Source organism: Mesorhizobium sp. WSM4976 (assembly GCF_029625685.1).
Taxonomy (GTDB): Bacteria; Pseudomonadota; Alphaproteobacteria; order Rhizobiales; family Rhizobiaceae; genus Mesorhizobium.
The window spans coordinates 200,450-258,120 of sequence record NZ_JARTVT010000006.1; the positions used below are offsets into that span (position 1 = coordinate 200,450).

46 protein-coding genes (1 of these 46 cut by a window edge) are annotated in these 57,671 nt (G+C 61.6%); 36 read left to right on the top strand and 10 right to left on the bottom strand.

Annotated features, from left to right (window positions below):
• The first annotated feature begins 302 nt into the window (after positions 1-302).
• The 19 genes from rfbA (at position 303) to P9272_RS09855 (ending at position 22,080) form a co-directional block, all read left to right on the top strand.
• Positions 303-1,193, top strand: a complete 891-nt coding sequence (rfbA, locus tag P9272_RS09765) for a glucose-1-phosphate thymidylyltransferase RfbA (RefSeq protein ID WP_278160375.1) — start codon at positions 303-305, stop codon at positions 1,191-1,193.
• The gene (gene rfbC / locus P9272_RS09770; protein WP_278160376.1) at positions 1,186-1,758 is read left to right on the top strand and encodes a dTDP-4-dehydrorhamnose 3,5-epimerase; all 573 of its coding nucleotides are present in this window, start codon (positions 1,186-1,188) and stop codon (positions 1,756-1,758) included. The genes rfbA and rfbC overlap by 8 nt, the downstream gene beginning before the upstream one ends.
• Entirely contained in the window at positions 1,755-2,888 is a 1,134-nt protein-coding gene (rfbB, locus tag P9272_RS09775; protein ID WP_278160377.1) for a dTDP-glucose 4,6-dehydratase, read from the top strand. The genes rfbC and rfbB overlap by 4 nt, the downstream gene beginning before the upstream one ends.
• Positions 2,885-3,790 (top strand): dTDP-4-dehydrorhamnose reductase, encoded by a 906-nt coding sequence (gene rfbD / locus P9272_RS09780; protein WP_278160378.1) that lies wholly within the window; start codon positions 2,885-2,887, stop codon positions 3,788-3,790. The genes rfbB and rfbD overlap by 4 nt, the downstream gene beginning before the upstream one ends.
• Before the next feature lie 377 nt (positions 3,791-4,167).
• Complete coding sequence (locus tag P9272_RS09785; RefSeq protein WP_278160379.1) at positions 4,168-5,595, top strand: phosphomannomutase; 1,428 nt, start codon at positions 4,168-4,170, stop codon at positions 5,593-5,595.
• 3 nt (positions 5,596-5,598) lie between these two features.
• On the top strand, positions 5,599-7,014 hold the full coding sequence (locus P9272_RS09790; RefSeq protein ID WP_278160380.1) for a mannose-1-phosphate guanylyltransferase/mannose-6-phosphate isomerase: 1,416 nt from the start codon (positions 5,599-5,601) through the stop codon (positions 7,012-7,014).
• A 54-nt stretch (positions 7,015-7,068) separates the two neighbouring features.
• On the top strand, positions 7,069-8,043 hold the full coding sequence (locus tag P9272_RS09795; RefSeq protein ID WP_278160381.1) for a GDP-mannose 4,6-dehydratase: 975 nt from the start codon (positions 7,069-7,071) through the stop codon (positions 8,041-8,043).
• A 48-nt stretch (positions 8,044-8,091) separates the two neighbouring features.
• Positions 8,092-9,180 carry a GDP-mannose 4,6-dehydratase gene (gmd, locus tag P9272_RS09800; protein WP_278160382.1) on the top strand — a complete coding sequence of 363 codons (1,089 nt, stop codon included), beginning with the start codon at positions 8,092-8,094 and terminating at the stop codon, positions 9,178-9,180.
• Between the two features lie 2 nt (positions 9,181-9,182).
• Positions 9,183-10,283, top strand: coding sequence for a DegT/DnrJ/EryC1/StrS aminotransferase family protein (locus P9272_RS09805; protein ID WP_278160383.1), 1,101 nt, complete (start codon positions 9,183-9,185; stop codon positions 10,281-10,283).
• A 2-nt stretch (positions 10,284-10,285) separates the two neighbouring features.
• Positions 10,286-11,068, top strand: a complete 783-nt coding sequence (locus P9272_RS09810) for an ABC transporter permease (protein WP_278160443.1) — start codon at positions 10,286-10,288, stop codon at positions 11,066-11,068.
• Positions 11,065-11,823 (top strand): ABC transporter ATP-binding protein, encoded by a 759-nt coding sequence (locus P9272_RS09815; protein ID WP_278160384.1) that lies wholly within the window; start codon positions 11,065-11,067, stop codon positions 11,821-11,823. Before P9272_RS09810 ends, P9272_RS09815 begins: the two co-directional genes overlap by 4 nt.
• On the top strand, positions 11,820-13,616 hold the full coding sequence (locus P9272_RS09820; protein ID WP_278160385.1) for a hypothetical protein: 1,797 nt from the start codon (positions 11,820-11,822) through the stop codon (positions 13,614-13,616). The genes P9272_RS09815 and P9272_RS09820 overlap by 4 nt, the downstream gene beginning before the upstream one ends.
• Positions 13,607-15,238, top strand: a complete 1,632-nt coding sequence (locus P9272_RS09825) for a glycosyltransferase (RefSeq protein ID WP_278160386.1) — start codon at positions 13,607-13,609, stop codon at positions 15,236-15,238. The genes P9272_RS09820 and P9272_RS09825 overlap by 10 nt, the downstream gene beginning before the upstream one ends.
• Before the next feature lie 97 nt (positions 15,239-15,335).
• On the top strand, positions 15,336-16,130 hold the full coding sequence (locus tag P9272_RS09830; RefSeq protein ID WP_278160387.1) for a sulfotransferase family 2 domain-containing protein: 795 nt from the start codon (positions 15,336-15,338) through the stop codon (positions 16,128-16,130).
• Between the two features lie 80 nt (positions 16,131-16,210).
• The gene (locus P9272_RS09835; RefSeq protein ID WP_278160388.1) at positions 16,211-16,822 is read left to right on the top strand and encodes an acetyltransferase; all 612 of its coding nucleotides are present in this window, start codon (positions 16,211-16,213) and stop codon (positions 16,820-16,822) included.
• 49 nt (positions 16,823-16,871) lie between these two features.
• Positions 16,872-17,996, top strand: coding sequence for a glycosyltransferase family 1 protein (locus tag P9272_RS09840; RefSeq protein WP_278160389.1), 1,125 nt, complete (start codon positions 16,872-16,874; stop codon positions 17,994-17,996).
• Positions 17,993-19,111, top strand: coding sequence for a glycosyltransferase (locus P9272_RS09845; RefSeq protein ID WP_278160390.1), 1,119 nt, complete (start codon positions 17,993-17,995; stop codon positions 19,109-19,111). Before P9272_RS09840 ends, P9272_RS09845 begins: the two co-directional genes overlap by 4 nt.
• A 254-nt stretch (positions 19,112-19,365) precedes the next feature.
• On the top strand, positions 19,366-21,399 hold the full coding sequence (locus tag P9272_RS09850; RefSeq protein WP_278160391.1) for a nucleoside-diphosphate sugar epimerase/dehydratase: 2,034 nt from the start codon (positions 19,366-19,368) through the stop codon (positions 21,397-21,399).
• Positions 21,400-21,585: 186 nt separating this feature from the next.
• The gene (locus P9272_RS09855) at positions 21,586-22,080 is read left to right on the top strand and encodes a sugar transferase (protein ID WP_278160444.1); all 495 of its coding nucleotides are present in this window, start codon (positions 21,586-21,588) and stop codon (positions 22,078-22,080) included.
• Here P9272_RS09855 and P9272_RS09860 read toward each other — a convergent pair.
• Together P9272_RS09860 and P9272_RS09865 are read right to left on the bottom strand one after the other, a co-directional pair.
• Positions 22,068-23,012 carry an NAD-dependent epimerase/dehydratase family protein gene (locus tag P9272_RS09860; RefSeq protein ID WP_278160392.1) on the bottom strand — a complete coding sequence of 315 codons (945 nt, stop codon included), beginning with the start codon at positions 23,010-23,012 and terminating at the stop codon, positions 22,068-22,070. The two genes, P9272_RS09855 and P9272_RS09860, sit on opposite strands and share 13 nt — an antisense overlap.
• Positions 23,009-24,301, bottom strand: coding sequence for an O-antigen ligase (locus P9272_RS09865; protein WP_278160393.1), 1,293 nt, complete (start codon positions 24,299-24,301; stop codon positions 23,009-23,011). Before P9272_RS09865 ends, P9272_RS09860 begins: the two co-directional genes overlap by 4 nt.
• Before the next feature lie 437 nt (positions 24,302-24,738).
• Between P9272_RS09865 and cysD the strand changes: the two genes are divergently transcribed.
• From cysD to cysQ, 3 genes are read left to right on the top strand one after another with little or no spacing between them, the layout of a single operon-like run.
• Positions 24,739-25,644 carry a sulfate adenylyltransferase subunit CysD gene (cysD, locus tag P9272_RS09870; RefSeq protein ID WP_278160394.1) on the top strand — a complete coding sequence of 302 codons (906 nt, stop codon included), beginning with the start codon at positions 24,739-24,741 and terminating at the stop codon, positions 25,642-25,644.
• A gap of 2 nt (positions 25,645-25,646) precedes the next feature.
• A complete protein-coding gene (gene cysN / locus P9272_RS09875) occupies positions 25,647-27,584 on the top strand; it encodes a sulfate adenylyltransferase subunit CysN (RefSeq protein ID WP_278160396.1) in 1,938 nt (645 codons plus the stop codon).
• Positions 27,585-27,594: 10 nt separating this feature from the next.
• Positions 27,595-28,374 (top strand): 3'(2'),5'-bisphosphate nucleotidase CysQ, encoded by a 780-nt coding sequence (cysQ, locus tag P9272_RS09880; protein ID WP_278160445.1) that lies wholly within the window; start codon positions 27,595-27,597, stop codon positions 28,372-28,374.
• Between the two features lie 45 nt (positions 28,375-28,419).
• Here cysQ and P9272_RS09885 read toward each other — a convergent pair whose 3' ends face one another.
• The 4 genes from P9272_RS09885 to P9272_RS09900 form a co-directional block, all read right to left on the bottom strand.
• Complete coding sequence (locus P9272_RS09885) at positions 28,420-29,562, bottom strand: DegT/DnrJ/EryC1/StrS aminotransferase family protein (RefSeq protein WP_278160397.1); 1,143 nt, start codon at positions 29,560-29,562, stop codon at positions 28,420-28,422.
• A gap of 240 nt (positions 29,563-29,802) precedes the next feature.
• Positions 29,803-30,726: a carbohydrate kinase gene (locus P9272_RS09890; protein WP_278160398.1), complete on the bottom strand. Its 924-nt coding sequence runs from the start codon at positions 30,724-30,726 to the stop codon at positions 29,803-29,805.
• Positions 30,723-31,169 carry an RbsD/FucU domain-containing protein gene (locus P9272_RS09895; RefSeq protein ID WP_278160399.1) on the bottom strand — a complete coding sequence of 149 codons (447 nt, stop codon included), beginning with the start codon at positions 31,167-31,169 and terminating at the stop codon, positions 30,723-30,725. The genes P9272_RS09890 and P9272_RS09895 overlap by 4 nt, the downstream gene beginning before the upstream one ends.
• Before the next feature lie 2 nt (positions 31,170-31,171).
• Positions 31,172-32,395 (bottom strand): ROK family transcriptional regulator, encoded by a 1,224-nt coding sequence (locus tag P9272_RS09900; RefSeq protein ID WP_278160400.1) that lies wholly within the window; start codon positions 32,393-32,395, stop codon positions 31,172-31,174.
• Positions 32,396-32,658: 263 nt separating this feature from the next.
• On the opposite strand from P9272_RS09900, the gene P9272_RS09905 reads away from it, so the two are divergent.
• The 10 genes from P9272_RS09905 to P9272_RS09950 all read left to right on the top strand — a co-directional run bounded on the left by P9272_RS09905 (position 32,659) and on the right by P9272_RS09950 (position 49,081).
• The gene (locus tag P9272_RS09905) at positions 32,659-33,636 is read left to right on the top strand and encodes a sugar ABC transporter substrate-binding protein (RefSeq protein WP_278160446.1); all 978 of its coding nucleotides are present in this window, start codon (positions 32,659-32,661) and stop codon (positions 33,634-33,636) included.
• Positions 33,637-33,794: 158 nt separating this feature from the next.
• A complete protein-coding gene (locus tag P9272_RS09910) occupies positions 33,795-34,859 on the top strand; it encodes an ABC transporter permease (protein WP_278160401.1) in 1,065 nt (354 codons plus the stop codon).
• A 2-nt stretch (positions 34,860-34,861) separates the two neighbouring features.
• Positions 34,862-35,644 (top strand): ATP-binding cassette domain-containing protein, encoded by a 783-nt coding sequence (locus P9272_RS09915; RefSeq protein ID WP_126062034.1) that lies wholly within the window; start codon positions 34,862-34,864, stop codon positions 35,642-35,644.
• A 139-nt stretch (positions 35,645-35,783) separates the two neighbouring features.
• The gene (locus P9272_RS09920) at positions 35,784-38,246 is read left to right on the top strand and encodes a glycogen/starch/alpha-glucan phosphorylase (protein WP_278160402.1); all 2,463 of its coding nucleotides are present in this window, start codon (positions 35,784-35,786) and stop codon (positions 38,244-38,246) included.
• A gap of 279 nt (positions 38,247-38,525) precedes the next feature.
• Positions 38,526-40,748 (top strand): 1,4-alpha-glucan branching protein GlgB, encoded by a 2,223-nt coding sequence (gene glgB, locus P9272_RS09925; RefSeq protein WP_128257772.1) that lies wholly within the window; start codon positions 38,526-38,528, stop codon positions 40,746-40,748.
• Between the two features lie 54 nt (positions 40,749-40,802).
• Complete coding sequence (gene glgC, locus P9272_RS09930; RefSeq protein ID WP_128257510.1) at positions 40,803-42,071, top strand: glucose-1-phosphate adenylyltransferase; 1,269 nt, start codon at positions 40,803-40,805, stop codon at positions 42,069-42,071.
• Between the two features lie 107 nt (positions 42,072-42,178).
• On the top strand, positions 42,179-43,624 hold the full coding sequence (gene glgA / locus P9272_RS09935) for a glycogen synthase GlgA (RefSeq protein WP_278160403.1): 1,446 nt from the start codon (positions 42,179-42,181) through the stop codon (positions 43,622-43,624).
• Between the two features lie 3 nt (positions 43,625-43,627).
• Positions 43,628-45,256, top strand: coding sequence for an alpha-D-glucose phosphate-specific phosphoglucomutase (locus tag P9272_RS09940; protein WP_278160404.1), 1,629 nt, complete (start codon positions 43,628-43,630; stop codon positions 45,254-45,256).
• Positions 45,257-45,428: 172 nt separating this feature from the next.
• Positions 45,429-47,426 (top strand): glycogen debranching protein GlgX, encoded by a 1,998-nt coding sequence (gene glgX, locus P9272_RS09945; protein ID WP_278160405.1) that lies wholly within the window; start codon positions 45,429-45,431, stop codon positions 47,424-47,426.
• Positions 47,426-49,081, top strand: coding sequence for an alpha-glucosidase family protein (locus P9272_RS09950; RefSeq protein ID WP_278160406.1), 1,656 nt, complete (start codon positions 47,426-47,428; stop codon positions 49,079-49,081). The genes glgX and P9272_RS09950 overlap by 1 nt, the downstream gene beginning before the upstream one ends.
• A gap of 7 nt (positions 49,082-49,088) precedes the next feature.
• Here P9272_RS09950 and P9272_RS09955 read toward each other — a convergent pair whose 3' ends face one another.
• Together P9272_RS09955 and P9272_RS09960 are read right to left on the bottom strand one after the other, a co-directional pair.
• Entirely contained in the window at positions 49,089-50,852 is a 1,764-nt protein-coding gene (locus P9272_RS09955; protein WP_278160407.1) for a pilus assembly protein TadG-related protein, read from the bottom strand.
• Positions 50,852-51,217, bottom strand: coding sequence for a TadE/TadG family type IV pilus assembly protein (locus P9272_RS09960; protein ID WP_278160409.1), 366 nt, complete (start codon positions 51,215-51,217; stop codon positions 50,852-50,854). Before P9272_RS09960 ends, P9272_RS09955 begins: the two co-directional genes overlap by 1 nt.
• Before the next feature lie 374 nt (positions 51,218-51,591).
• Between P9272_RS09960 and P9272_RS09965 the strand changes: the two genes are divergently transcribed.
• From P9272_RS09965 to P9272_RS09980, 4 genes are all read left to right on the top strand, one after another.
• Positions 51,592-53,184, top strand: coding sequence for a peptide ABC transporter substrate-binding protein (locus tag P9272_RS09965; RefSeq protein ID WP_278160410.1), 1,593 nt, complete (start codon positions 51,592-51,594; stop codon positions 53,182-53,184).
• 177 nt (positions 53,185-53,361) lie between these two features.
• A complete protein-coding gene (locus tag P9272_RS09970) occupies positions 53,362-54,285 on the top strand; it encodes an ABC transporter permease subunit (RefSeq protein ID WP_278160411.1) in 924 nt (307 codons plus the stop codon).
• A complete protein-coding gene (locus P9272_RS09975; RefSeq protein ID WP_128257519.1) occupies positions 54,278-55,402 on the top strand; it encodes an ABC transporter permease subunit in 1,125 nt (374 codons plus the stop codon). Before P9272_RS09970 ends, P9272_RS09975 begins: the two co-directional genes overlap by 8 nt.
• Position 55,403: 1 nt before the next feature.
• Positions 55,404-57,020, top strand: a complete 1,617-nt coding sequence (locus tag P9272_RS09980) for an ABC transporter ATP-binding protein (protein WP_278160412.1) — start codon at positions 55,404-55,406, stop codon at positions 57,018-57,020.
• Positions 57,021-57,047: 27 nt separating this feature from the next.
• On the opposite strand, the gene P9272_RS09985 is transcribed toward P9272_RS09980, so the two are convergent.
• Both P9272_RS09985 and P9272_RS09990 read right to left on the bottom strand, forming a co-directional pair.
• A complete protein-coding gene (locus P9272_RS09985; RefSeq protein WP_278160413.1) occupies positions 57,048-57,383 on the bottom strand; it encodes a hypothetical protein in 336 nt (111 codons plus the stop codon).
• Between the two features lie 275 nt (positions 57,384-57,658).
• A protein-coding gene (locus tag P9272_RS09990; RefSeq protein WP_278160415.1) for a CopG family transcriptional regulator crosses the window boundary here: on the bottom strand, positions 57,659-57,671 show its 3' end. The gene runs 443 nt beyond the window's last position; only the last 13 of its 456 coding nucleotides appear in the window; its start codon lies beyond the right edge, outside the window; its stop codon occupies positions 57,659-57,661.

Genomic DNA, 57,671 nt, shown 5'->3' on the forward strand with positions numbered 1-57,671 from the left:
TTGGTGGCTGGGGCCGCCTGCGTGGGGCGGGCGGTGTGGGATTGGGTCACGCGGGGCTTAGCGCTATCGACTAAAGAGGGGCGGGGGGGCTACCGGCGCCCGCCGGCTTTTCTGTGTCCGGCTTTGCCCGTGCGTTCAATCGGCTATCTGGCCAACAGACCCCTTGTCGATATGACTGCAAGTGAGGGCATTAAATCCGATATTAGTACATGCTGGGGCATAAACGAACGAGTTGAATATGCGAAACTCGACCGTGGGCGCCGGGTATCCGGGCACGCCGCGGCAGCTCGATGGAGAGCATGTTGAAGGGAATAATCCTGGCCGGGGGGAGTGGAACACGCCTCTATCCGCTCACGATAGCGGTTTCCAAGCAAATCCTGCCGATTTACGATAAACCGATGATCTATTACCCCCTGAGCGTTCTGATGCTCGCAGGGATACGCCAGATCATGGTGATCTCGACGCCGCGTGACCTGCCGGTTTTCCAGGCTCTGCTCGGCGATGGTTCGGAATTCGGCGTTGAGCTGTGCTATGCCGAGCAACCGCAGCCCAACGGCCTTGCAGAAGCTTTCATCATCGGTCGCGATTTCATCGGCAAGGACAACGTTTCGATGATCCTCGGCGACAACATCTATTTCGGTGACGGCCTGTCAAAGCTCTGCCGGACAGCAGCCGCACGCGAAAGCGGGGCCTCGGTCTTTGCCTATCATGTCGAAGATCCTGAGCGCTATGGCGTGGTTTCTTTCGACAAGGCCACCGGCAAGGCGTTGACGATCGAGGAAAAGCCCCTCAAGCCGAAATCCAATTGGGCCGTCACTGGTCTTTATTTCTACGACAACAGGGTCGTCGACATCGCATCCACCATCCGGCCCTCGGCACGTGGTGAGCTTGAGATCACGGCGGTCAATAATGCTTATCTTGAGCGCGGGGAACTGCAAGTCCACCGGCTCGGCCGCGGCTATGCCTGGCTTGATACCGGCACGCATGACAGTCTGCACGAAGCGTCGTTCTTCGTTCGCACCATCGAACATCGCCAGGGCATAAAGGTCGCTTGCCCCGAGGAGATTGCCTTCGAACAGGGCTGGCTCGACGCCGACAAGGTCCTCGATCGCGCGGCGCGGCTCGGCAAGAATGAATATGCCGCCTATCTGCGGCGGCGGGTCGCCGATCTGATGGAGGATCAAGGTGCTTGAGGTCAGGACGCTCGGCCTCGACGGCGTGCTGGAAATCGTGCCGAAGCGGCATGGCGACGCGCGCGGTTTTTTCAGCGAGACCTGGAATGCCCAACGCTTCGCCGAGGCCGGCATCCATCTCGCCTTCGTGCAGGACAACCATTCCTATTCCGCCGCGGCCGGCGTGCTGCGCGGGCTGCATTACCAACTGCCGCCGCGCGCGCAAGCCAAACTGCTGCGCGTCGTCAGGGGCAGCGTGTTCGATGTCGCGGTCGACATCCGCCGCGCCTCGCCGACTTTCGGCAAATGGGTCGGGCTGGAGGTGTCGGCTGAGAAGGGCAACCAGATCCTCGTGCCGAAGGGCTTCGCGCACGGCTTCGTCACGCTCGTGCCGGATGCGGAGGTGATCTACAAGGTGACCGACACCTATTCGCCCGAGCATGACCGGTCGATCCGTTTCGACGACCCTGCGATCGGCATCGAGTGGCCGGCGCTAGCCGGCGGATTCCAGCTTTCGGACAAGGACCAAAAGGCGCCAACGCTTGCCATGGCTGAGGTGTTTGCGTCGGCGGAGGGGGTGGCATGAATTTCCTGGTCACCGGCGGCGCCGGCTTCATCGGCTCGGCCGTCTGCCGGCATCTGTGCGCCAATCCGGCCTACCGCGTCACCAATCTCGACAAGCTGACTTACGCCGGCAATCTCGCATCGCTGAGGCCGATCGAGAACGCGCACAATTACCGCTTCGAGCAGGCCGACATCTGCGACGAGCGCACTGTTCTGGAGATATTGCGCCGCGATGACATCGACATCGTCATGAACCTTGCGGCCGAAAGCCATGTCGATCGCTCGATCGACGGCCCCGGCGCGTTCATCGAGACCAACATCGTCGGCACCTACCGCATCCTCAATGCGGCGCTGGAATACTGGCGCGGGCTGCCGGAGGCTCGCCAAGGCCGCTTCCGCTTCCACCATATCTCGACCGACGAGGTCTTCGGCGACCTTCCTTTCGACGGCGGCATGTTCGTCGAGGAGACGCCTTATGCGCCGTCCTCGCCCTACTCGGCATCGAAGGCGGCATCCGACCATCTGGTGCGCGCCTGGCACGAGACCTACGGCCTGCCTGTGGTGCTTTCCAACTGCTCGAACAATTATGGCCCCTATCATTTCCCCGAAAAGCTGATCCCGCTGGTCATCCTCAACGCGCTCGACGAGAAGCCGCTGCCGGTCTACGGCGCCGGCGCCAATGTGCGCGACTGGCTGTTCGTCGAGGATCACGCCCGGGCCCTCGAGCTGGTGGCCACCAGGGGACGGCCGGGCGAGAGCTACAATGTCGGCGGCAATTCCGAGCGCACCAATCTCGGCGTCGTCGAGACGATCTGCGATCTGCTTGACGCCAGGCGCCCGCGCGCGGGAGGCGCGAGCCACCGCGACCTGATCACCTTCGTCACCGACCGTCCCGGTCATGACCGCCGCTATGCGATCGACGCCTCCAAGATCGCGCGCGATCTCGGCTGGGCGCCCAAGGAGAATTTCGACAGCGGGCTGGCCAGGACTGTCGACTGGTATCTCGCCAACAAATGGTGGTGGGGCCCGATCCGCGAGCAGCACTACGCCGGCGAGCGGCTGGGCCACGGTGCGGCCGCAAGCAGCCAAAACAGTCCGGTCGCAAGCAACTCAGCCGCGACCGCGGCCGAGAGCAGGAAGTTGATCACGTGAGGCTTGCCGTCACCGGACGCGAGGGCCAGGTCGCCGCAAGCCTGGTCGAGGCGGCGCGGGGCCGCGACGGCGTGGAAGTCGTCGCCGTCGGCCGCCCGGCGCTCGACCTGGCGCGGCCCGACACGGTGTTCGCGGCGCTGGAAGCGGCAAGGCCCGACATCGTCGTTTCCGCCGCCGCCTACACCGCGGTCGACCAGGCCGAGGACGAGAAGGACCTGGCCTTCGCGGTGAACGCAATCGGCGCCGGCAAGGTGGCCGAAGCCGCGGCAACGCTCGGCGTGCCGGTCATCCATCTGTCGACCGACTATGTCTTCGACGGCACCAAGGATGGCGCCTATGTCGAGACCGACGCCACCGCCCCGCTCGGTGTCTACGGCGCTTCCAAGCTCGCCGGCGAAGAGGCGGTGGCCGCCGCCAATCCGCGCCACATCATCTTGCGCACGGCCTGGGTCTACAGCCCCTTCGGCAAGAACTTCGTCAAGACGATGCTGAGGCTCGCGGCCGACCGCGACGAGATCGCGGTCGTCGCCGATCAATGGGGCAATCCGACCTCGGCGCTCGACATCGCCGACGCCATCCTGCATGCGGCGGCGAAGCTGGCGGACGACAGGAATTTCGCCGCCTTCAGCATCTATCATATGGCGGGCGAGGGCGACACCAACTGGAGCGGCTTTGCCCGTCACATCCTCGACACAAGCCGTGCGTTTGGTGGCCCGCACGCGACCGTGCGCGATATCGCGACGAGCGACTATCCAACCAAGGCCAGGCGGCCGCAAAATTCACGGTTGTCGAGCGCGAAGTTTGCGAACGTGTTCGGATGGCAGGCGCCGCATTGGCGGGCGTCGGTCGAGGTCGCCATAGGACATCTTCCGATGGGAAGGGCCTTTATTCCTGTGAAATAGGGGACGAGGCCGTGTATCGCTACCCTGGCCGGCTTTGTTTAGGGGCTGTGCGAAGGTTCAGGTAAAGATTGACAAGCCACGTCGCGAAACCTAAGCACGAGCAGCTTGCGGGGCCGGGGGGCTCGGCAACTCAAGGAGACCTTCTTGAAAGGCACTATCCTTGCTGAAAGCAGAGGAACATCTCTCTGCTCATTGGTATTAGAAGTATCTAATATTAAATCGAAATATACGGCAAGCCAGCTCAGCTGGCGTTGATCTATTGCGATGCGTTGTCCGATGCTCCGCAGTCGCCGTAGTGCTATCGCAGACCTCGCGAGATCGGCGTCAGTTTACCTAACTTGCACCGGGCCAGATTTCTTCGGAAAGGATGGCAAACGGTGGCTTTGAAGTTCGGTACCAGCGGGCTGCGCGGTCTCGTCAGCGAGCTTCGAGGGCCGCCGGCGTACACCTATACAGCCGCCTTCCTGCGCATGCTCCGCGACCGGGGCGCATTGAATGAAGGCTCGGAGGTCTATGTCGGACGTGACCTTCGCGCGTCCAGTCCAGACATCGCGCAGCTAGTTCACGCGGCGATCGCCAAGGCCGGGCAGGTGCCGGTCGATTGTGGAGCGTTGCCGACGCCAGCGCTCGCGCTTCACGCCAGCAGCAACAACGCTCCGGCTATAATGGTCACGGGCAGTCACATCCCCGACGACAGGAATGGCCTCAAATTTTACCGAGCCGACGGCGAGATCGACAAGCGCGACGAACGCGACATCGTCGAGATCCACGCGGCCATGGGCGACACCGTACCGTCACTGTTTGCAGTTGATCCCGTGCGGCTAAGCGCCGAGCCGTCCCAGGGCTACATGAACCGCTTTCTAGGTTTCTTCGAAAAAGGTAGCCTTTCTGGCCTGCGTATCGGCGTCTACCAGCATTCTTCCGTGGCAAGGGACATCATTGTCGATATTCTTCGCGGACTGGGCGCTGAGACAATAGCTCTGGGCAGAGCCGAATATTTCATTCCGGTCGACACCGAGGCGCTCAGGCAGGAGGATGTGGCGCTCCTCAAGCAATGGGCGGCGGCGGAACCGTTCGATGCAATCGTGTCCACCGATGGCGACGGCGACAGGCCGCTCGTGGCGGACGCCGGCGGTGTTTTCGTGCGCGGCGATCTTGTAGGTGCCATCACCGCGCATTTCTTAGGTGCCGATTGCGTCGTCACGCCGGTCAGCTCCAACTCTGGTCTGGAACGGTGCGGTTATTTTGTAAGGGTGGTCCGCACGCGCGTGGGTTCGCCCTACGTCATTGAAGGTATCGCGACCGCTCTCGCCGAGGGCGGAAAATGTGTCGTCGGGTTCGAGGCGAATGGCGGCGTTCTGCTCGGCTCGCCCGTCGAGAAAGGTGGGCGCACCCTTCCGGCTTTGCAGACGCGGGATTCGGTATTGCCAATCCTTTGCGTGCTTTCGGCGATTGCAAGGACCGGCCGTCCGCTCGCGAAGGTAGCGGCCGACTTTCGCTTTCTCGCCGGCGCAAGCGGTCGGCTTGAAGGCGTGCCGACCGAGAGTAGCGCGTCCTTTCTCGGCAAGGTGGCGGCTGACGCAACCTATGCCGACAAGATCTTCTCGGTTCTCGGCGGTATCGCGAACATTGACAACCATGACGGTGTGCGTATCACCGCCCGTAACGGAGAAGTTGTGCACTTCCGTGCGTCGGGCAACGCGCCTGAATTACGCTGCTATGTCGAGGCAAAGGCGGAATCGCGCGCAAACGAATTGCTCAGTTGGGGCCTCGCTCTCGGCCGGGCTCAAATCCTGGAAAGTTGAAGTTTGACCAATATCGTTCCTGTCATCATCAGTGGCGGCGTCGGCTCCCGGCTATGGCCGATTTCTCGCGCATTGCATCCAAAGCCCTTCATCCCGCTGCCGGAGGGCGGAACGCTCATTCGAAAGACTTACGCCCGCGCCGTGGAGCTCGAAGGCGTCGAGCAGGTTGTGACGGTCACAAACCGTGATCTGCTGTTTCTCACCGCCGACGAATATGCTGAAGTTGCGGCTCCACGCGTGAAGAACACATTCCTGCTGGAGCCGTTCGGCCGTGATACCGCGGCCGCAGTTGCGCTGGCGGGATTGCACGTCGCGCGGGAGAACCCGGACGCCATCCTGGTTGTGCTCCCCGCCGATCACCTGATCGTTGATCAGGCCGGCTTCCGCGCGAGCGTCGCGAGAGCGGCGGCGCTTGCGGCCTCCGGCCAGATCGTCACATTTGGCGTAAAGCCTGATCGCCCGGAAACGGGCTTTGGCTACATCGAGGCTGAGGGCGATAGAGTTCTTCGGTTCGTGGAAAAGCCGAATGCGGCCACGGCAGCCCAATTCATCGCCAGCGGCCGTTTCTTCTGGAACTCGGGGATGTTCTGTTTCTCCGCCCGCTCGATGCTCGAAGCCATGCAGGACCTGTGCCCGGACATCTTGTCCAATGCGCGCAGGGCTCTCGAGAAAGGCAGGACGGCGGACAGCACCGACAGACTTGCTGTCGAGGTGGATAGGGACAGCTTCGCGGCCGTTCCCGCCGTTTCCATCGACTATGCGGTGATGGAGAAGGCAAGTAATGTGGGTTTCGTGCCCTGCGGTTTCGATTGGTCGGACATCGGCTCATGGTCTGTGCTGTCGGAGCTTGTTCCGGCCGATGACAAGGGCAACCGCGCCACGGGCGAGGCAATCCTGCACGATGCAGCGAATTGCTATGTGCACGGCGAAGACCGGCTGGTCGGTCTTGTCGGCGTCTCGGACCTTCTGATCGTGGACACGCCGGACGCGCTTCTGGTCGCGCACAAGGACAAGGCACAGGAGGTGAAGGACCTCTATAGCCGTCTTAAAGGGGCGGGGCACGAGACGGCTACGCTGCATCGCACGGTGCATCGCCCATGGGGCACCTATACCGTGCTGGAGGAAGGACACCGCTTCAAGATCAAGCGGATTGAAGTGAAGCCAAATGCCCGCCTGAGCCTGCAAGCGCATCACCACCGCTCCGAGCACTGGGTGGTGGTGAGCGGAACCGCCAAGGTCGTTAACGGTGAAAGCGAAATCCTGCTGACGATCAACCAGTCCACGTACATCCCCTGCGGCCACAAGCATCGCCTGGAAAACCCGGGCATCCTTCCGCTCGTCATGATCGAGGTGCAAAGCGGGGAATATCTCGGCGAAGACGACATCGTGCGGTTCGATGACGTTTATGGCCGGTCCTGACCAAGGATTTTCTGAGCTCGGAAAAAGCAAATCGCCAAAGCCCATCGAGTGTTGATGATAAAGACTGCATTGATAACCGGCATCACCGGGCAAGACGGCGCCTATCTGGCGGAGCTTCTGCTTGCCAAGGGTTATGAGGTCTACGGGCTCGCACGGCGCTCAACCACGGCCGACGTCAACACGACACGCCTGAAATGGCTGGGCATCGAGAAAGAGGTCCGGATCGTTGATGGAAATCTGACGGATCTGTCCGGCCTGGCGCGAACCATGCGCGACGTAAGGCCGGACGAAGTCTACAACCTCGCCGCTCAATCCTTCGTCAAATCGTCTTGGCAGCAGCCGATCCTGACGGGCAACGTCACCGGGATGGCCGTGACCAATGTGCTCGAAGCGCTGCGCCTCGAAATTCCCGAAGCGCGCTTCTACCAAGCCTCGTCGTCGGAGATGTACGGCCTTATCCAGGAGCCGATGCAGTCGGAGGCCACGCCCTTCTACCCCCGCTCCCCTTATGCGGTCGCCAAGCTGTATGGCCACTGGATCACCGTCAATTATCGTGAAAGTTTCGGCATCCACGCCTCGAGCGGCATCCTGTTCAACCACGAATCGCCGCTTCGCGGCATCGAATTCGTGACCCGCAAGGTGACGGACGCGGTTGCGCGGATCAAGAAAGGCATGGCCAAGGAATTACGGCTCGGCAATATCGACGCCAAGCGCGACTGGGGCCATTCGAAGGACTATGTCCGCGCCATGTGGCTGATGCTGCAGCAGGATCAGCCCGACGATTATGTGGTTGCGACCGGCAGGACGACGACGGTGCGAGACATGTGCCGGATCGCGTTTGAGCATGTGGGGTTGAAGATGGACGACTATCTTGTCATCGATCCCGACCTTTTCAGGCCGGCGGATGTCCCAATACTGCTCGGCAATCCGGCCAAGGCAAAGGCGAAACTGGGTTGGGAAGCCACCATCTCTTTGGAACAAATGATCTGCGAGATGGTGGACGCTGATCTCGCAAGGGTCGGCAATTAACAAGATAAGGGCTCGGGGGAGCAATTAGCGGCACATATTGAGAGTGTTATGAAAAAGACAGCACTGATAACTGGCATTACCGGGCAAGACGGCGCCTATCTGGCGGAGTTTTTGCTGAACAAGGGATATGCTGTACACGGGATAAGGCGCCGTACCTCCCTGTTTAATACAGACCGCATCGATCATTTGTATCACGATCCACACGAAAAAGGTGTAGATCTAACATTGCACCATGGCGATCTTACAGATTCGTCAAGCCTGATGCGCATTATTCAAATCGTTAAGCCAGATGAGATTTACAATCTTGCGGCACAGAGCCACGTGGCGGTTTCATTTGAAGAGCCGGAATACACTGCGAATTCCGACGCGCTGGGTGCCTTGAGAATCCTAGAGGCCATACGTGTTATTGGCTTGGAAAATAAAGTTCGATTCTATCAAGCTTCGACATCGGAGCTTTATGGGCTCGTGCAAGAGACACCCCAAAGCGAAAAAACGCCCTTCTATCCGAGGTCTCCTTACGCAGTTGCTAAATTATACGCGTATTGGATTACAGTAAATTATCGTGAAGCGTATGGAATATACGCTTGCAACGGAATTTTATTCAATCACGAATCACCAAAAAGAGGCGAGAATTTCGTTACTCGTAAAATTACACGGGCGTTGTCTCGTGTTAAACTTGGAATGCAAGAAAAACTATATTTAGGAAACCTTGACTCACTGCGCGACTGGGGGCACGCCAAAGACTATGTCGAAATGCAGTGGCTTATGCTTCAGCAAAAGACTCCAGAAGATTTCGTCATCGCGACTGGCGAGCAACACTCAGTCCGCGAGTTCGTAACTCTCGCAGCCTCGGAGCTGGATATCGAGATACGGTGGGAGGGAAATGGCGTCGACGAAAAAGGATACCATGCCAACAATGGTAAATGCATCGTGGAGGTCGACCCCCGCTACTTCCGTCCAACAGAAGTCGAAACACTGCTTGGCGATGCCAGTAAGGCTCGTAATAAACTCGGTTGGCAGCCTAAGATTAAGTTTGTCGACTTGGTCAAAGAAATGGCCAGAGAGGACTTCAAGGGCGCCCAGCAAGAGCTACTTTTGGCAGAGCACGGCTATCAGCGCTTTGGTCGCGCGGAGTAAGCATGGCACGAATTCCAGTATATGAGCCATTCCTCGGCGGAAATGTGTCGGTCTATGTCAATGACTGCCTGACGACAGGATGGATTTCCTCGCGCGGAGCCTTCATAGCGAGGTTTGAAAATGCATTTGCCGAGTATGTCGGCGCGGAGCAAGCGACCAGCGTAGCAAACGGCACCGTAGCTCTTCACCTTGCGTTGGAAGCACTAGGCATCGGCCCCGGGGACGAAGTCATCGTCCCAAGTTTTACCTATGTGGCGTCGATCAACACCATTTTGCAAACCGGGGCGAGACCGGTTTATGTGGATTCGCTGCAGGACACGCTGCAGGTAGATCCGCACGCCATACGAAACGCCATCACGCCGAACACCCGCGCGGTAATGGCGGTGCATTTGTATGGCCACCCCTGCGACATGGATGCGATCTCGGCCCTTTGCCGCGATCACGATCTGTTGCTCATTGAGGATTGCGCGGAAGGTTTCGGAACCCGCTGGAAAGGCCAGCATGTCGGCACATTTGGTGATGCAGCCACCTTCAGTTTCTTTGGAAACAAGACAATCACGACTGGCGAAGGCGGAATGGTGCTGGCGCGATCGGCTGACGTGATGGACAAATGCCGGCGACTAAAAAGTCAGGGCGTATCTCCGGACCGTGAATACTGGCATGACATGCTCGCGTATAACTACCGGATGACGAATATTCAGGCGGCGATCGGACTGGCTCAGCTCGAGATTGCCGATAGCCTTCTTGCGAGCAAAAGGAGGATCGCGCAGAGCTATAAGCAAGCCCTTGCCGGATTGCCCTTGCGGACTCACGAGCCTATCGGACCGGTGGAGCATTCTTTCTGGATGTGTTCGCTGCTGGTCGATGATCCTGCTCAACGGGAGCTGCTGCGAAGACATCTGGCGGAAAATGAGATTGAGACCAGGCCGTTTTTTCCGCCTGCCCATCTCATGCCGCATTGCCGGGCAGATATCGCGTTGCCTGTGGCCGAGAACATCAGCGCTCGCGGGATCAATCTGCCGAGCTACCCGAGGTTAACCCCCGAACAGCTTGAGCGCATCTGCGGAACCATCGCGTCCTTTTTCCGATCGCACGAAGTATGAGCCTGCTTGATTACATGAAAGACGTATGGGCAGCGCGCTACTTCTGGTGGCACCTGTCAATGTCCGATCTTCGCGCACGATGGAGGCGATCTTTTTTTGGGGTCTTCTGGTCAATCCTACAGCCCCTTGGGTTGACCCTGCTTTTGTCGCTGGTCTTTAGCAACATTTTCGGAAGCACGCTCGGCGCCTACGCGCCATACATCCTCTCGGGTATGATTGTCTGGGAATATGTCACGACGACGGTGATTGGGGGAGCATCAGCTTTCGTTCAAGCCGCTCCCTACATCAAGCAGACCAAGCACCCGCTGGCGATCTATACGCTGCGCAACGTTTTGACGGGATTGTGCGTGCTAGGTATGGCCAGCACGGCGCTCATAATTTGGGTGCTTGTCGTGTTTCCGCAAAACCTGTCTTGGAGTTGGTTCGCAGCGGTTACGATCTTTCCTGTGCTGGCAATGATCGCCTGGCCATGGGCAACTCTGATGGCTTATATCGGTACCCGTTTCCGGGATCTGCCGCATGCGCTTGGCCTCGTCATGCAGGCAATGTGGTTTGTGTCGCCGATCTATTTCGAAACTTCCGTATTCCGTAAGGGCAATTTGCATGTCCTCCTGGACTACAACCCCATCTATCATCTGCTCCAAATTATTCGCGCCCCGCTTTTGAACGGCGAATGGCCCACTGCCGCCAACTATCTTTGGTGCTTTGGGACTATTGTCGCGCTATCGACGGCAGCTGTGCTGGTGGGCAGGTTCGCGGAAAAGAGGGCGATCTTTTACCTATGACAAATAGGATACGCCTCCAGTCTGTTAACCTTCACTACGCGTCCGTTGGCTTCAGGGAGCGCTCCCTGAAATCGATGCTATTGTCTTTCGCATCGCTGAAAAGAGAACGGGAGAAGATCGTCGACATACACGCCCTGAAAAATCTCAGTCTTGACGTTGGCCCCGGGGAGCGTGTCGGCTTGCTCGGGCATAATGGGGCCGGCAAAAGCACCTTTCTCAAGATGGTCGCGGGTTTATACCCGATTTCTTCCGGAAAGCGTGCGGTCGAAGGGACGGTTCGGTCATTATTCGATCTGAGCCTGGGTTTTGAACCAGACGCCACCGGTCGGGAGAACATCCTCTATCGAGGGCTTCTTCTGGGCCTCTCTCCAAAATTCATGCGTTCGATTGAGGATGAGGTTGTTGCTTTTACCGATATCGGGGAATTCATCGACTATCCAATCAAAACGTATTCCGCCGGGATGCAAGTGCGCCTCGCTTTCGCAATTTCCACTGCCGTGGGCGGCGATATCCTGCTTCTCGACGAGGTGATCGGCGCTGGCGATGCGAACTTCATGGGAAAAGCACGTAAACGCATTCTCGACCTTGTAGAGCATGCAGAAATTTTGCTTCTAGCCTCTCATGATTTTGTGACGCTGCAATCCATCTGCTCAAGGGGAATCGTGTTTCATCATGGGGCCATCATTTTTGACGGCAGCATCACTGAGGCCATAGACAGCTACAAAAAAGCCAACGGAATCGCTGTTCAGCAATGAAACCAGATCGCCCTCTTGACCGATCAGCCCTCGTTCGTTCGAAAAACAACGCTCGGGTAGATGGCATTCCACGTGTAATGTGGATCCTCAATCACACCGCAGCAAGAAAGTTTGAAATCCCTATGTTGCGGAAACTGGGGTATGAGGTTTTTACTCCGAAGATTTATCCCAACGACGCAAATTTCCGGACCGCTTCTGTCGACTTTTCGGAGGACGCCAACCTCACCATACCGACAAACGAGTTAGCAATTCTAAATGGTTCCGACTGGTATGCAGGCCCTCGTCGAGAGGTATGGGAAGTCGCCAACAAGTATTTCGATATGGCATTTTTCATCCTCTTTGATCCAAAGGGCGTAGAGACGATGTGTCGTCGCTTCCATGGCGAAATACTATGGCGCACATACGGGCTGGCAGGAGAAAGTACGTATAGCAAGGCTCTGGAAGTACTGCCACAGGGAGAGGCAGCTCTTGGCCGACTGGGTTCGCGCTTCTGGTTTGCTGAAGCCTATTCTAACCTCCACGAGGTGGAAAGCCCCTGGCTGCAGAGGCAATCCGTCTATCTCCCGCTGGGCATGGCTGGAGCTTCGACTCCAGAACAAAACGAATGGACTGGAGGTGATAACCGGGTGATGTTTGTTTGTCCGGATATCGGATTTAATCCAGCTTACGCAAAAATATACGATGAGTTCAAAGAGCAGTTCAAAGGCTTTCCCTACGCGATCGCGGGCGCCCAATCTATAGAACTCCGTGACCCCCATATTCTCGGCTATTTGCCCCTAGAAGAGCACAGAAGAAACATGCGCCAAATGCAGGTCATGTTTTATCACAGCAGGGAGCCTCGTCACATCCACTATCATCCGTTTGAGGCCGTGAAGGCCGGCATGCCGCTTGTCTTTATGGCAGGCGGCATGCTGGATCGAATGGGAGGGGTGACGCTTCCCGGACGGGCGAAGTCGTGGGAGGAAGCCAGACGAAAGGTTCGGCGGCTGCTGGATGGCGACAAAGCATTCATCGATAAGGTAAGATCGACACAATCGACATTACTTGACGCTATGAAGGCAGAAAACGCGCAGGCCTTGTGGTCGGAAGGTTTGCGCAGGATAGAAGCTGCATCATCCAGTCGAAAGCCAATCGAACAGGTAAAACCGCGACGCGTGGCAGTCCTCTGTTCAAAAAGGTATATTGGAGATGCACTAAACATCTCTCAGCAGCTTCTGAGCCAAGCTACACATGCGGATCAACAGCTTGACGTCGTTCTAGGCGTTGAGAGGCCGCGTTTCGAAAATGGAAAAGGTGTAAAAACGAGAAAATCCAGGGAAAAGGCTGCTGTGTTCACCCAAAAGCTAGAAGAAATTGAATTGCCAACACGAGTCTTTGAGTGGAAGCAAGTCTCTAAGGTAGCAGCAGATCGCGCAGCTACCTACGCCGGAATGGGAAGAGGATTTTATAGCGATATTTTCCTAGTTCCTGACGATCAGATTAACTTCTTTGGAGATTGTGACCTCTGGATTCTGGTTGAGGAATCAATGCCTACCCCTATTTTCCCTATGAAGCCGGTCGTCGTCATAGTCCAGAACGCGCATCCCACCTACTTGAAGCGGCCAGAGAAATTCCGAGTTCGGCAGGCGAGGCTTGGGGTAATACCGACACCAGCGGCAGTCCTCGCCAGTGATGAAGATGCCGTATTACGCCTTGTCAATATGGAAGGCCTAGACCCGAGGATCGTACAGGTAAGGAGAGACGGCAATTCTTCACAGGATTCCCTATTGGACACGGTGCTTGAATGCCTATGAAGACATTTGGAATATATCTGGCATATGGTCCCCATGTCGATTTGCGTAATGAGGGATTGGGCCGATTTCTTGCAGAATTTCTGGGAGCATCGACTCAATTCGAAGATGTAAGGTTCATAATTGCGGCACCGAGATGGATGAGATCGCCTCTTCAAGACCTTCTTGAAAGTTTCGGTCTGAACTTGGAATCTTTCGAGATAATTTCTCCTAGAAATGCATCCTTACTTGGCATGATATATGGGTTATCGAGGGTGGTCTCAGACAAGCAAGCTGGATTCAGAAGAAAGTTTGGGGAGAAAGGCCGTTTCGTGCGAGCTAAAGATGCTCTTCAAATGGCTCTTAAAACGTCTTTTTTGGCGATCGCGAAATCACGAAATCCATTTACGATTTTTTTGACGGCCGTCTTTAGTGTTGCAGCGATGCCGTTTCTCATGGCGATCGGGGTTTTGACTTTTGCAATAATGATACCTATCAGGTCCTTAGCAAAGTCTCGGCTTATTTTTCGCCTCTCAAGCCTTCGTCGCGTCGTCATTAAAAGTAATTTTTTTAATCGCGCCAAGCACAGTGGATATCGGCTTATGTGCGAGTCGGAAGCATCTGCAGTCGCTGACGAAGCCAACAAGCGCCATGACGTCAAAGCGTGGTATTCACCTACTGCATTCTGGCCGGAATTCAATCAGATTAAGGCCAGGCGTCTGATGTGTGTTCCCGACGTCGTACTTGTCCACTTTCCGGTGGGCTTTGCGATAGAAGAGCCTGGCGGCGATCGGCTGTTGCGAGATTTCAGACGTATTGAGGCGGCTATTGAAGGCGGCGATCGCTTCGTGACTTATAGCAATGACGTCAAGAATAGGACTTTGGTGGATCGGTTTCATGTTGAACCTGATCGCGTCAGCGTCATTCCGCACGGCGCAAATCGACTTGATCGACTTGTGAGGGTATCTGGGTTCGCGGACAACGAGGAAGCCACCGACGCCTTAAGTGCGCAGCAATTCTGGGGAGCGCTGTCGAAAACCGTTAACAACAATAATGCTGCTTGGTACGCGTCCAAGAACCTTGGTTTCTTATTTTACGCGAGTCAAATACGGCCAAATAAGAACGTCATCAACCTTCTGAGAGCATATCGCTATCTGCGGCGCACGCGAAATCTTCCATACAAGCTATTAATGACAGGGAATTGGCTGCAGTCTGACGCGGTGGTTCAGTTCATGAACGAGAATCAGCTTCACGACGACGTTTTGTTTGTGCGAGGCTTAAGCGAGAGAGAACTAGCAGCCTGTTATCGGTTAGCTACTCTTGCGGTGAATCCCTCGCTATCTGAAGGCGGCATGCCATTTACTTTTACTGAGGCGGTCTCCGTTGGAACGCCTGTGGTCATGGCGGATATACCCGTGTCACGAGAAATTATTACCGAGGCGAAGGTTGCTGAACGTACTTTCTTCGACGCACTCGATCACAAGGATATTGCTCGAGTTATCGCTAGAGCGTTAGCTGACCGCGATCAACTTTTTGCCCTTCAACAGGAATTTTACAATCGCTGCTTGGCTAACCGCTCTTGGAAAGAGGTAGTCGGCGAGTACATAACGGCACTTGAGAGTGCTGGAGGATTGGCATTGAAATGATGGGGCGAGCTAAGAACCCGTCACAGAATATGGCGACGCGGTGGTACCCACGTTGGTGGGCACCCATTGCCGATTGGCGGGCCACTTAATGAGGTGGGTGTCCTTCAAACGCAAACCAGGTCGACCGTTATCTGCTCCTGCAGATATTTCGGGTCTAAAGGCGCCCCTCGCTTTCGTTCATATTCCCAAGACAGCAGGGACATCTTTCGTCCGGTACTTGGAAGGCCACTTTGCGAAAGATCACATCGCGCCGCCCTTTCTCGGTGATTTCAACGCTATCCAGATTTCGGATCCCTCCAAGAAGCTATTTTGGGGACATTTTCGTATAGTGGATATCGCCCGCTATTTGCCGCATGCGCTGTTTCTCACGTTTTTGCGGCACCCGGTTTCGCGATCGTATTCTCAATACAAGTCATGGCACAATCCCCGGAACTTTCCAAAGGATGACCCGTGGCGGAAAGCGATGACCCCTGAGCAGATCGATGACATCGAGTTTGCGCAGAAAGTCAGTTTCGATGAGTTCGTCAACGGGCGGCGACCCCGATTTGAGACGGAGTTGCGCGACGTCCAAACCCTCATGTTGTCTAGCTACCAGCCAGGAACGCCGCAATTCCTCTCTTCAGCCAAGGAAAACCTTGCGAGAATGACGTTCTTTGGGATCGTCGAGGAATTCGAGATCTCTATCAAACAACTGCAATCGCAGATCTTGGGATTTAAAACCTACGATATAGCGACTGAGCTGGAGAATCGCAGCGACGCGAGTCCGTTGTCGCTCTCAAAAAAGGGCGCAGATCGTTTAGCCGACATGCTTCAAAATGATATGGAGCTCTATAAATATGCCGTCGAACTCTTTTCGGAACGGACAAAAGGGGCTTTCAAGCGCGATTGTTGAGCTTCTCCGAAGCCGGCGCAAGTTGTAGATGAATTTGCCGGCATTGTTCCGGTCGAGTGGGAAGGCATGACACCGCTATCATGACCAAGGGCCTTTTCATCCTAGGGTTTGGGGGACACGCTCGTAGTGTAGGCGATATAGCCTTGGCTGCGGGATTTGACGAACTGACATTTGTTGACGAGCAGGCAAGGGAAGGTGAAGACTTTGCCGGCTTCCCAGTGATTATGGTTCTGCCTAACAAGATCACCTCGCCCGACTGGTTCCTATTTCCAGGCTCGGGCGCTAACGAACGGCGACGGATGCAATGTAAGACTGCCCGTCTTCCTCTTGCGACGCTTGTGGCGCCAACCGCCTCCCTTGGGGCCCAATGCGAGATCGGGCAAGGCTCATTTGTGGGCCATCAGGCCCATCTGGGCCCGCTTACAAAAATCGGCCAAGGCGCCATCATCAATAGCGGCGCCATCGTTGATCACGAATGCGTTGTCGGCGATTTCTCGCATATTTCCATTAATTCAACGGTCGCCGGACGCTGCCAGATCGGCGAGCAAGTAATGGTCGGTGCCGGCGCCACGGTGATCGACGGGATTAGTATATGCTCCAACGTGACTGTCGGCGCGGGCGCAACAGTGGTCCGAGACATTGAAGTGCCTGGCGTGTATATCGGCACGCCCGCTCGCCTGGCCCGTAGCTGAACGAGATGTTTCTGATGCCGCACCCAAGCAGAGAAATACGATCTGGTTCATGAAAATCGCCATCGACGGCAGAAATCTCGCATCGGCCACCGATGGCATCGGCCGATTCGTCCACAATGCTATCAAGGCTCTGGCGGCACAGGGCGCCGATGTGGCGGTCTACGCGCCGGACGTGGTCAGCGAAAGCTATGACATTCCGCCTGGTGTTTCCGTTCGGTCTGCCGGCTTCAAGGGCCCTCTCGCCAGGACCTTGTGGGGGCAGTCGGTACTGCCCTCGCTAGCGCGGCGCGACCGGGTGGAAGTCCTCTGGGGGCCTTCCCATCGGCTGCCTTTCGTTCTCGATGGCCGCATTGCGCATGTTGTCACCATCCACGATCTCGTCTGGTTACACGCGCCTGAGACCATGCGAGCCCGGACTTTGATCGGCGAGCGCCTCCTGATGAAACCCGCCTTACGAAAGGCCGACATCGTGGTCGCGGATTCGACCGCTACGGCAAGCGCGTTGACGGCCGAGTTTCCCTGGCTGAAATCGCCGGTCCGGACGGTCTTTCCAGGTACGGCTATGCTGCCGGCTCCGGGAAATGTTTCAAGCCTCGAACCGCTCGGCATCACCAGGCCCTACGCGCTTTTTGTCGGCACGCTTGAGCCGAGGAAGAACCTCGCCAACCTGATAAGGGCCTATGGCCTCCTGCCGGCCGGCACCCGCGCGGGCTGCGATCTTGCCATCGTCGGCGGTAGGGGGTGGAAACAGACGGGCCTGGTCGATCTCGTGCGCACTGGTGGGCTCGAGGCGAATATCAAGTTTGCCGGCTTCGTCGACGATAGCGTGCTCGCCACGCTCTACGAGAATTGCCTGTTCCTGGCGATGCCGTCGCTCTATGAGGGATTCGGCTTTCCGATCGTCGAGGCGCAGTCGTTCGGCAAGCCGGTGCTGACGTCGAATACGTCGTCGATGCCGGAAGTCGCCGGAAACAATGCCGTTCTTGTCGACCCGAACGATTCGGCGGCGATTGCCGCTGCATTTGGCCGGCTCTGTACGGACGCCGAGTTCCGCAACCGGATCGCCGCCGGCGCGCGCGGCAATGCCAGGCGCTTCACCTGGGAAAATCACGCCAAGGGCATGCTGCAGATCTTTGAAGACGCCATACGGCAAAGACGAAGGACTGGCGCGTGAAAGTCCTGCATTTCTTCAAGACCTACTGGCCGGATACCTTCGGCGGGGTGGAGCGGACGATCCATGCCATCGCTCAAAGCACCGCTGCTTATGGCGTCGAAACCGAAGTGCTGTCACTGAGCCGGACACCAGAGGAAAACACTCGACGCCTTGACGGACATATGGCTGTGAAGGCCAGGCTCGATTTCGAGCTGGCGTCGACGGGATTCTCACGCGAAGCCTTTCGCAAGTTCCGTGTGCTCGCCGGAGGGGCAGACCTGGTCCACTACCATTTCCCATGGCCGTTCATGGACATAGTTCATTTCCAATCCGGCCACGGCAAGCCGGCTGTCGTCACCTATCATTCCGACATCGTCAAACAGCGGCTCATCCTGCCCTTCTACCGGCCCTTGATGACCCGCTTCCTCAGGGACATCGATGCGATCGTGGCGACATCTCCGAACTACCTCGAGTCGAGTACTGTTCTCAGGGCATTCAAGACCAAATCGAAGGTCATTCCCATCGGCATCGACGAGGGCGCCTATCCGGTGCCAAGCGAGGCCGATGACGCTTGGTGCCGATCGAAGGTCACAGAGCCCTTCGTGCTGTTCGTCGGCGTCCTGCGCTACTACAAGGGGCTGAATGTCTTGATCCACGCAGCCGGTAAGGCACGGTGCAAGATCGTCATAGCCGGCTCTGGCCCGGTCGAGCGCGACCTTAAACAACAGGCAGAGACGCTAGGCCGCGACAACGTGATTTTCCTTGGCGAGATAGGCGAGCCGCGCAAGATGGCGCTGCTCCGCAACTGCCTCGGCTTTGTCTTTCCTTCGAATCAGAGATCGGAGGCCTACGGTCTTTCGCTCGCCGAGGCGGCCATGTGCGGCAAACCGCTAATTTCCTGCGAAATCGGCACGGGCACAAGCTATGTCAACGAAGCCGGCCGGACCGGGCTGGTCGTTTCCCCATCGGACCCGGTACAGCTTGCCGAAGCGATCAACCGGCTGGTCGAGCAGCCGACCGAGGCGGCGAACTGGGGAAGAGCCGCGCGAGAGCGCTACGTTCGCCTGTTCACCGCCGACCGGATGGGGAAATCCTATGCCGAACTCTACCGCCAACTGGAGAGCCGCAAAGGTTGAACAGCAGACCGAGCGCCGTGCGCCCGGTTCAATGAAGAACCTGGCATTTTACTGTCGCACTATCGCCCGCTGAGCTCATGACATTTGGGGTATCGGTGCTCCCTCAAAAAACCTCTGGCTCTCCCGCCCGCTCCGCGCTAAGGCAAGAACCGGGTGACGGGGTTGGGATTTGCAATCCAGAGTGGCGGCGGACGATGTTTTGTCCTGCGCTATTCTGATAGCATGTCCCTGCGCCTGGAGTTCAGTGCCACCCAATGACCGCATACGTAGAAGCCGTATCGGAACTCCGACCGAGGATGCGGCAGGCCATCATCATGATCCAGGATCTCGTCATGGTCCTGGTGGCGGTGGCTCTCAGTCTCATCTTGTCGCAGTCGCGGCTTTCTTTCGACGCGTTCTCCTTTGCCGGGCTCGCCTGCTGGTCGCTCATCGTGCTCGCCGCCCATCTGTTGTTTCGCACCAGCGGCCTCTACAACACCGTCTGGCGCTTTGCCTCCACGCCCGACTTCTTCAATATCCTCAAGGGTTGCGGCAGCCTGACGGTGGTCCTTTATGTGACCTCGCTTGGCTTCCGCTTCTTCCATCCGGTCGCCGGCCTCAACGAACGCCAGTTCATCGTCTTCTTTCTGGTGTCCTTCACCATCATTTCGGCGCCCAGGCTGTACTACCGCTTTCTCCGCGACGGCGCGTCCTGGCGCATCTTGCGCCGCGCTCGGGGCGACGGGCCGGTCAAGCAGGCGCTGTTCATCGGCCGGCTGAGCGAGGCGGACGTGATCGTGCGCTTCACCCGCACGGCCCAGCCCGCCGAATACGCGATCGCCGGCATCATGGCCACCGAGAGCGACGCGCCGCTCGGCACGAAGATCCAGGGTGTTCCGGTCGTGGCGCTCAGGCCGCGCCTGCTCGAGGTGCTGGAGGACTATGTCAAGGGCACGGAAAACCTCGATCTCCTGATCTTCGGCAATGGCGCCGAGCGCGACATCGAGGACTATGCCGAACTGGTGCGCGTCGCCCGTCACAGCGGCATCGCGGTCGTCCAGTTCTCCGGCCTGTCGGAGCTGGGCCAGGGCGGCAAGCTGGTTCTCGACGCCGTCGAGATGGAAACCATCATGCGCCGTTCGGCGGTTGCCACCGACACGACGCGCATCAGCGCCTTCGTCGCCGGCAAGCGGGTGATGGTCACCGGCGGCGCCGGCTCTATTGGCCGCGTGCTTGTCAAGCGCGCACTGGAGCTGGGCGCCGAGGCGGTGTTGGTGGCCGACAATTCCGAATTTGGCATTTTCCAGCTCGATCAGCTGATCGACGACAAGGACCGTGACCGGCTGACCAGCCGCATCGTCGACGTCACCGACCGGCCTCACATGATGCGTCTCGTCAGCGAGTTCAAACCCTCGATCCTCTTTCATGCCGCGGCGCTGAAGCACGTGCCGCTGCTGGAAGAAAACTGGGAAGCGGCGATCGAGACGAATGTCTTCGGCACGCTCGCCTGCGCCGAGATCGCTGCCGAATGCGGGGTGCCGCAGTTCCTGCTGATTTCCAGCGACAAGGCCGTCGACCCGACCTCGGTGCTCGGCGTCACCAAGCGGGCGGCCGAGCAGATCGTCTCCTCGCTGCATGAAACCCAGGCCGCGCCATCGCCCTTGCATGCCGCCGTGGCGAACGGTCATCGGGCCGGCACCCCGACCGCGCATCGTTCCGGCACCAAGTTCATCGCCGTCCGCTTTGGCAATGTCTTCGGCTCCAATGGCTCGGTGGCGACCATCTTCCAGGCGCAGATCGAGGCCGGCGGGCCGGTCACCATCACCGACCGGCGCATGACCCGCTATTTCATGACCGTGGCCGAGGCGGTCGATCTGGTCATCATGTCGGCCGCCGATGCCGAGCGGCGCCAGGGGAAGGACGACTACGCCATCTACATGCTCGACATGGGCAAGCCCGTGCCGATCCTCGAAGTCGCCGAGACGATGATCCGCATGGCTGGCAAAAGCCCCTACACCGATATTCCGATCCGCTTCACCGGCATCAGGCCCGGCGAGAAGCTGCACGAGACGCTGCATGGCGAGAATGAAGAGGTGGTCAAGCTCGACATCGCCAAGATATTCGGCCTCAGGAGCGACGTCGTGCAATGGCGAAGGATCGAGGCCGCGCTGCCGGCGCTGCTGGCTGCGACGCACGATCACGACAAGGCCGCGGCGCTTGACGTCCTGGCCGGGTTTTACCGGGCGGAACAAGAGATTGGTGGCCTGCGCGAAGAGGCGACGCCCAAAGCGGCTGGACAGGTAGGTTAGTCCTGTGCCGCGCCCGCAATTGGCCGTTGAAGTTTGCTCGAACGCCCGCAATTGAATGGTCTGAGCTATGACCAGACAGATCAGCGCGTGGCCGTTCCTACGGGGCATCATGGACAGCGCGGCCTTTCGCGCAGGATCTGAACCGTGACGGCAAAGCGGGCCTTTGATCTGGCTGTTGGGGCGGTGATGCTTGCGGCGACGTCGCCGATCGTGCTGGTCGCGATGCTGACGATCCGGGCGACGTCGCCAGGCCCCGCCATCTTCTCGCAAATCCGCGTCGGGCGGGACGGTGCGCTCTTTTCCTGCCGCAAGCTGCGCACGATGCGTCGCGACACCCCCTCCTTGCCTACCCATGAGGCGCCGGCCAATTCGGTTACCGCGGTGGGCAAGGTGCTGCGCGCAACCAAGATCGATGAGTTGCCGCAGCTCTGGAACGTGCTCAGGGGCGAGATGAGCCTCGTGGGGCCGCGTCCGTGCCTGCCGACGCAGACGGAACTGATCGAACGGCGCAAGCGACTGGGCGTGCTTGCCGCGCCGCCGGGCATAACCGGTTTGGCGCAGATCAAGGGGATCGACATGTCGGATCCGAGAAGCTGCGCCGAGACCGACGCGGCCTACGTCCGGGCGGCCTCCATCGGCCTGGACCTCAGGATATTGCTGGGCACGCTTTACCGCGCATAAGGATTGCTCCCACCCGCCGCCTGCCGGGCTAGTTCCTCGAGCCGGCCGAGCGTGTCGGTCTCCGGCATCCAGCCTTCCGAAGCCAGCAGCGACGGATCGCAGATCTGCGTGGCCATCAAGGCTTGCCACGACGCCTGTCGGCCACTGAGCGTCGCCAGCGGCCGGAACGGCCAGGCCGGAATCGGCAGAAGCCGGGCTGGCCGGCCGTATCCACGCCGGAACGCGGCGATGATTTGAGACAGCGCGACCGGCGAGGCATCGGCCAGGACATAGGTCGGGCGCGGCAGCATCGGACGGGCCAGGAGATGCGTCACGGCGCCAGCCACCGCGTCATGGGAGACGAGCGAACGAACCGCGGTCAAAGCGGCTGCGGGCAGCGGCAGACCGGTCGCGGCGAGACGCATCAGCCCGCGCAGATTTCCCTTCATGCCTTCGCCATAGACCGGCGGCAGCCGCAGCGCCGTCGCGCCGACGTGTTTAAAAGCCTCCAGCATTGCGATTTCGCCTTCCCGCTTGGAGCGACCGTAGGCGCATTGCGGGGCAGGGGGCGTGGCCTCGTCGATCGTGCCGCTGAAATCGGCCCCGACGACGGCGCGGATCGAGGAGAGGTAGATGAACCGCCCTTCGGCACGCTTGGCGGCCGCCTGGGCGAGCCGTCCTGTCAGTGTCGCGTTGACGGCCCGCAAGTCGGCCTCGCCGGCGCCGCGATCATTGTTGAACGCCGCGCAGTGGACGACATGCGTCACATCCCGCATCAGCGCGAGAAAGGCTTCTTCCGGCGCATCGGCATCAGGCAAAGCGACGGCATCATCCGTGCCCGCTAGGCGTTGCGGCAGGCGGGAGGCGATCCGCAAGTCAAACCCGGCCTCGCGCAACCGGCTGACGATCCGTTGCCCAACGAAGCCTGTCGCGCCGGTGACCAGGACCTTCATGATTGCGGGCTGGCGCCCGGCGACATGGCAGGCGCGCTTTTCCCGATCGGCGCCACCGTCCGCCCGGATGCAAGGTAGGTTCCCGAAATCAGGAACACCATCAGTGTTGCGTCAAGGATATCGTGGCCGATGAGGATGCCTGTCATGCCGGCGACGAGATAGGTAATGACTGCGACAAGGATCACCGTAGCGCCGAATCGCTCCACCGGATCGGCGCTGAGACGCAGCGTCCTTGCCGCGTTCCAGGCCGCAACGATGAAGATCGACGCAAGGGCCAGCGCTCCGACGAGTCCAGCCTGGACCAGTGCCGTCAGGAAGCCATTGTGGAAATGGCTGAGGGTCTCCTGCAAGCCGAATTGATCCTGGAGACCCTGCTTCATCAGCGCCCGGCTGGCCGCGATGCCATGGCCGAAAATGGGCATCTCGCGGAACGCCTGAAAGCCGATCTCCCACATTGCAACGCGCAGGCCGAGCGCCGTCGAATGGTCGCCATTGGCGTTCAGCGCGTCCCAGTCGCTGACCAGGAAGTCGGCTCGATCCAGGATGACGCGAGAGCCGATGGCGGCGATGACAATGGCGGCCACCAGGCCGATCATCAGGAAGCGCGTCACGCTGGCGCCGGCGAACCGGCGGCGGTTGATGAGAAAGACCACGAAGCCGGCAATCGGCACGGCCACCCAGATCATGCGCGACCCCGAATAGACGATCGCCAGAGTTCCGGCGATCGCCGCCAGGACCAGCAGCTTCCAGCGCGTCTCGATGCCCGACAGGGCGCCGGCGAGGCATAGCATGACGGCAAGGCAGGTGACGGTTGCAAAGACGATCGCATTTCCGGCGCCGCCCTCGGCCCTCGTGCCCAGCCAGTGATACTGGACGATGGCGATCGCCAATGCGCCGAAACAGGCCGCGGCGCTTGCCATGATGGCGATGCGCGCCAGCGTGGTCTTCTCGGTGATGCTCCAGGTCGAGTAGGAAATGGGGAAGAGCAGGAAGGTGATCAGCGGCAGGAAGAGCCGCAGATCGGCTGGCAGTGTGCCATTGACGATCGAAGCAAGCACCATGGCCGAGCAATAGGCGTAGATCGCCACTGTCAAGGCGAGCATCGGCCGGTCAGTGTTGAAGCGGCGCCGCTTCGCGGCCAGCAGCATTACCGACCACACGCCACCGGCATTGAAGGCGATGCTGACCAGCGAGCCGAGCACCGGCGGCGAAAAAAAGCAGATGATCGAAAAATAGAAATTTATCTGTGCGGGCGTGAGGTGGCGCCGGAGCTTTGTAAACGGGTTCAAATGCTTGCTTCGCAATTTCCAGGTTGCGCCCGGATCCGTGATGCCAGCCGATGGCTGGACCGACTCCGTTTGCCGCGCCTTGCCCGTTCCCCGAGCCGGTATAGCCGCTGGCGCCGTTCCGCGATAGGCCGGTTGATGACGTTCCGACAGAAATCCCTGGTTCGGAACGGCTGACATCTTCGGAACTTACGGTCCCTTCACCCCTTCCGCGTTTCGAGCGCCCTGGCAGGATTTTCCGCTTTCCCGGTCTCGCTTGGAAAATTCGTTCTCTAATCGTCGTACGTCCGGCGTGTCCCGCATTGTTATGAACAGCGTCGATCTGTTAGAACGCCCGCACGAAACAGTTTGTCCAAGTGAAATTTGCGCCCGGGCGCCATGGGATAGCGCCCGCAAAGCAAGACTTCCGCTCGACGGCACGAGAGAACGCTCGACAGTCCATGAATATCGCGCTCACGCATCTGCAGCGGCTTGAGGCCGAATCCATCCACATCTTCCGTGAGGTCGCGGCTTCCTTCTCCAGGCCGGTGATGCTCTATTCGGTCGGCAAGGATTCCTCGGTGCTGATGCATCTGGCGATGAAGGCCTTCTATCCCGCCAAGCCGCCTTTTCCGTTCCTGCATGTCGACACCACCTGGAAGTTCCGCGAGATGATCGCCTTTCGCGACCAGATGGCGCAAAAGCTCGGCTTCGACCTCTTGGTGCATGTCAATGAGGATGGCGTGCGCGAGGGCATCAATCCTTTCGATCACGGCTCCAACACCCACACCCATGTGATGAAGACGGTGGCTCTGCGCCAGGCGCTCGACAAATACGGCTTCGACGCGGCGTTCGGCGGCGCCCGCCGCGACGAGGAGAAGTCGCGCGCCAAGGAGCGCATCTTTTCCTTCCGCAATGCCCAGCATTCCTGGGACCCGAAGAACCAGCGGCCGGAAATGTGGAAGATCTTCAACACCCGCATCGCGCCTGGCGAATCGATCCGCGTCTTTCCGCTGTCCAACTGGACCGAGCTCGACATCTGGCAATACATCCTGCAGGAGAACATCCCGATCGTGCCGCTCTATTTCGCCAAGGAGCGGCCGGTGGTCGAGCGCGACGGCATGCTGATCATGAAGGACGACGACCGCATGCAGTTGCGCCCCGGCGAGACGATCGAGAACCGGCTGGTGCGCTTCCGCACGCTCGGCTGCTACCCGCTGACCGGCGCCATCCAATCGGAAGCCGATACGCTGGAGGCGATCGTTGGCGAGATGCTCACCGCCCGTACCTCCGAGCGCCAGGGCCGCCTCATCGACCGCGACGAGGCGGGCTCGATGGAAAAGAAGAAGCGCGAGGGTTATTTCTGATAATGCGCCACATCATGGCCAAGAGCCTCGCCCCGACCGATTCCATCCGCGACTACATGGCCGCGCAGGAAAAGAAGTCGCTGCTGCGCTTCCTCACCTGCGGCTCCGTCGATGACGGCAAGTCGACGCTCATCGGCCGCCTGCTCTCCGACACCAAGCAGATCTTCGAGGACCAGCTTGCCACACTCGAGAAGGATTCGCGCAAGCACGGCACCACCGGCGACGACATCGACTTTGCGCTGCTGGTCGATGGGCTTGAGGCGGAGCGCGAGCAGGGCATTACCATCGACGTTGCCTACCGCTTCTTCGCCACGCCAAAGCGCAAGTTCATCGTCGCGGACACGCCCGGCCATGAGCAATACACGCGCAACATGGCGACCGGCGCCTCGACCGCGGATCTAGCCATCGTGCTGATCGACGCCCGCCAGGGGGTTCTGCGCCAGACCCGGCGCCATTCGATCATCGCCTCGCTGCTCGGCATCCGTCACATCGTGCTGGCGGTCAACAAGATCGACCTTACCGGCTTCGACGAGGCTGTATTCGACCGGATCGTCGCCGACTATGGCGAGTTCGCGAAAGACCTTGGCTTCGTCAGTGTCATGCCGATCCCGATGTCGGCGCGTTTCGGCGACAACGTCACCAGCCACTCGGAGCGCACCCCCTGGTATTCCGGGCCGTCGCTGATCGAGCATCTCGAAACCGTGTCGGTCGACGAGGCCGTCGTCGAGCTGCCATTCCGCTTCCCCGTGCAATATGTGAACCGCCCGAACCTCGATTTTCGCGGCTTCGCCGGCACCATCGCCTCGGGTACGGTTTCGCAGGGCGAGGAGGTCGTCGTCGCCAAGTCCGGCAAGGCCTCCCGGGTCAAGCGCATCGTCGCGCAAGGCGGCGACCTCGAGCAGGCGATCGCTGGCCAGGCGATCACGCTCGTCCTCGAGGATGAGGTCGAGGTGTCGCGCGGCAACATGCTGGTGTCGCCGGCCGCGCGCCCGCAGGTCGCCGACCAGTTCGCCGCCAACATCGTCTGGTTCGACGAGCAGGCTCTGCTGCCCGGCCGCTCTTATATACTGCGTACCGAAACCGACCAGGTGAGCGCCACCGTCACCGATCTCAAATACCGGGTCAACGTCAACGATTTCGCGCATGAGGCGGCAAAGTCGCTCGACATCAACGAGGTCGGCGTCTGCAACCTGTCGACGCGGGCGCCGATTGCTTTCGATCCGTTTGTCGAGAACCGCACCACCGGCGCGTTCATCCTGATCGACCGCATCACCAACGCCACCGTCGGCGCCGGCATGATCCTGCATTCGCTGCGCCGTGCCGAAAACATTCACTGGCAGTCGCTCGATGTCGGCAAGCGCGGCCGCTCCGACCTGAAGAACCAGCGCCCGGCGGTGTTCTGGTTCACCGGGCTCTCCGGCTCCGGCAAGTCGACCATCGCCAACCTTTTCGAGAAGAAGCTGTTCGCCTCCGGCCGCCACACCTACATCCTCGACGGCGACAATGTCCGTCACGGGCTGAACCGCGATCTCGGCTTCACCGACGCCGACCGCGTCGAAAACATCCGCCGCGTTGCCGAAGTGGCCAAGCTGATGGCCGATGCCGGGCTGATCGTCATCGTCTCCTTCATCTCGCCATTCAGCGCCGAGCGCCGGATGGCACGGGAACTGATGGCCGAGGGCGAGTTCGTCGAGGTGTTCGTCGACACCCCCTTCGAGGAATGCGCCCGGCGTGACCCAAAGGGCCTATATGCTCGTGCCCTGAGCGGCGAGATCAAGAACTTCACCGGTGTCGATTCTCCCTATGAGGCGCCAGAGAATCCGGAGATTCACCTCAAGACGCTCGGCAGGAGCCCGCAGGAGATGGCGGAAGCCCTCGAACACTGGCTGATAGAGCGTGACATTGCCGAAGAGCAGTACGACAATGGCGGCGGTATCTGACGACGAGGCTATGCTGGGCGTCTTCGAACGCCTGGCGCTGGACGCAGGCCGCGAAGTGATGCGCGTCTTCCATGCTGGCTGCGCCGTCGACAGCAAGGCGGACGCTTCGCCGGTGACGGAAGCCGACCGCGAAAGCGAGAAGATCATCCTTGCCGGCCTGCGCGCCACCTATCCGGATATCCCATGCGTGGCCGAGGAAGAGGTGGCGGCGGGCATCGCCACGCCCGACCTCGACGGCGCATTCTTCCTGATCGATCCGCTCGACGGCACCAAGGAATTCATCAACCGTCGCACTGATTTCACCGTCAACATCGCGCTGGTGCGCCATGGCGTGCCTGAGGTGGGCGTTGTCTACGCACCCTGCACCGGACGCTTCTTCAGTGGACGGCCTGGCAGGGCCGAGGCATTGGAGATCGATGCCGGGTACCGCATTGCCGGCCGGCGGCAGATCACGGTGCGGCAAGCCGCCAAGCCCCTCGCCGTCGTTGCCAGCCGCTCCCACAACACGCCAGAGACCGAGGCTTTCATCCGCGATCTTGGCGCGGCCGAGATCGTCTCCATCGGCTCATCGCTGAAATTCTGCCTGCTCGCAGCGGCGGAAGCCGACGTCTATCCGCGCTTCGGCCGCACTATGGAGTGGGACACGGCGGCCGGAGACGCGGTGCTGCGCGCCGCCGGCGGCATGACGCGCACACTGGATGGCGAACCGCTTACCTACGGCAAGCGCAATCAGGCGAGCGACAGCGATTTTGCGAACCCGCATTTCATCGCGACGGGGAAGCGCGCGTAGCGCAGCGTCGCGAATTACCGATGCTGGCCCGCCGACCTTTCGGCTTTAAGCAGCTGCCACATGCGCCGAGTTCGATCCGATATAATTGCGGATCGTCTCGATGATGCGGTCCTGGTCGGCTTCGCTGAGATAGGCGTGCATCGGCAGGCAGAGGATCTGCTTCGGCAGTTCTTCCGAGACAGCAAGGCCGGTCGGCGTACGCGGATAGTCCTTGTAGGCCACCTGCTCATGCAGCGGCTTCACATAATAGATCACGGAAGGAATGCCTTTTTCGCCGAGATGAGCCTTGAGCCCGTCGCGCTTCGGGGTCTCGATCGCATATTGCGCCCAGGCAGAGCGGCCGCCACCCAGATTGCGTGATGCCTTGACGATGTCGCCGAGGCCCTTGGCATAACGGTCGGCAACCATGTGCCGGGCCATCATCTCCTCTTCGAGGATGGCAAGCTTCTCGATCAGGATCGCCGCCTGCAGTGTGTCGAGACGCGAATTGATGCCGACGCGGACGTTGTCGTACTGCGTCTCTCCCTTGCCGTGAAAGGCGAAGGAACGGAGCTTGTCGGCCAGCGCGCCGTCATTGGTGAACATCGCGCCGCCGTCACCGTAACAGCCAAGGGGCTTCGCCGGATAAAAGCTGGTCGAGCCGACATGGCCGAAGGCGCCGCACATGGTGCCGTCGGCGGAACCGCCCATCGACTGCGCGGCGTCCTCGATCACCAGGAGGTTCTCGCGCTTGGCGATCGTCATGATCGCCTCATAGTCGGCTGCAAGGCCGAACAGATCGACCGGGATGATCGCCTTCGGCTTGAGGCGACCTTCCTTCTTGATCATCTCGATCGCCGCCTCGAGGCTGGCGATATCGATGTTGTAGGTATCGCGGTCGACGTCGACGAAGACCGGCTCGGCCTTGGCCAGCGCCACCACTTCGGCGGTCGCGGCGAAGGTGAAGCTCGGCACGAACACCGCGTCGCCCGGGCCGACGCCGGCGGCAAACAACGGCAGGAGCAGCGCATCGGTGCCGTTGGCACAGGCCACGACATGCTTGACCCCGATATAGGCCGCGAGCTTGTTCTCGAATTCGGTGACCTGCGGCCCGAGGATATAGCGGCCGTCCTCGACGACGTGGTCGATTGCGGCCTTCAGCCGGTCGCGGATTCGTTCGCGCTGCGCGCCAAGATCGATGAACTGCATGTCGGCCTCGAATGCCAATAAAATCGGCCCGCTGGTATCAGACTTGACGCGGTTGAGAAAGCCGACCACGGCGAGGGCGACTTGCCTGTGTGTCGCAGCCTGTTACCGCTTTTGCCGGCGCAATGCCCGAAAAAGCCGGAAATCCCTGCTTTGCGAGGCGCTTGCGGCCTCTCTTGTCGCGGCACCCCGTTGCCGGGAAACATAAAGTGATCGGCCGGGAAGGGCGATCCGGCAGGCGGATCAGGCGATTTCGTGCCGCCATGGCGGGTTGGCGCCGGCCCGCGACACCGTTACCGCCGCCGCCCTGGCGCCGAGTTCCAGCGCCTTGCGGATGGCGTCTTCGGACAGGCTGCCGATCGCCGCCTTGGTGAGCAGGCCCTGCTCATGCAGCGAGGCCAGGATGCCGGCATTGAACGTATCGCCGGCGCCGACCGTGTCGACCACCTTGACCTTCTGCGGCGTGACCGTGACCTTGTGCGCCTTGCTGTAGCCGACCGCGCCTTCGCTGCCATGGGTGACGACGATCAGCTTCGGCCCGCGATCCAGCCAATTGCGCACGACATCCTCATGCGAGCCAGCCTCGTCGAACCATTTCAGGTCCTCATCCGAGAGTTTCACGATGTCGGCCATCGCCATCATCTCGCGGATGCGCCGCAGATGCTTGGCCTTGTCCGGGATGAAATTCGGCCGGATGTTCGGGTCGAGCATCATCACGCGGCTTTCGTGCTCGCGCCGCATGAACTCCTCATAGGCCGATCCCGCCGGCTCCGAGATCAGGCTGATGGCGCCGAACAGCATCGCCTCGATCTCCGCGCCGAGCTTCGGCAGGTCCTCGATGGTCAGCATGCGCCCGGCGGTGTTCTCGTCATAGAAGGTGTAGGTCGCCTGGCCGTTGGTGAGGCGCACGAAGGCGAGCGTAGTCGGACGCGGCGAGGTGTGGGCATAGGTGGAGCTCACCTTGCTGGCGCCGAGCGCGTCGCGCAACTGGCCGCCGAACAGGTCGGAGGAGAGGCCGGAGAAGAAGCCCGCCGGTGCGCCGAGCCGGCCGAGCGCGACCGCCGAATTGAACACCGCGCCGCCGACATAGGGTGCGAAGGCGGCTTCGCCTTCCGTCGTGATGCGCGGCAGCATGTCGATCAGGGCTTCGCCACAGCAAAGGATCATGTCGTCTTGGTCTCCGGCGGATGGATCACGCCCTTGCGGATGATGATGTTGGCAAAGAGCCTGGGTTCGCTGGTCGCTACGATCGCATGCGCGGCCTTGACGCGTGCATAGAAGTCAGGTCCGGCCAGCGCAACCACCTTGTGGCCCGGCGCGCGTTTGGCGCAAACCGCTTCCATCTCGCGATGCACAGGGTCGGCCAGCGCCGGGTCGCCCTTCACCGAGGCGCGGAACAGCGCCTCCGGCACCGCCTGATCCACCGGCAGCACGCTGAGCACGGCGTCAAGCACCGGTATGATATGGTGGCCATCCACGCGGATCAGCCGGCGCGCCTGTTCCTCGGCCGGATAATTGCCGTCGACGATGGCGATCTCGTCGCCATGGCCCATTGCCCTGAGCGTCGCCAGGAACTGCGGCCCAAGCAGCGAAGGGATGCCGATCAGCATGGTCAGGCGCCTCCGGACGTGTTCGGTCCGATCAGGAATCGCTCGGAAAGCGGCAGGCTGGCGCCACCCAGCGCCCGCGCATGGATGCCCACAGTGCCCTCGCGCACGAAGGGCAGCTTCAGTCCCTCGGCGTCGATGTCGGAAATGGCTTGCCGGATTGCCTCGACAAGACGGCGCCGCACGTCGAGCGGCATCCAGCCGTCGATCACCGCCGCTTCGAAATCGATGACGGACGAGGCCGCGACGATGGCGTAGGCAAGCGCGCGCGAGGCGTTGGCGATCCATTCGTCGAGCTCGGCGCCGATGTCGCCCCATTCCTGCGGCGAGGTCCAAAGATAGGAGCCGTCGATGCCCTTGGCGGAAAGCGCCTTCTCGAGCATCGCAATCGAGGCGACGTCGATGAGCTGCGTCGGCTTCCCATCCGGCCCTGGCACCGGCATCGACCCGAGCGCGCCGGCGTTTCCCTTCGGCCCGCTGTAAAGACGGCCGTTCAGAACGATGCCGCCGCCGGCAAAGGCGCCGATATAGAAATAGACGAAGTCGCGCGCCGCGCCCGCTTGGCCGAAGACAAGCTCGGCGCCACAGGCCGAGGTCGCGTCATTCTGCAGGTAGACGGGGAACTCGCACTGCGCCTGGATGTCGGCGCGGATGTCGCGATGGCGCCATTCCTCCATGACGTCGCGTGGCGCGCCGGCCGTGTCGGCCCAGTTCCACAGTTCGAACGGCATGGCGATGCCGAGCCCGGCGATGCGTTTGTCCTGCGCCGGCGTCAGTTCGCCGCGCATTTTCTTGATGCCCTCAGTGACGAATTCCACGGTCTCGCGCGGCGCGGGATAGCGGTAGGAATGCTGCAGCATCGCGCGCACATTGCCGAGAAAGTCGATCAGCACCAGCTCGGCGCTGCGCCGGCCGATCTTGAGGCCAATGAAGAAGGCGCCTTCCGGGTTGAGCGCCATTGGAATCGAGGGCTGGCCGATCTTGCCGCGCAGGGGCGCCTGGCGCACGAGCAGCTTGTCTTGCTCGAGCTCGCGCATGATCACCGACACCGTCTGCGCTGACAGCCCGGTCATGCGCGCGATATCGGATTTGGCCAGACTGCCATGCTGGCGCACCAGGGACAGCACCAACCGCTCGTTGTGGTCGCGCATACCGCTTTGGTTGGTGCCGCGATGCAGCCGGCTCTCCAAAGCCTCGGGCGAACCGTGCCTCGCAATGCCGGTCTCCACCCTCTTCCTCCCGTTGTTTCCCCGCGATGCTTTTCGTTCAGAATGAGTGAACGACGCAAGAGTGTCAATAATAAATAAGAGTGATTTAATTATTGACAGCCGATCTGTCCTGGTGTTTTTTGAGGTGTGTCCACGCTGGGAAAAAGGTGGATGCGCTTGAGACGCCGGGTGGCCGGCGTCCGCAACAGTTCCATTGGGAGGAAATCGTGACCAAGAAATCACTGCTGAAGTCTACCGTGTTTGCGGCTGCAGGCTTGGGCCTGATGGCGTTCGCTTCGTCGGCATCGGCCGCCGGCGTCGGCGCCTGCCTGATCACCAAGACTGACACCAACCCCTTCTTCGTCAAGATGAAGGAAGGCGCGACCGCCAAGGCCAAGGAACTCGGCGTCGACCTCAAGACCTATGCCGGCAAGATCGACGGTGACAGCGAAAGCCAGGTGGCGGCGATCGAGAGCTGCATCGCAGACGGCGCCAAGGGCATCCTGATCACGGCGTCCGACACCAAGGGCATCGTGCCGACGGTGAAGAAGGCGCGTGACGCCGGCCTGCTGGTGATCGCGCTCGACACGCCGCTCGATCCCATCGACGCGGCCGACGCCACCTTCGCCACTGACAACCTCGAAGCCGGCAAGCTGATCGGCGCCTGGGCCGCAGCAACGCTCGGCGACAAAGCCAAGGACGCCAAGATCGGCTTCCTCGATCTCACCCCCTCGCAGCCGACCGTCGACGTTCTGCGCGACCAGGGCTTTATGATGGGCTACGGCATTGACGTGAAGGATCCCAACAAGATCGGCGACGAGACCGATCCGCGCATCGTCGGCCACGACGTGACCAACGGCAACGAGGAAGGCGGCCGCAAGGCGATGGAGAACCTTCTCCAGAAGGACAACACCATCAACGTCATCCACACCATCAACGAGCCTGCCGCCGTCGGCGCCTATCAGGCGCTCAAAGCCGTCGGCCTCGAAAAGCAGGTGCTGATCGTCTCGGTGGACGGCGGCTGCCCGGGCGTGAAGTCGGTTGCCGAAGGCGTGATCGGCGCCACCTCGCAGCAATATCCGTTGCAGATGGCGGCGCTCGGCATCGAGGCCATCGCCAAATATGCCAAGGACGGCACCAAGCCGAAGCCGACCGAGGGCAAGAACTTCTTCGACACCGGCGTCAACCTCGTGACCGACAAGCCGGCCAAAGGCGTGAAGTCAATCGATACCAAGGAAGGCCTGGCCAAGTGCTGGGGCTGATGCCCACCTGAGCGAACGAACCTTGCGGCTGGGGGCTTGATCCCCAGCCGCATCGGGTGGACGATGCATTTTCGTAAGCGCTGACAAGCCCGGCGACAGACCGGAATGCGTAAACGCGGCACGGAGCCATGACGAAGTTCCGTGAGACGGGAGGAGATATGTCTCAAATCCAGGAATTCGAGAAGGTTCTCTCGGGCAGCGATACCAGCGTCGCCGCCTTCGAGGAGCACGGCAAATCCTTTGTGAAGCGCGCCCAGCATTTCCTGCATTCCACGCCGGCGGCGGTGCCGCTGATCGTGCTGGTGCTGTCGATCATAATCTTCGGCATCGCTATCGGCGGGCGCTTCTTTTCGTCCTACACGCTGACGCTGATCCTGCAGCAGATCGCCATCGTCGGCATCCTGGGCGCTGCCCAGACGCTGGTCATCCTGACCGCCGGCATCGACCTTTCGATCGGCGTGATCATGGTGATCTCGGCCGTGATCATGGGCAACTGCGCCATCACCTACGGCATGCCGACCATCCTGGCCGTGCTGCTCGGGCTTGCCGCCGGCGCGGCCTGCGGCCTGCTCAACGGCCTGCTCGTCGCCTACATGAAGCTGCCGCCTTTCATTGTCACGCTCGGCACCTGGAACATCGTCATGGCGACGAATTTCATCTATTCGGCCAACGAGACGATCCGCGACGCCGATGTCGACGCCCAGGCGCCGCTGCTGCATTTCTTCGCCCTGAGCTTCAGGGTCGGTTCGGCCGTGCTGACGGCCGGCGTCATCGCCATGGTGCTGCTGGTGATGCTGCTCTGGTATGTGCTGAACCACACCGCCTGGGGCCGCCATGTCTATGCCGTTGGCGACGATCCCGAGGCGGCCAAGCTTTCCGGTATCCAGACCAAGAAGGTGCTGATGGCCGTCTACACGCTTGCCGGCCTGATCGCCGCCTTCGCGGCCTGGGTCTCGATCGGCCGCAACGGCTCGATCTCGCCGTCCGCCGCCGTCACCGACTACAATCTGCAAGCCATCACCGCAACGGTGATCGGCGGCATCTCGCTCTTTGGCGGCCGCGGCTCGATCCTCGGCACGTTGTTCGGCGCCATGATCGTCGGCGTCGTCTCGATGGGTCTCAACATGCTGGGCGCCGATCCGCAATGGAAAGTCCTGCTTACCGGCGTGCTGATCATCGGCGCCGTGGCGATCGACCAGTGGATCAGAAAGGTTTCGGTGTAGTCATGACCCAGCAGCCTGTTCTTACCGCGCGCGGTCTCACCAAGCGCTACGGCCGCGTGACGGCGCTCAACAACTGCGACTTCGATCTCTATCCGGGTGAGATACTGGCGGTGATCGGCGACAACGGCGCCGGCAAGTCGACGCTGATCAAGGCGATCTCCGGCGCGGTGATCCCCGACGAGGGGACCATCGAGCTCGACGGCAAGCAGGTGCTGTTCCGCTCGCCCATCGAGGCGCGCGAAGCGGGCATCGAGACCGTCTATCAGAACCTCGCTCTGTCGCCGGCGCTGTCGATTGCCGACAACATGTTCCTTGGCCGCGAGATCCGCAAGCCGGGCCCGCTCGGCAGCTGGTTTCGCATGCTCGACCGCCCGGCGATGGAAAAGCGCGCCCGCGACAAGCTCACAGAGCTCGGCCTGATGACCATCCAGAACATCAGCCAAGCGGTGGAGACGCTGTCGGGCGGCCAGCGTCAGGGCGTGGCGGTGGCGCGCGCCGCTGCCTTCGGCTCGAAAGTGGTGATCATGGACGAACCGACCGCGGCGCTCGGCGTCAAGGAAAGCCGCCGCGTGCTGGAACTGATCCTCGACGTCAAGAAGCGAGGCCTGCCGATCGTGCTCATCTCGCACAACATGCCGCATGTCTTCGAGGTGGCCGATCGCATCCACATCCACCGGCTCGGGCGCCGGCTCTGTGTCGTCGATCCCAAGCAGATTTCGATGTCGGATGCCGTCGCGCTCATGACTGGCGCCAAGAAGCCGCCGGAGGATGCGCTGGCGGCTTGATCTCCAGGAACAATCAATTGCGGAAGGCGGGCCGTCGTCTCGATCGCTAAATCGATTGAACGCATGCTGCAATGCGATAGGATGGGCTGGGAGGAACGACGAAAGCCGCCATGATCAGGCCAAATGAACGAGAGGCGAAATGACATCCGCCATGACGATCGAAGTTCCTGTCCTCGACAATCCCGACCCCAAGACGCTTGCCGAAGAAGTCTTGATGTCGCTCAAATACCGGATCGGCAAGGACACCACGGTCGCGACCCCCTATGACTGGCTGACGGCCTCGATCAAGGTGGTGCGCGATCGCATCGTCGATCACTGGATCCAGGGAACCAAGGAGGCATACGACCAGCAGGAAAAGCGGGTCTATTACCTTTCGCTCGAATTCCTGATCGGCCGCCTGATGCGCGATGCCTTCTCCAATCTCGGTCTGATGGAGAACATGCGCCAGGCGCTATCCTCGCTCGGCGTCGATCTCGACCTTATCGCCGGCCTCGAGCCGGACGCCGCGCTCGGCAACGGCGGCCTCGGCCGGCTCGCCGCCTGCTTCATGGAAAGCATGGCGACCGTCGACATCCCTGCCCATGGCTACGGCATCCGCTACGCCAACGGTATGTTCCGCCAGGAAATCCAGGGTGGTTGGCAGGTCGAATTGCCGGAGACCTGGCTCGACCACGGCAATCCCTGGGAGTTCGAGCGGCGCGAGCGGTCCTTCGAGGTCGGCTTCGGCGGCTCGGTGGAATCGATTACCTCAAAGGATGGCCGGTTGGAGCGCCACGTCTGGAAGCCGACCGAGCATGTGCTGGCCGTCGCCTACGACACGCCGGTGGCCGGTTGGCGCGCCAACCGGGTCAACACGCTGCGGCTCTGGTCCGGCATGCCGATCGACCCGATCCTGCTCGACAAGTTCAACGCCGGCGATCACATCGGCGCGCTGGCCGAAAGCAACAAGGCCGACGCGCTGTCGCGTGTGCTTTATCCGGCTGACTCCCACATGGCCGGCCAGGAGCTGAGGCTCAGGCAGGAATATTTCTTCTCGACCGCTTCGCTGCAGGATATCGTCCAGCGCCACCTCAGCCAGTATGGCGACCTGAAGTCCTTGCCAGACAAGGCGGCCATCCACCTCAACGACACGCATCCCGCTGTCGCGGTGCCGGAACTGATGCGGCTCCTGATGGACGTTCATGGCATGGATTTCGACCTTGCCTGGGACATCACCAAGCGCACCTTCGGCTACACCAACCACACGCTACTGCCGGAGGCGCTGGAAAGCTGGCCGGTGCCGCTGTTCGAGCGGCTTTTGCCCCGCCACATGCAGATCGTCTACGCCATCAACGCGCAGGTGCTGCTGGAGGCGCGGGCCACCGGAAAATTCTCGGGCGACCAGATTGCCCGCATCTCGCTGATCCAGGAAAATGGCGACCGCCGGGTGCGCATGGGCAACCTGGCCTTTGTCGGCTCGCATTCGATCAACGGCGTCTCGGCGCTGCACACCGAACTGATGAAGGAGACGGTATTCGCTGATCTCCACAAGCTCTATCCCGACCGCATTAACAACAAGACCAACGGCATCACGCCGAGACGCTGGCTGATCCAGTGCAATCCTGGTCTCACCGCGCTTGCGCGCGAGGCCATCGGCGAGCGCTTCATGGACGATATCGAGAGGATCAAGGATCTCGATCCGCTCGCCGACGACGCGGCCTTCCGCGAAAAGTTCGCCGGCGTGAAGCGCCAGAACAAGGCGCGGCTGGCCAATCTCGTCGCCGACCGGCTCGGTATCAGGCTCGACCCGTCGGCGCTGTTCGACATCCAGGTCAAGCGCATCCACGAATACAAGCGCCAGCTGCTCAACATCCTGGAAGCGATCGCGCTCTATGACCAGATCCGCTCGCATCCTGAGCGGGACTGGATGCCGCGCGTGAAATTCTTCGGCGGCAAGGCGGCGCCGAGCTACCATAACGCCAAGCTGATCATCAAACTGGCAAACGACGTCGCGAAGGTCATCAACGGCGATCCGTCGGTGCGCGGCCTGCTGAAGGTCGTGTTCGTGCCGAACTACAATGTCAGCCTGGCCGAGGTGATGATGCCGGCCGCCGACCTCTCCGAGCAGATCTCGACCGCCGGCATGGAGGCGTCGGGCACCGGCAACATGAAGTTCGCGCTGAATGGTGCGCTCACCATCGGCACGCTTGATGGCGCAAATGTCGAGATCAAGGAACATGTCGGCGACGACAACATCTTCATCTTCGGCCTGACAACGGCGGAGGTCGCCGAGCGACGCAACAATGGCTACAATCCGCGCGGCGTGATCGAGGCTTCGCCCGAGCTGTCGCAGGCGGTGTCCGCCATTTCTTCCGGCGTCTTCTCGCCCGACGATCCCGGCCGCTATCGCGACCTGATGAACGGCCTCTACCAGAGCGACTGGTTCATGGTGGCGGCCGACTTCGATTCCTACGCCGCCTGCCAGCGCGAGGTCGACGCCGTCTGGCGCAACAGCCCCGACTGGTACGCACGCGCCATCCGCAACGTTGCCCGGGTCGGCTGGTTCTCGTCCGATCGCACGATCCGCCAATATGCGAAAGACATCTGGAACGTGCCCGTCTGATATGATTGCATGAGCCACTAGAAATGTGGCCGGTGCATGCCGCCCAAAAGTGCGTAGCGATTTTGGGATCACGGCATGGACCAAAACAAAGACTAGTGCATGCCGCCCAAAAGTGCGTAGCGGTTTTGGGATCACGGCATGCGCCAAAACAAAGATTAGTGCATGCCGCCCAAAAGCGCGTAGCGTTTTTTGGGTCTCGACATGCACCAAGACAAAGAACGGCGCATGCCGGATCAAGGCATGCGCCAGAACAAGATGCCCGGGGAGGGCGACCGCTTGATGAGGAAGCCGCGCGCGACCGCTGCGACAAGCGGGCCGGACGGACTGGCGCCAGCCGGTGATGTTGCAGCGATTGTCGCCGGAACGCATGGCGATCCTTTCGCGGTTCTGGGCGTGCAGGAGGCCGGCAAGGGTTTCGTCGCGCGCTGCTTCGTGCCCAATGCCGAATTCGTCACCGCCTATACGCTGACGGGCAAGGAGATCGGCCAGCTTTCCCGGCGCGACGATGCGGGCTTCTTCGAGGGCAAGGTCTCGATCCGCAAGCGCCAGCCGCTGCGATATCACGCCAGGAACGCCGGCGGCGACTGGTGGCTGACCGACCCCTATTCCTTCGGCCCCGTGCTCGGCCCGATGGACGATTACTATATGGCCGAGGGCTCGCATTTGCGGCTCTTCGACAAGCTCGGTGCCCACATCATCGACCATGAGGGCGCCACCGGCGTGCATTTCGCAGTCTGGGCGCCCAATGCCAGGCGGGTCTCCGTGGTCGGCGGCTTCAACGACTGGGACGGCCGCCGCCACACCATGCGCGACCGCAAGGACACCGGCATCTGGGAATTGTTCATTCCCGATCTCGGCGCGGGCAAGCCGTACAAATTCGAGATCATCGGCCCGGACGGCGTACGCCTGCCGCTCAAGGCTGACCCGTTCGCCTTCGAATCGGAACTGCGCCCGGCGACCGCTTCGGTGACGGCTCCGCCGATGGCGCATCGATGGGGCGACGAGGCGCATCGCAACTATTGGCAGAAAGCCGATCCCCGGCGCGAGGCGATCTCGATCTACGAGGTCCATGCCGGCTCCTGGCAGCGCCGCGACGACGGCACGTTCCTCTCCTGGGACGAGCTCGCCGCGCAGCTGATCCCTTATGCGGTCGACACCGGCTTCACTCATATCGAGTTCCTGCCGATCTCGGAGCATCCTTACGACCCGTCCTGGGGTTACCAGACCACCGGCCTTTATGCGCCGACGGCCCGCTTCGGCGACCCTGACGGCTTCGCCCGCTTCGTCGACGGCGCGCATCGCGCCGGCATCGGCGTCATCCTCGATTGGGTGCCGGCGCATTTCCCGGTCGATGAGCATGGGCTGGTGAAATTCGACGGCACCGCGCTCTACGAGCATGCCGACCCGCGCCAGGGTTTTCACCCGGATTGGAACACCGCGATCTACAATTTCGGCCGCCGCGAGGTGGTGTCGTTCCTCGTCAACAACGCGCTGTTCTGGGCCGAGAAATACCACGTCGACGGACTGCGCGTCGACGCGGTCGCCTCGATGCTCTACCTCGATTATTCGCGCAAGGCGGGCGAGTGGATTCCAAACGAAAAGGGCGGGCGCGAGAACCTGCAGGCCGTCAGCTTCCTGCAGAAGATGAACAAGGAGCTTTACGGCCACCACCCCGGCGTGATGACGATCGCCGAGGAATCGACCTCATGGCCGAAAGTGTCGCGTCCCGTGCATGAGGGAGGCCTCGGCTTCGGCTTCAAATGGAACATGGGTTTCATGCACGACACGTTGGAGTATCTCTCCAAGGAGCCGATCTACCGCAAGCACCATCACAACGAGATCACCTTCGGCCTGATCTACGCCTTTTCCGAGAATTTCGTGCTGCCGCTGTCGCATGACGAGGTCGTGCATGGCAAAGGCACGTTGCTCCACAAGATGGCCGGCGACGATTGGCAGAAGTTCGCCACGCTGCGCGCCTATTACGCCTTCATGTGGGGCTATCCCGGCAAGAAGCTTTTGTTCATGGGCCAGGAGTTCGCCCAGCGCCGCGAATGGAGCGAGGAGCGCGCGCTCGATTGGAACCTGCTCGAATTCGCCCCGCATCGCGGCGTCTGGCAGACCGTGCGGGACTTGAACTACCTCTACCGTTCGCGTCCGGCGCTGCACGCGCGCGACTGCGAGCCGGAGGGGTTCTCCTGGCTGATCGTCGACGACCGCGACAATTCGGTCTTCGCCTGGCTGCGCAGCGCTCCGGACGGAAACCCGATCGCCGTCATTTCCAATTTCACCCCGGTGCCGCGCGAGAACTATCGCGTGCCGCTGCCGAAAGCGGGAAAGTGGCGCGAAATCATCAATACGGACGCCGCCGACTATGGCGGCTCCGGCATGGGCAATGGCGGCGCGGTCGAGGCGAGCGGGGAAGGGAGCGGGTTATCGGCGACGATGCTTCTGCCGCCGCTGTCGACGATCATGCTGGAATTCGTCGCGGACTGGAGCAGATGATATCTCATCCTGCTCTTGCAACGGTCCGGGCAGCTTATTTGGGAGGGTAACAAAATGGCAGAACTCAAAAGAACCCAGCCGCTGGCGCGCGACGCCATGGCCTATGTGCTGGCCGGCGGCCGCGGCAGCCGCCTCAAGGAGCTGACCGACCGGCGCGCCAAGCCCGCCGTCTATTTCGGCGGCAAGACGCGCATCATCGATTTCGCGCTCTCCAACGCGTTGAACTCCGGCATCCGCCGCCTCGGCGTAGCCACCCAGTACAAGGCGCATTCGCTGATCCGCCACCTGCAGCGCGGCTGGAACTTCCTGCGGCCCGAGCGCAACGAAAGCTTCGACATCCTGCCGGCATCGCAGCGCGTCTCGGAAACGCAGTGGTACGAAGGCACGGCCGATGCCGTCTACCAGAACATCGACATCATCGAGGCCTATGGCCCCGAATACATGGTCATCCTCGCCGGCGACCACATCTACAAGATGGACTACGAGCTGATGCTGCGCCAGCATGTCGATGGCGGCGCCGACGTCACGGTCGGTTGCCTGGAAGTGCCGCGCATGGAGGCGACCGGCTTCGGCGTCATGCATGTCGATGCCAAGGACAACATCATCGCTTTCGTCGAAAAGCCGGCCGACCCGCCTGGCATCCCGGACAAGCCGGAATTCGCGCTCGCCTCGATGGGCATATATGTCTTCAAGACCAAGTTCCTCATGGAACAGCTGCGCCGCGACGCGGCCGAGGCCGGCTCCAGCCGCGACTTCGGCAAGGACATCATCCCCTATATCGTCCAGCACGGTAAGGCGATCGCCCATCGCTTCGCCAAATCCTGCGTGCGCTCCTCGCATGAGTCCGAGCCCTACTGGCGCGACGTCGGAACCGTGGACGCCTATTGGGAAGCCAATATCGACCTGACCGACGTCACGCCCGAGCTCGATCTCTACGACCGCGACTGGCCGATCTGGACCTATGCCGAATTGAAGCCGCCGGCAAAATTCGTGCATGACGAGGATGGCCGCCGCGGCGAGGCGATCTCCTCGCTGGTGTCGGGCGACTGCATCGTCTCGGGCGCCTCGCTGCGCCGCAGCCTGATCTTCACCGGCGCCCGAATCAATTCCTATTCCAAGCTCGAGGAGGTGGTGATGCTGCCCGACGTGACTGTCGGCCGCAACGCGCGCCTCACGCGCGTCGTCATCGATCATGGCGTGCAAATCCCCGAGGGGCTGGTGGTCGGCGAGGATCCGGCGCTCGACGCCAAGCGTTTTCGCGTATCGGAAAAGGGCGTCTGCCTGATCACGCAGGACATGATCAACAAGTTGTCGAATCGGTAGGGGTCGATAAACAAGCTGCCGACCCAATCGGGTCGATCAGCGAGCTGACGACCTGATCAACAGATTGTCACTTTGACCTGTCACGTTGAGATCGGAATGTGGAGCGCATGCAGGTTCTGTCGGTCACGCCCGAAATCTTTCCCCTGATCAAGACCGGCGGGCTAGCCGATGTGACCGGCGCCTTGCCGATCGCGCTGGCCGGGAAGGGTGTGGCGATGCGCACGCTCATTCCCGGCTATCCCGTGGTGATGGGCGCCTTTGCCAAGAAGAAGGCCGTCTACCAGTATCCGCTGCTGCAGGGCGGCAAGGCTTCGATCCACGCCGTCAAGATCGGTGACCTCGATCTTTTCGTGCTCGACGCGCCACATCTCTTCGACCGCCAAGGCGGCCCATACGGGACGGTGTCGGGCGCCGACTGGCCGGACAACTGGCGGCGCTTCGCGGCGCTCAGCCAGGCCGGCAGCGACATCGCCGCCGGCGCGATCTCCGGTTATCAGCCCGACATCGTGCATGCCCATGACTGGCAGTCGGCAATGACGCTTGCCTATATGCGTTACGGCAAGGCGGTCGGCGTCCCGTCGCTCATCACTGTGCACAACCTTGCCTTCCAGGGCCAGTTCGGCGCCGGCATCTTCAGCGAGCTCGGCCTGCCGGCCGTGGCTATGCAGCTCGACGGCGTCGAATATTATGGCGGCGTCGGTTTCCTGAAGGCCGGTCTGCAGGCTGCCTGGGCGATCACCACGGTGAGCCCGACCTATGCGCAGGAAATCCGCTCGCCGGAATTCGGCATGGGCCTCGACGGCCTGATCAACATGCGGGCCACCGACCTCTACGGCATCGTCAACGGCATCGATGTCGACATCTGGAATCCCGCGACGGACAAGCATCTGGTCGCTAATTATTCGGCCGAAACGCTTGCAGCCCGCGCCAAGAACCGCAAGGCGGTCGAAGAACGTTTCGGCCTGGAGGCGGATGGCAGCCCGATCGTCTGCGTCGTCAGTCGGCTGACCTGGCAGAAGGGCATGGACATACTGGCCGCGGTCGTCGACGGCATCGTCGCCGCCGGCGCGCGCCTCGCCATCCTTGGCTCGGGCGACGCAGGCCTGGAAGGCACACTGCTTGCAGCGGCTGCGCGCCATCGCGGCCGCGTCGGCGTCGTCGTCGGTTACGACGAAGGCCTTTCGCATGTCATGCAGGGCGGTTGCGACGCCATCATCATCCCGTCGCGCTTCGAGCCCTGCGGGCTTACCCAACTCTACGGCCTGCGCTATGGCTGCGTGCCAGTCGTCGCCCGCACCGGCGGCCTCGCCGACACCATAATCGACGCCAATGAGGCCGCCTTGTCGGCCGGCGTCGCCACCGGTTTCCAGTTCGCGCCCAACGATGGCGCCGCGATGCTCCATGCCATCCGGCGGCTGGTCGAGCAGCATGCGCGGCCGGCGACCTGGGCCTCGATCCAGCGCCAGGGCATGAAGGCCGATGTCTCCTGGGACAAGAGCGCCGAAAAATACGTCGAACTCTATCGCTTGCTGCTTTCGAAAAGGGCTGCCTGAGGCATGATAAAGACCGTCCCCACCAAACCCTATAGCGACCAGAAGCCAGGCACCTCCGGCCTGCGCAAGAAGGTGCCGGTGTTCCAGCAGGAGCACTATGCCGAGAACTTCATCCAGTCGATCTTCGACGCGCTGGACGGTTTTGAGGGCAAGACGCTGGTGATCGGCGGCGACGGCCGCTTCTACAACCGCGAGGTCATCCAGAAGGCGATTGCCATTGCCGCCGGCAACGGCTTCGGCAAGGTGATGGTCGGCCAGGGCGGGATTCTCTCGACACCCGCCGCCTCCAACATCATCCGCAAATACAAGACCTTCGGCGGCATCATCCTGTCGGCCAGCCACAACCCCGGCGGCCCGCATGAGGATTTCGGCATCAAGTACAATGCCGGCAATGGCGGCCCGGCGCCGGAGAAGATCACCGACGCGATCTTCGCCAAGTCGAAGGAGATCAAGAGCTTCAAGATTGCCGATGTCGGCGAGATCGACATCGACACGATCGGCACCGTCAAGGCCGGCGACATGACGGTCGAGGTCTTCGACCCGGTCAAGGACTACGCCGAGTTGATGGAAAGCCTGTTCGACTTCGAGGCGCTGAGGAAGCTCTTCAAATCGGGCTTCAGCATGCGCTTCGATGCCATGCATGCAGTCACCGGCCCCTATGCCAAGGAGATCCTCGAACGCCGGCTCGGCGCGCCGGATGGCACCTGCCGCAATTTCAAGCCGCTGCCGGATTTCGGCGGCCATCACCCTGACCCGAATCTTGTGCATGCGAAGCATCTCTATGACGAGATGATGGGGCCCGACGCGCCAGACTTCGGCGCGGCCTCGGACGGCGACGGCGACCGTAACCTGATCATCGGCAAAGGCATTTTCGTCACGCCCTCGGATTCGGTCGCGATGCTCGCCGCCAATGCCAAGCTGGCGCCGGGCTACAAGGATGGCCTGAAAGGCATTGCCCGCTCGATGCCGACCAGCGGCGCCGCCGACCGTGTCGCCGAAAAGCTCGGCATCGGCATCTACGAGACGCCGACCGGCTGGAAGTTCTTCGGCAACCTGCTCGACGCCGGCATGGCGACCATCTGCGGCGAGGAAAGCGCCGGCACCGGCTCCAACCATGTGCGCGAGAAGGACGGGCTGTGGGCCGTGCTTCTATGGCTCAACATCCTCGCCGCGCGTGGCGAGAGCTGCAAGCAGATCGTCACCGAGCATTGGGCGACCTACGGCCGCAACTACTATTCGCGCCACGACTATGAGGAGGTCGAGAGCGACCGCGCCAACGCGCTGGTCGACGAGCTGCGCGCCAAGCTCGGCTCGCTGCCGGGCACGAGCGTGCGCGGCCTGAAGATCGCCAAGGCCGATGATTTCGCCTATCACGATCCGGCCGATGGCTCGGTGAGCGAGCACCAGGGCATCAGGATCCTGTTCGAAGGCGGCTCGCGCGTGGTGCTGCGTCTCTCCGGCACCGGCACCTCTGGTGCGACGCTGCGCGTCTATATCGAGCGCTACGAACCGGACAAGGCAAGGCACGATCTCGACACCCAGGAAGCGCTGGCCGACCTCATCGCCGCCGCCGACGACATCGCCGGCATCAAGAGCCACACCGGCCGCAACAAGCCGAGCGTGATTACTTGAGGGTGATGGTGCGCGCCTTTCCTTCCCCCCTTGTGGGGGAAGGTAAATCGGCGCCTAGCGCCGAGACGGATGAGGGGTGCTGGCCGGATTGCCGTCGTCGCCAAGCTGGAGCACCCCTCATCCGTCGCCTTCGGCGACACCTTCACCCACAAGGGGAGAAGGGGGAGCCTAGATGACCCTCGGCGCCACCGTCAGCCCCGAAGGCATCCGCTTCGCCGCTTGGTCCTCGTCGGCGCGGCGCCTCTGGGTCTCGCTTTTCGACGCCAGCGGCAACCGCGAACTCGATCGACTGGAGCTGAAGCCGGAAGGCGAGGGCGTGCATACGCTCCTTGTCCCCGGCCTCGGCGACGGCGCCCGCTACGGCTTCCGTGCCGACGGCGACTATGAGCCGGACCGCGGCCTGTGGTTCGACCCGGACAAGCTTCTTACTGATCCTTACGCCGTCGAGATCGATCGTCCATACCAATATCATTGGCGGCTTGCCGCCAAGCGCAATGAAGGCGCCGACACGGGCTCGCTGATGCCGAAGGCGGTGGCTCGGTCCCTGCCCAGGCCAGTGGTACCTCTGCCAACCCTCTTCCAGCGCGGTGGCCTGATCTACGAGCTGAACGTCCGCTCCTTCACCAGGCTCCATCCCGACATCCCGGAAGCACAGCGCGGCACCATCGCGGCGCTCGCCCATCCGGCTGTCGTCGAGCACCTGAAGTGTCTCGGCGTCTCCGCTGTCGAGCTGATGCCGATCACCGCGTCGATCGACGAACGGCACCTGCCGCCATTGGGACTCAGCAACGCCTGGGGCTACAATCCCGTCACCTTCATGGCGCTCGATCCGCGCTTGGCGCCCGGCGGCCTCAAGGAGTTGCGCGACACGGTCGCCGCGCTGCGCAAGGCGGGGATCGGCACCATTCTTGACCTCGTCTTCAACCACACCGGCGAGAGCGACCGGCTCGGGCCGACGCTGTCGCTGCGCGGGCTCGATGCGATGGCCTATTACCGGCACCAGCCGGACGGCCGGCTGGTCAACGACACCGGCACCGGCAACACCGTCGCCTGCGACCATCCGGTGGTGCGCGAGATGGTGCTCGACACGCTTCGCCATTTTGTCCGCTTCGCCGGCGTCGACGGCTTCCGCTTCGATCTGGCGCCGGTGCTCGGGCGCGTCGATGGCGCTTTCGATCCGGACGCGCCGCTGCTTCAAGCCATCGCCGACGATCCCGTGCTCGCCGACCGTGTGCTCATCGCCGAGCCCTGGGATATCGGTCCGAACGGCTATCAGCTCGGCAATTTCCGGCCGCCCTATCTGGAATGGAACGATCGTTGCCGCGACGATATCAGGCGCTTCTGGCGCGGCGATGCCGGCGCGATTGGCGCGCTGGCGACACGGCTTGCCGGCTCCTCCGACGTCTTTGCCACGGAAAGCCAGCCGACAAGCCGGACTATCAACTTCATCGCCGCGCACGATGGCATGACGCTGGCCGATATCGTCGCTTATGAGCGCAAGCACAACGGGGCCAATGGCGAGCAGAACCGCGATGGCCATAACGGCAATCTGTCCTGGAACAACGGGGTCGAGGGGGAAACGGACGACGAGGCGATCAGCCTGGCCCGCTCCAACGACCGGCGCGCCTTGCTCGCCACGCTTTTTGCCTCGCGTGGCACCATCATGCTGACCGCCGGCGACGAGTTCGGCCGCACGCAGAAGGGCAACAACAACGCCTATGCGCAGGACAACGCCATCACCTGGCTGGACTGGGCCGGCCGCGATCAGGCGTTGGAGCAATACACAGCATCGCTGTCGGCGCTGCGCAGGGCTTTTCCCGCGCTGGCGGGCACATGCTTCCTGACCGGCGCGCCCGGCGACGGATCGGAAATCCCTGATGTGTCCTGGCTCACCGAGACCGGCGCGCCGCTCGGCGAGGCCGACTGGAACGATGCCGGCAGACATCGCCTCGTCATGCTGCTCGGCGATAGCGAAGGCGGCCGCCTTGCCGTGATGATCAATGGCGATCGCCGGCAATGTGTCTTCACCTTGCCGGCGCGGCATGGATTTGAATGGCGCCAGGCGATCAAGGCGCAACCGGTCGATCTGGCGCGGCCGCTGCCTGGCCGCAGTGTGAGTTTCTTGATTGAGCGACGGGCGGTGAAGCCCCGCGCCAGGAAGGGGCTGTGATGACCGATGGCAATGCTGGACAGGGTGCACAATGGTGGCGCGGCTGCGTCATCTACCAGGTCTATCCGCGCTCCTTCCAGGATACGACCGGCGACGGCAGCGGGGACCTCAAGGGCATTACCGCGCGGCTCGCCCATATCGCTTCGCTCGGCGCCGACGCGATCTGGCTGTCGCCCTTCTTCAAGTCGCCGATGGCCGATATGGGCTACGACGTTTCGGACTACCGCGAGGTCGATCCGATGTTCGGCACGCTGGAGGATTTCGACGCGCTCATCGCCGAGGCGCATCGGCTCGGGCTGAGGCTCATCATCGACCAGGTGATCTCCCATTCTTCCGACAAGCACGAATGGTTCGTCGAAAGCCGCGCCAGCCGCGACAACGCCAAGGCCGACTGGTACGTCTGGGCCGATGCGAAGCCGGACGGCAGCGCGCCCAACAATTGGCAATCGCTGTTCGGCGGCCCCGCCTGGGAGTGGGACGCCACCCGCCGGCAGTACTACATGCACAATTTCCTGGCCGCGCAGCCGGATTTCAACTTTCACAGTCCGGAGGTCCAGGATGCGCTGCTCGACACCGTGCGCTTCTGGCTGGAGCGCGGCGTGGACGGCTTCCGGCTGGATACCGTCAACTACTATGTCCACGACCGCTGGCTGCGCGACAACCCGCCTTTGGCCGAGAGTGTTGCCGGCACCAATGGCTCGACCAGCACCTACGGGTTCCAGGAGCATCTCTTCGACAAGACGCGGCCCGAGAATCTCGAATTCCTGAAGCGCTTCCGCGCGCTGCTCAATGAATATCCCGACCGCGCTGCGGTCGGCGAGGTGGGCGACGAGGAGCGTTCCTTGCAGACACTCGCCGCCTATGTCTCCGGCGGCGACAAATTGCAGATGTGCTACACCTTCGACCTGCTCAGCCCGCAATTTTCCGCCGCCCATGTGCGCGGCTGCGTCGAGGCGTTCGAGACGACCGCTCCGGACGGCTGGGTCTGCTGGGCCTTCTCAAACCATGACGTCGTGCGCCATGTCAGCCGCTGGACACGGCCCGGCGAGAGCCCGGACGCGGTGGCGAAGTTCTCGATCGCGCTGCTGTCATGCCTGCGCGGCTCGATCTGCCTCTATCAGGGCGAGGAACTGGGGCTGGAGGAAGCCGAGCTCGCCTATGAGGATCTGCGCGATCCCGTCGGCATCCGCTTCTGGCCGGGCGTGAAGGGCAGGGACGGCTGCCGCACGCCGATGGTCTGGGAAGCGGGGGCCGAGAATGCCGGTTTTTCGACGGCCAAGCCGTGGCTGCCGGTGCCGCCGGCGCATCGCGGCCGCGCGGTCGGCATTCAGGATGGCGAGGGCGGGTCCGTGCTCGCCGCCTATCGTTCGATCCTTGCGCTGCGCAGGCGTCATCCGGCGCTGATCCAAGGCTCGATCCGCTTTCTCGATGCCGAGGGCGATGTGCTCGCCTTCCTCCGCCAGCAGGAGGACGAGAGATTGCTCTGCGTCTTCAACTTCGCCGCGGAGCCGGCGAACTGGGCGCTGCTGGCCGAGATCGGGGATGTCGAGATAACGCCTCTTGCCGTTGATGTTGCCGGCGTTCTTGGCGGAGTTGTCGAGGAGAGCGCGCTGGCTCTGCCGCCCTTGGGCAGTTTTGTCGGAAGGATTGGCTGATAGCGGCCTACTGGACGAGGACCGAGCGGCCGCATGTCGCGCCGGTCACGCGCACATCGGCTTCGCCGACACGGACGCCAAGCGCCCCAAGCACGTTGTAGACCAGGCTGTCGACCGGCGCGGTCACGCCGTTGAGCAGCGTCGTCACCGCGGGCTTCACCGCGCCGAGCAGGGCGGTCACGTCGAGGCCGAGTCCCATCGCATTGACCGAAAGCGACAGATTGTTGACCAGCGATGTCGTCAGCGATTGCGTCAGGTTCTTTGTCGACACTGTCTTGATCGCCTTGTTGGCGATGTCGGTGGCCCTGTAGGTCAGCGTGGTCGGCACCATGTTGGTGATCGAAAAGGCCGACGATCCTTTGATCTGCAGCAGGTTGAGGTTGATCAGCAACAGCTTGAGGCTGACATCCGCGATCTCGGCGTCGGAGAAGGATAGCGGCTTGGTGAAGTCCGCGAAACCGCTGGCGTTGCTGTCGGCCAGATGAGCCTCGACGACGCCCGGTTGCGCCGCGATCGAAACCTTGATGCTGGAGGGGCCGGTCGGACAGGTGATGTCAGTCAGCTTGGCCTCGGCATAGGCGACCTCGATATTAAGCGGCAGGTTGACGGCAAGCAGGTTGATGCCGCCGCCGAGATTGGAATTGCCGACGGTGACGCTGGCATTGAGCTTGATGCGCGTCTGCGCCGTGCGCACCACGGTGCCTGCTTCCCCCACCGCAAGCCAGGGCGAGTTCTGCATGGGCTCGCCGATGGCGATGGCAAGCGTCGTCGATGCCAGCCCCGGTATTGTGGCGCCGAGATTGACCGCGACCTGGTTCGTGCCGTTGGCGAGTGCCGCCGCGGCCGTCAGCATGCTGAGCGCGCTGGCATCGACCGACAGCCCGGCCGGCTTTTGTCCAAGCCCCAGGCTGCCCACCGAGCCAAGGTCAACGAGAGTGCTGAGAGGAATCTTGGCCGTATTGGTGGCGCTGGAAGCCACGGTCTGCAATGCGATCTTGGCCGTACGGTCCAGCCCCGGCACGTTGGCCATCGCGGTGGCGATCTGCCCGACCGTTGCCTTCGAGGCGAGCACGTCCGAATAGGAAACGCCGGTCAGCCTGAGCTGCACGGCAAGTTGGTCGACGAAGGAGAGCACGTCGACATCGGCTGAGATCAGTGAATTGTAATCCATCACGCTGAGCGAGATGTTGCCGCCGAGAAGGCCGCCGATGAGCGCGTTGAGAATGCCGCCATTGAGACTGGCGAGGCGTGAGCCGACCGAGAAAGCCGCTTGCGGCTGCGCGCTGGCGATGGCCGCCGTGCCGAGTGTGGGCGGCGCCATGATCGAGCCGGCGAAATACAGCGTGCCTTGCTTCTTCAACGACACCTGCACTGCATTGTAGGGCAGCTTGCCCGCCTCGAACCGGCTGCCGGCGGCAATGGTGCTGACGCCCGTGTAGCGTCCCGGCACGATCTGGACGACCGCCTTGCTGGCGGTTGGCGCCACGTTGGTGCCTTGTTGCTGCACGGCGACCGAGGTGATGCCGTTGTCGGCAAGCGTCGTCAGGACCGCTTGCTGGGCATTGGTGATGTTTGAGGCCGCGGTGATGGCGGCAAGGTCGACGATCGACTGCGCCGCGCGGCGTTCATTGTAAAGTGAGCCCTCGTCGATCGCGAATGCGGTCAGGGCCAGTGCCACCGGCGTGCACAGCGCCGTCATGACTGCGAAATTCGCACTACGGTCGGCGACGAGCCTTCTCGTCGCCGCCATCAATCCCCCCTTGATGGGCATCATATGCCTCCGACACGGATGGTGGACTGGCGCTCGATCGTCGTGCCCGGCAGAGGCAGCGTCTTGAACAGATTCCAGATCGGCAGGTCACGCGCATCGTAGGTGACGGAGACGACGAACTGGCTGCCATCGGCGACACTGTCCTTCGCGTTGACGGTCAGCTTGTCGGGATCGACGAACGGATAGCCCGAGACGTCGTGCGCCATGAAATCGGTGACCAGTGCCTGCCGTTCGGTCTGGTTGAGGCCGGCGATCGCCGTTCGCGCCGCATCGGCGGCGATCTGCTGCACTGAGTGGCTGGCGCCGAAATAGATTCCATATGCAACCATGCCGAGCAGAAGCAGGATGAAGATCGGTGCAAGCATGGCGAATTCGACCGCCGACGTGCCCGCGGCGTCCGCCCGGAAACAAGACCAAGAGACACGGAATTTTCGGTTTTTCAGCATGATGCGGAGAATGCCAAACCCCGCCTGCAAAAACAGAAAACGCGCCGAACAACCGGCGGGTGTGTCAAGTTGAAGTAAGGTTTAGAACATTAGTTTTCGCTGTTTTAGCGTGATGATGCTCACTTTGCGTCAAGCAGGCAGTGGTTGAAATAAGATTTCGCTCTGTCTAGTCTCCTGCCACCAGCAGCCGGAAGGGACCGGCGGCACGCCTCAAAGGGGGCCGTTTCAACGGTTCCGGGCGTCAACACTTAAGAAAGGCGCGGCTGAGGGGCCGCGCCGACAGGGAGAACTTCATGCTGAAAAACATGCTGAAGGCGACGGCGTTCGCCACCACCTTGGCTCTGGCTACGGGCTCCTTCTACACGCAAGCTTTCGCCGAAACCGTCTACAACCGCGGCGCCGCCGCCGAGGCGGAGACGGTCGATCCACACAAGACGTCGACGACCTACGAAGCCGATATCATACGCGACCTGTTCCAGGGCCTCGTCATGCATGACCAGAAGACGAACCTCATTCCGGGCGCCGCCGAAAGCTGGACGGTGTCCGACGACGGCACCGTCTACACCTTCAAACTACGCAAGGACGGGCTCTGGTCGGATGGCAGTCCGGTGACGGCGGACGACTTCGTCTATTCCTTCCATCGGCTGGAAGATCCGGCCACCGCTGCGGAATACGCCTCAATGCTCTATCCGGTGAAGGGCGCTGAGGATTTCAACACCAAGAAAGGCAAGGCCGAGGACATGGGCGTGAAGGCGATCGACGCCAACACCCTTCAAGTCACGCTGAAGGCTCCGACGCCCTACTTCCTCGAGATGCTGACCCACCAGGCGACCTATCCGGTCAACAAGGCTTCCATGGACAAACTCGGCGCCGACTGGATCAAGCCGGGCAAGCTGGTCTCGAACGGCGCCTACACGCTGGCGGAGTGGGTTCCCAACGACCATATGAAATTGGTCAAGAACCCGAAGTTCTGGGACGCCGCGAGTGTCAAGCTCGACGTGGTCAACTACATCCCGACTGAAGACCGTTCGTCGGCGATGAAGCGCTTCGAGGCCGGTGAACTCGACAGCTATGGTGACCTGCCGACCGAACAGCTTGCCGACCTCAAGACCAAATTCGGTGATCAGGTCCGTGTCGGGCCATATCTCGGCACCTATTATTTTGCGATCAAGACCGACAAGGCGCCTTGGGACAATGTCGAGCTGCGCAACGCCATCTCGATGGCGATCGACCGCGACTTCCTGGCCGAGAAGGTGTGGCAGAACTCCATGCTGCCCGGCTATTCGATGGTGCCTCCGGGCATTGAAGGCTACACGCCGGCACTGGCCAAATACGCCGACACGCCGCAGATCGACCGCGAGGACGAGGCCAAGAAGATCCTGGAGAAGCTCGGCTATACGCCTGAGCATCCGCTGAAGATGGAGATCCGCTACAACACCTCGGAGAACCATAAGAACACGGCGGTCGCCATCCAGGAACAGCTGAAGCCGCTCGGCGTCGAGGTGACGCTGCTCAACACCGACACCAAGACCCACTATGCCTTCCTCGAGCAGAAGGGCAATTACGACGTGGCCCGCGCCGCCTGGATCGCCGACTACAAGGATCCGGAGACCTTCCTTGGCATCTCGCGCAAGGCGAGCGGCAACAACTACTCGAGCTACAACAGCCCGGCTTACGAAGCCGCGATGGACAAGGCGGCTGCCGCCGGCGGCAAGCCCGAGGAGCGCATGAAGGACCTCGCCGCAGCCGAGCGCATCCTGGTCGACGACGTCGGCGCGATTCCGTTGCTCTACTACAGCTACCACGACATCGTTTCCTCGAAGCTGCATGGCTTCGAGGACAATGTGATGGACATTCATCCGTCCCGCTTCATCTCCAAGGACTGACAAATAACCTTGGCCGTGTCGCCGCTCTCTTTTTGAGAGCGGCGCTCGCGGTCTGTCGTCGTGCCGGGCCGAAAGTCGGATTGGATTTTCGAGTGCCCCGGTGCGAAGATCAGAGATGCCAGCGCGCCACGGATCTTCGACTGGAGAGCCTGTCGCCCTGGCTGAAGCGGGGCGCCGATGCTGCGTTATGTCTTCCGGCGGCTGTTGACCGCCATTCCGACGCTGTTCGTCATCGTGACGGTGGCGTTCTTCCTGATCCGCGTCGCACCGGGCGGCCCGTTCAACCAGGAAAGGGGCCTGAGCCCCGAGATCAGGGCCAATCTTGAAGCCCAGTTCGGCCTCAACGATCCGCTCTGGCTGCAATATGTCCACTATATCGGCAATCTTTTGCGCGGCAGTTTCGGCCCGAGCTACAACCTGCCGGATTTCACCGTCACGGAACTGTTCGCCAAGGGCCTGCCGATCTCGGTGCAGATCGGCACGTCGGCGCTGGTTCTGGCGCTGCTGTTGGGCTCCGTCCTCGGCACTATCGCGGCGCTCAATCAGAACAAGCTTGCCGACTATTCGGTGATCGCCTTGGCCACCGCCGGCAGCACCATCCCGACCTTCGTCATCGCGCCGGTGATCCAACTGGTCTTCGGGCTGTCCTGGAAGCTTTTGCCGATCGGCGGCTGGGGGGACGGCGCCTTGATCAACAAGGTCGGGCCCGTGCTGACGCTGGCATTGCCGCAGATCGCCATCGTCGCGCGCCTGATGCGCGGCTCGATGATCGAGAGCCTGCGCTCGCACCATATTCGCACCGCCCGCGCGTTGGGCCTCTCCGACTGGTCGGTGGTGGTCAAGCACGCGCTGCGCGGCGCCGTGCTGCCGATCGTCTCCTTCACCGGCCCGGCGGCGGCGGCGCTGCTCACCGGCTCGATCATCGTCGAGACCATCTTCTCCATTCCGGGCGTCGGCCGCTATTTCGTCGATGCCGCGCTCAACCGCGACTACACGCTGGTCATGGGAACCGTGGTGGTGATCGCGCTCTTCACAATCGTCTTCAACCTGATCGTCGACCTGCTCTATGCGGTCGTCGATCCGAGGGTGCGCTATGACTGACCTCGCCGTCGCCGTGCCCGAGCCTATCGCCGGCCGTTCGCTCTGGGGCAATGCCTGGGCGCGGCTGAAGCGCAACCGCGCCGCGATGTTCAGCCTCTATTACCTGGCGTTCATTGCCGTCATCAGCGTGTTCGGCCCCTGGGTCGCGCCGCATGAATACACAACCATCTATGGCGACTATGTGCGCATGCCGCCAAGCCTGTCGGCCTATCCGAAGCCCGACATGATTCAGGGCGCGCTCACCGATGCCATCAAGCGCATGCGCGCCGATATCAAGGAATGGCATCAGGACGGCAATCGGGTCATGGTCACCGTCACCTCGACCAAGCCGATCGACGACCGTAACATCCGCTATCTCGACCGTTCCGACGCCTTTGACGACACCAGGATTGAGAACAAGTCGCCGGACGGCCGCGAAGTGACGATGAGCTCGACCGTCAAGCGGCAATATTTCTACTTCGGCACCGACAACACCGGCCGCGACCTGCTTTCGCGCACGCTGATGGCCGGGCGCATTTCGCTCGCCATCGGCCTGCTTGCCGGCGTCGTCGCCGGCGTCATCGGCGTCATCTATGGCGCGACGGCCGGCTTTGCCGGCGGCAGGGTGGACGAGGTGATGATGCGCATCGTTGACGTGCTTTATTCGCTGCCTTTCATCTTCTTCGTCATCATGCTGGTTGTCTTCTTCGGCCGCAACTTCGTGCTGATGTTCCTGGCGGTGGGCGCGGTGCTGTGGCTCGACATGGCGCGCATCGTGCGTGGCCAGGCGCTGTCGATCCGCAGGCAGGAATATGTCCAGGCGGCCGAAGCCATGGGCGTTGGCCAGCGCGGCATCCTGCTGCGCCATGTCATCCCCAACCTGCTTGGCCCTGTGGTGATCTATATGACGCTGCTGGTGCCACAGGTCATCATCCTGGAGAGTTTCCTTTCCTTCCTGGGCCTCGGCGTGCAGGAGCCGATGACCAGCTGGGGCGTGCTGATCTCGGTCGGCGCCAAGAACATCGGCTACGCCAACTGGCTGCTCCTGTTCCCGGCCTTCTTCCTCGTCTCGACGCTGTTTGCCCTGAACTTCGTCGGCGACGGCCTGCGCGACGCGCTTGATCCGAAGGACCGCTGACATGGCCGCCGAAACGATCCTCAGCGTCAAGGACCTGTGCGTCCGCTTCCAGACCCTCGACGGCACGGTGGAGGCGGTCAAGGGCATCAACATCAAGGTCAATGCCGGCGAGACCGTCGCCGTCGTCGGCGAATCCGGCTCCGGCAAGAGCCAGACGATGATGGCGGCAATGAACCTTTTGTCCTCCAATGGCGAGGCGACTGGTCATGTCGACTATCGCGGCCAGAACCTTCTGACCCTCCCGAAGAGCGAGCTCAACAAGGTGCGCGGCCGCAAGATCAGCATGATCTTCCAGGAGCCGATGACCTCGCTTGACCCCCTCTACACCATCGGCAACCAGCTGATGGAGCCGATCCGCCGGCACCGCGGGCTTTCCGGGCCGGCGGCGCGGGAAGAAGCGCTGAAGCTGCTCAAGCTGGTGCATATCCCGGATCCCGAGCGGCGCATGAAAGCCTATCCGTATGAGATGTCGGGCGGCCAGCGCCAGCGCGTCATGATCGCCATGGCCTTGGCCAACGATCCCGACATCCTTATCGCCGACGAGCCGACGACGGCGCTCGACGTCACCATCCAGGCGCAGATCCTGATGCTGCTGGCCGAGCTGCAGCGCAAGCTGGGCATGGCGATCGTCTTCATCACCCATGACCTCGGCATCGTGCGCCGCTTCGCCGATCGCGTCTACGTCATGCGCCAGGGCGAGGTGGTGGAGGAGGGCGACGCCGAGGCACTCTTCGCCAATCCGCAGCACGCCTACACCAAGATGCTGCTCGCGGCCGAGCCGACAGGCACCAAGGCGGCGCCGCCGGCCAATTCGCCGGTGCTGCTCGAGGGCCGCAATGTCGAAGTGGTCTTCAAGATCGGCGGCGGCTTTCTCGGTGGCGAGCCACTGATGCTGCACGCGGTGGACAAGATCTCGGTCCGGCTGAAGCGCAACCAGACGATCGGCATCGTCGGCGAGTCGGGTTCCGGCAAGTCGACGCTGGGCCGCGCGCTGCTCAGGCTCTTGCCCAGCGACGGCGTCATCCGCTTCGGCGACCGCGACATTTCGGACGCCGATCGCCAGGCGATGCGGCCGCTCAGGCGCGAATTGCAGCTTGTTTTCCAGGATCCGTTCGGCTCGCTGTCGCCGCGCATGACGGTCGGCCAGGTGATCACCGAGGGCCTCTTGGTGCACGAGCCTGCGCTGACCGGCAAGCAGCGCGACCAGCGTGCCGTCGAGGCGTTGCGCGAGGTCGGCCTCGATCCCAACGCCCGCAACCGCTATCCGCACGAATTCTCCGGCGGCCAGCGCCAGCGCATCGCGATTGCCCGCGCCATGATTCTAAAGCCAAAGGTGGTGGTGCTGGACGAGCCGACCTCGGCCCTCGACCGCTCGGTGCAGAAGCAGATCGTCGAGCTCCTGCGCAAGCTGCAGGCCGATCACCAACTGTCCTATCTCTTCATCAGTCACGACCTCGCGGTGGTGCGCGCTATGGCTGACTACATCATCGTCATGAAGCAGGGAAAGATCGTCGAGCAAGGGCAGACGGAAGAAATCTTCGGCAATCCGCGCGAGGCCTATACCCAGACGCTGATGAACGCGGCGATCGATACGACCAGGTTCCGGATCAGCGCTTGAGGCCGGCTGACCGGGCGGCGCGCCGGCTCACTGCGCGGAGGGGCACCGTTTGTTTCTGGCCGCGATGATCGTCTGCTGCTGTTGCTGCAGCTTCTCGATCCTGGCCGTGTCGCGATTGGCCACGACCCTCTTCACGCGCTCGCCGCCGAGCAGCCAGCTCGGCACGCTGGTGTTGGCGACCTTGCCGCGGCTGATTGCAGTCCGTGAAATATCGGTGGCGGTGTCGCCGACCGCATTGTTGAGCTCGGCGCAATTCATCTTGTCGTCTTTCGCCGGATCGAGAGATGCGGCGGTCGATGAGCAACCCGCGGCGAAGAGTAGCGCCGCGATTACAGGCAAAATGGCTGTCAGTGTGAACTTCATTCTCTCACCTGGTCTCGCCGTCCCCGATCGTTTCAGCTAGGTCGCCATTAGGCCAAGATAAGGGCTCCCCGTCGAGCACAATGATCGGCAACAGCGCTTCAAGCTTATTGTTCAGTACTCGACGTTGACGAAAGGCGGGAGCGACAAGCGCCCAAGTGCTTGTTTTTTCTGGTCGCAGTGACCCCTATCAGACGTCAGGTTCTTGATGGCGGCCGGTGGCTATCCTGGATCGTCATTCTGAAGCAACGCCGCGGGCGCCTGGCGCGCGCCAGAACCTAGATTCCGGCC

What these genes read in the sequence shown, in the direction of transcription:
- P9272_RS09955 (WP_278160407.1), bottom strand. Translation starts at nt 50,852, where the DNA reads ATGCCCATCAAGGGGGGATTGATGGCGGCGACGAGAAGGCTCGTCGCC.
- P9272_RS09860 (WP_278160392.1), bottom strand. Translation starts at nt 23,012, where the DNA reads ATGAAGGTCCTGGTCACCGGCGCGACAGGCTTCGTTGGGCAACGGATC.
- P9272_RS09965 (WP_278160410.1), top strand. Translation starts at nt 51,592, where the DNA reads ATGCTGAAAAACATGCTGAAGGCGACGGCGTTCGCCACCACCTTGGCT.
- P9272_RS09805 (WP_278160383.1), top strand. Translation starts at nt 9,183, where the DNA reads ATGGCACGAATTCCAGTATATGAGCCATTCCTCGGCGGAAATGTGTCG.
- glgA (WP_278160403.1), top strand. Translation starts at nt 42,179, where the DNA reads ATGCAGGTTCTGTCGGTCACGCCCGAAATCTTTCCCCTGATCAAGACC.
- P9272_RS09825 (WP_278160386.1), top strand. Translation starts at nt 13,607, where the DNA reads ATGCCTATGAAGACATTTGGAATATATCTGGCATATGGTCCCCATGTC.
- P9272_RS09855 (WP_278160444.1), top strand. Translation starts at nt 21,586, where the DNA reads ATGCTTGCGGCGACGTCGCCGATCGTGCTGGTCGCGATGCTGACGATC.
- rfbB (WP_278160377.1), top strand. Translation starts at nt 1,755, where the DNA reads ATGAATTTCCTGGTCACCGGCGGCGCCGGCTTCATCGGCTCGGCCGTC.
- P9272_RS09910 (WP_278160401.1), top strand. Translation starts at nt 33,795, where the DNA reads ATGTCTCAAATCCAGGAATTCGAGAAGGTTCTCTCGGGCAGCGATACC.
- P9272_RS09850 (WP_278160391.1), top strand. Translation starts at nt 19,366, where the DNA reads ATGACCGCATACGTAGAAGCCGTATCGGAACTCCGACCGAGGATGCGG.
- P9272_RS09815 (WP_278160384.1), top strand. Translation starts at nt 11,065, where the DNA reads ATGACAAATAGGATACGCCTCCAGTCTGTTAACCTTCACTACGCGTCC.
- P9272_RS09820 (WP_278160385.1), top strand. Translation starts at nt 11,820, where the DNA reads ATGAAACCAGATCGCCCTCTTGACCGATCAGCCCTCGTTCGTTCGAAA.
- P9272_RS09835 (WP_278160388.1), top strand. Translation starts at nt 16,211, where the DNA reads ATGACCAAGGGCCTTTTCATCCTAGGGTTTGGGGGACACGCTCGTAGT.
- cysN (WP_278160396.1), top strand. Translation starts at nt 25,647, where the DNA reads ATGCGCCACATCATGGCCAAGAGCCTCGCCCCGACCGATTCCATCCGC.
- glgC (WP_128257510.1), top strand. Translation starts at nt 40,803, where the DNA reads ATGGCAGAACTCAAAAGAACCCAGCCGCTGGCGCGCGACGCCATGGCC.
- P9272_RS09950 (WP_278160406.1), top strand. Translation starts at nt 47,426, where the DNA reads ATGACCGATGGCAATGCTGGACAGGGTGCACAATGGTGGCGCGGCTGC.
- P9272_RS09985 (WP_278160413.1), bottom strand. Translation starts at nt 57,383, where the DNA reads ATGAAGTTCACACTGACAGCCATTTTGCCTGTAATCGCGGCGCTACTC.
- P9272_RS09895 (WP_278160399.1), bottom strand. Translation starts at nt 31,169, where the DNA reads ATGCTGATCGGCATCCCTTCGCTGCTTGGGCCGCAGTTCCTGGCGACG.
- P9272_RS09970 (WP_278160411.1), top strand. Translation starts at nt 53,362, where the DNA reads ATGCTGCGTTATGTCTTCCGGCGGCTGTTGACCGCCATTCCGACGCTG.
- glgX (WP_278160405.1), top strand. Translation starts at nt 45,429, where the DNA reads ATGACCCTCGGCGCCACCGTCAGCCCCGAAGGCATCCGCTTCGCCGCT.
- P9272_RS09920 (WP_278160402.1), top strand. Translation starts at nt 35,784, where the DNA reads ATGACATCCGCCATGACGATCGAAGTTCCTGTCCTCGACAATCCCGAC.
- cysD (WP_278160394.1), top strand. Translation starts at nt 24,739, where the DNA reads ATGAATATCGCGCTCACGCATCTGCAGCGGCTTGAGGCCGAATCCATC.
- P9272_RS09940 (WP_278160404.1), top strand. Translation starts at nt 43,628, where the DNA reads ATGATAAAGACCGTCCCCACCAAACCCTATAGCGACCAGAAGCCAGGC.
- P9272_RS09980 (WP_278160412.1), top strand. Translation starts at nt 55,404, where the DNA reads ATGGCCGCCGAAACGATCCTCAGCGTCAAGGACCTGTGCGTCCGCTTC.
- gmd (WP_278160382.1), top strand. Translation starts at nt 8,092, where the DNA reads ATGAAAAAGACAGCACTGATAACTGGCATTACCGGGCAAGACGGCGCC.
- P9272_RS09885 (WP_278160397.1), bottom strand. Translation starts at nt 29,562, where the DNA reads ATGCAGTTCATCGATCTTGGCGCGCAGCGCGAACGAATCCGCGACCGG.
- P9272_RS09840 (WP_278160389.1), top strand. Translation starts at nt 16,872, where the DNA reads ATGAAAATCGCCATCGACGGCAGAAATCTCGCATCGGCCACCGATGGC.
- P9272_RS09795 (WP_278160381.1), top strand. Translation starts at nt 7,069, where the DNA reads ATGATAAAGACTGCATTGATAACCGGCATCACCGGGCAAGACGGCGCC.
- P9272_RS09960 (WP_278160409.1), bottom strand. Translation starts at nt 51,217, where the DNA reads ATGCTTGCACCGATCTTCATCCTGCTTCTGCTCGGCATGGTTGCATAT.
- P9272_RS09915 (WP_126062034.1), top strand. Translation starts at nt 34,862, where the DNA reads ATGACCCAGCAGCCTGTTCTTACCGCGCGCGGTCTCACCAAGCGCTAC.
- P9272_RS09975 (WP_128257519.1), top strand. Translation starts at nt 54,278, where the DNA reads ATGACTGACCTCGCCGTCGCCGTGCCCGAGCCTATCGCCGGCCGTTCG.
- cysQ (WP_278160445.1), top strand. Translation starts at nt 27,595, where the DNA reads ATGCTGGGCGTCTTCGAACGCCTGGCGCTGGACGCAGGCCGCGAAGTG.
- P9272_RS09890 (WP_278160398.1), bottom strand. Translation starts at nt 30,726, where the DNA reads ATGATCCTTTGCTGTGGCGAAGCCCTGATCGACATGCTGCCGCGCATC.
- P9272_RS09905 (WP_278160446.1), top strand. Translation starts at nt 32,659, where the DNA reads ATGGCGTTCGCTTCGTCGGCATCGGCCGCCGGCGTCGGCGCCTGCCTG.
- glgB (WP_128257772.1), top strand. Translation starts at nt 38,526, where the DNA reads ATGAGGAAGCCGCGCGCGACCGCTGCGACAAGCGGGCCGGACGGACTG.